Genomic DNA, 57671 nt, shown 5'->3' with positions numbered 1-57671 from the left:
TCAGCTAGTTCTTCTAACACGTGGTCGGGTTTAAAGCGCACCCACAGCTCACCAATTTGCAAAGAGGTATGACGATTGCCTAAGTGGTAACAAATACGGCTAAAGCTCATCCAGTCAGTAGCGATAGCGGTAGAAACCTCTTCCGCTTGGCCTTTTACTTTAATCAGTAAACCACACTCGGTTTTTAAAACCTCACCCACCAGCAGAGGGTGACCCCGCTGCATAAAAATACCCAAGGCTTGGCCTTGGTCGGTGCTGATTTTAATCCGTGCTTTTTTACGGGTGTCTTGATCCAACGTCACATAATCATCAATGGGATCATGACTATGAGATAGGCGTTCAAATGCTTGTAACATACTTATTAATATCCAAAATTTTTCTAATCTTTAATACATTTCGCAACAGTTCATTGTGCAAAATAGAACGTTGTTAGGTAAAACTGTCGAGTTTTTTTGGAGGGAAGCATATAAGTAATATGTGACTCTCCAAAAAGACGAAAACAATGCAGCATAAGAGCGCTCTATGCAGCACAACTAAAATAAGCAATAACGCTGTGCTAATGGCAATACAGTGGCGGGTTCACAGGTGAGTAGTTCACCATTGGCGCGTACTTCATAAGTTTGTGCATCCACTTCGATGTGTGGTTGCCAGCTATTGTGGATCATGTCGTCTTTGCCGATGTTTCGGGTGTTTTTGCACACACCAACCATCCGTGTCATGCCTACTTTTTCTGGTACACCTAATTCGATAGACGCCTTAGACATAAAGGTCATGGATATTTTAGCCGAAGCTAAACCATAGGATCCAAACATGGGGCGATAATAAACTGGCTGAGGTGTAGGGATAGACGCATTGGCATCACCCATTGGTGCGGCGGCAATAAAACCAGATTTGATGATCATCGCAGGTTTAATGCCAAAAAATGCGGGTTTCCACAATACTAAATCAGCCAGTTTACCGACTTCAATCGAGCCCACTTCATGGCTAATACCATGGCTGATGGCAGGGTTGATAGTGTATTTAGCAATATAACGCTTGATCCTAAAATTGTCATTACGCTCAGTATCTGGGGCTAATGGCCCTCTTTGTTGCTTCATCTTGTGAGCGGTTTGCCAAGTGCGAGTGATCATTTCACCGACACGGCCCATAGCTTGTGAGTCAGAGGCAATCATACTGATGGCGCCTAAGTCATGCATGATGTCTTCTGCGGCGATGCTTTCTTTTCGAATGCGGGAATCTGCAAAGGCAATATCTTCAGGAATTGAAGGGTCCAAATGGTGGCACACCATCAGCATATCCAAATGTTCATCAATGGTATTGATGGTGTAAGGACGAGTTGGGTTAGTAGACGAAGGTAATACATTTGGCTCGCCGCAAGCACGTATAATATCGGGCGAGTGTCCGCCGCCCGCGCCTTCTGTGTGATACGTGTGAATGGTGCGACCTTTAAATGCACCTATCGTATCTTCAACAAAACCCGATTCATTCAAAGTGTCGGTATGGATCGCGATTTGCACGTCGTATTTTTCAGCAACGGATAAGCAGTTGTCTATGGCGGCAGGTGTGGTGCCCCAATCCTCGTGGAGTTTTAAACCACACACACCGGCTTCGATTTGCTCTTCTAAGGCTATCGGTAAACTAGCGTTGCCCTTGCCTAAAAAGCCAAAATTCATAGGAAAATCGTTGGTAGCTTGCAACATTTTATGAATGTTCCAAGGCCCCCGGAGTGCAAGTAGTGGCATTGGTGCCTGTGGCTGGGCCAGTTCCGCCACCTATCATAGTGGTCACGCCCGACATTAAGGCTTCGTCAATTTGTTGTGGGCAAATAAAATGAATATGTGCATCAATGCCACCAGCTGTAAGGATTTGACCTTCACCCGCAATGACTTCTGTGCCGGGGCCTATTTCAATATCAATGTTGTCTTGAATATCAGGGTTACCAGCTTTGCCTATTATAGCAATACGGCCATCTTTAATGCCCACGTCGGCTTTAACTATGCCCCAATGATCGACAATTAAGGCGTTGGTGATCACCAAATCTGGTGTGTCTTTGCATGAAGCTTGACTTTGACCCATACCGTCACGGATCACTTTACCGCCACCAAATTTGACTTCTTCACCATAGGTGGTGGCATCTTGCTCGACTTCGAGCCATAAATCGGTATCGGCTAAGCGCACGCGGTCTCCCACTGTGGGACCAAACATATGCGCGTAAGCGTGTTTATCTATACTGGCCATGACTATAACTCTCCTTGCACTAGGGCTCTAAAACCATACACCCTGCGCTTTCCAGCAAAAGGTACTAGCGTGACTACACGTTCTTGTCCAGGCTCAAAACGAACTGCTGTACCCGAGGTAATGTCGAGGCGATAACCTTTGCACTTTTCACGATCAAAGGTCAATGCAGCGTTGGTTTCATAAAAATGATAATGCGAGCCTACCTGAATCGGCCTATCGCCTGAGTTGGCAACGGTTATGTTACGTTTTTCGCGGCCCACATTGAGTAAATGCTCGCCGGTGTCAGTTTTGATTTCGCCTAGGATCATCTTATGCGCCCTCTACTTTTTTGTTTCTGAACCATTCTTTAAATAATCGGATTATGGACTGTGACTAATTTAGTGCCATCGGGGAAAGTGGCCTCAACCTGCACATCGGTGATCAGTTCTGCAATTCCCTCCATGACCTGATCACGAGTTAGCAAAGTACGCCCATAGTCCATCATTTCTGCTACGGTTCTGCCGTCTCTTGCACCTTCCATAATTTCCATAGAAATATACGCCATGGCTTCAGGGTAATTGAGTTTTACCCCTCGTTTAAGGCGGCGTTCAGCTAGTAATGCAGCAGTAAATAATAGTAACTTATCTTTTTCTCTTGGTAATAAATCCATCTTAATCTCTACATTTGTGACTTAGGCTCTGCAGACCTAAGTATTTAGGTAAACCAAATTCTGGGTTGTACGCCCTGTTTTTCGATATACAAAGGGCGTATTAGTTTCCAAAGTTCTATGAATAAATCTTTACACTGATGTGCTTGTTGCCCTAAATAACGGATTACTAACAGTTGTCTAATATCCGTAATACTGATTAATGAACTGGCAGAGTGTTCATCAACTATCGCTCTAAGTTGCTCAATTAGTTGTGTTCTTTGTTCTTTGCTAACCTGCTTAGTAGAGGCATAAGCTAAAAAGGTGCCAAACACAGTATTGCTAGCTAACCCCGCTGCGTGATGTTGAATATTACTTTCCGGTTCAATTAATACTTTATCGTGGTAAATCAAAATGTCATCACAGTACAGGGTGTTAAGCTGCGTAAATCGGCCTGCGGTAAAATTTTCATTGGAGCTAGGTAGGCCTAAGCAAGTCATGTCCCAGCCGCAATAAACGCTGGAATTGTGTAATCTCACTTCAACATTATTCACTCCATTGGCTTGGTTATACACCAAGGTTTCAAGGGGGAAATGTTCACACTTCGCATGAACATCTAAGTTAATTCGAGTCACTTGAGTTTGTTTAGGGTCGCCAATAGATAAATCCGTACGCGCCCGATAAAAACGGTTTGCTCCGGGTGTTGTGACTAGTGTGTGCGCGCTTTGCTGTACATCAATCTTCACCTGCAACTCATCGCCAGAGACGATGCCTGCTGGTGGATGCAACAAATATAAGTGTGCGCAATCTCTGCCTTCTGGATAAAAGGCTTTTTGAATGGTCAGCGGTCCACAACGTTTGGTTTTTGTCAGTTGGGTACCGTAAGGTGAATAGCCCAGCTGCAATTCTAAGCTGGCTAACCACTGACTTTTTATTATATCTATTGCTGCTTCGGTCATCGGTTACCTAAGATAGAGCGCCTTAATCAAAATTAAGCACTGCTTAAACTGCTAAATATTTACCTACCAACTCATCCGTTAGCTCTGTCATAGGGCCAGAGGAGATTACTTGGCCTTTTTCCATCAATACAAAATCTTCGCCTACGGCCCGGGCAAAAGGCAATTTTTGTTCTACTAAAATAATGGTCATGCCTTGTTCTTTATTCAGCTTTAGTAATACATCACGGATTAACTGCACGATATTGGGTTGAATGCCTTCATTTGGTTCATCCAAAATAAGCACCTCTGGATTGAGCACTAAAGCTCGACCAATAGCGAGTTGCTGCTGCTGACCACCAGATAAATCACCGCCACGTCTATGTAACATTTCCTTTAATACTGGAAACAATTCAAATACATGTTCGGGTATAGTTTTACTGGTTTGACGCTTACAGTTCAGACTCACCGTCAGATTCTCTTCCACCGTTAATTGCGGAAAAATATGCCGCCCCTGTGGCACATAGCCTATACCAATATCTGGACGTAATTCAACTGAACTATTACTAATATCTCTGTCACCATAAGTGAGTTTGCCGGAACTAATAGGCAACAACCCCATGATGGTTTTTAGTAAAGTGGTTTTACCCACCCCGTTTCGGCCCATAATGCATGTGCGAGAGCCAGGTTTGATGGATAGGTCCAAATCCCATAAAATTTGAGTGCCACCGTATTTCTGATTGACTGTGCTTAATGTAATCATATTAGCCTTGCTCCTCACCTAAATACACGCGAATCACATCGGGATTGGCCTGAATTTCAGCCATAGAGCCTTCCGCTAGTACTGCACCTTGGTGTAATACTGATACTTTTCTGGCGATTGAACGCACAAAGGCCATATCGTGCTCAACTACCACGACCGAATGCTCGCCTGCCAAGGAAGTCAGTAATTCTGCGGTGCGTTCGGTTTCTTGGCCTGTCATACCTGCTACTGGCTCATCGACTAATAACACTCTTGGCTCGGCGGCTAATAACATGCCAATTTCTAACCACTGTTTTTGCCCGTGAGACAATCTACCTGCCTGATAGTGGCACTCGGTAACTAAACCAATGGTATGCAGAATGTTGCCGATGCGATCTTTTTGTTCACCACTTAACTTGTGAAATAACGCCGTCCAAATTCCTTTGTCGCCTTTAAGACTAAGCTCAATATTTTCAAACACCGACAACTCCTCAAAAACAGTGGGTTTTTGAAACTTTCGGCCAATACCGGCTCTGGCAATTTCCGACTCATCTAGTTGCAATAAATCAACTTTTTGTCCAAAGTTAACTTTGCCACTATCAGGGCGAATTTTACCCGTGATAACATCCATCAAGGTCGTTTTCCCGGCGCCATTTGCACCAATTAGGCAACGTAATTCGCCATCATTTATGTACAGGTTTAAGTTATTCAAAGCCTTAAAACCATCAAAGCTTAGGTTGACGTCTTCTACATATAAAATCACCCCATGACGGGTATCAGGCACAATGTTTTCGCTGGCTGTTAACGGAGAACCCGCCTTATCAATGCTCATGAGTTCGCCTGCGAAGCACTGGTCGGTTTGGCAAATTTTTGTTTGATGCTGGGTATTAGCCCTGCAATGCCTTTAGGTAGCAATAACGTGACTAATACAAATAGTCCGCCGAGGGCAAATAGCCAAGCTTCGGGCATGATGGCGGTAAAGCGAGTTTTAGCGTAACTGACGATAATCGCTCCAATGATTGCTCCGTATAAAGAATTTCTGCCACCAACAGCGACCCAAATCACCATTTCGATTGAGTTTAGTGGTGAAAACTCACCAGGGTTAATTATGCCCACTTGTGGTACATATAACGCGCCTGCAAGACCCGCCAGCATTGCTGAAACTACAAATATCCACACTTTGTAGTGTTCCGGTTTGTAACCCACAAATCTTACTCGGCTTTCAGAGTCACGAATGGCTGTCACCACTCGACCCATTTTTGATTTCACGATAAAGTGACATAAGCAATAAGCCAATGCTAAAATAACAGCCGTGGCGACAAATAGGCCTAATTTGGTATTCGGAGATTGTAAAGAGAAGCCAAAAATCTCTTTAAAGTCGGTTAGCCCATTGTTACCACCAAAGCCCATTTCATTGCGGAAAAAGGCTAACATTAAGGCGTAGGTCATCGCTTGGGTCATAATCGATAAATACACCCCGCTCACCCGCGAGCGAAATGCTAAACTACCAAAAATAAAGGCCAACAATCCAGGCCCTAAAAACACCATGCATACCATCCAGACTATGCTGTCAGAGCCGGCCCAAAACCAAGGCAATTCAGTCAAATTTAGGAATACCATAAAGTCGGGTAATTCAGGGTTACCATATACGCCGCGATCACCAATTTGACGCATCAGATACATGCCCATGGCATAGCCACCTAAGGTAAAAAATGCGCCATGACCTAAGCTTAAAATACCGCAATATCCCCAAACCAAATCTACTGCTAAGGCAAGTAACGCATAACACAGGTATTTGCCTAATAAGCTGACGGTATAGTCACTCACATGCAATGCCGAAGACTCAGGAAAAATTAAATTACCTAAAGTCACCAATAAAGTGGTGATAAATAATAGGCCAACAGTAAGATGTAGAGGACCTTTACTACGAAACAGTGATCTTGGTTTATTGTCTTCAGTGATAGAGTTATTCATTAGTCTGCAGACCGCCCTTTTTGTGGAAATAGTCCTTTGGGCCGTTTTTGAATAAACAACACCAAACCAACTAATACGATAATATTGGCTAATACTGAGCCTGTTAACGGCTCAAGAAACTTGTTAGTCAGACCGAGTGACATGGCTGCTACTAAAGTGCCCCATAAATTGCCCACACCGCCAAACACCACCACTAAGAAAGAATCTATGATATAGGCCTGACCTAAGTTTGGCCCTACATTGGTTAATTGACTTAATACCACGCCTGCTACTCCGGCAATGCCAGAGCCAAGTCCAAAAGTAATCGCATCTACCCAATCACTTTTGACACTTAACGCCCTTGCCATATCGCGGTTTTGCGAGACTGCGCGCACATGTAAACCTAGAGAGGTTTTTTTAAGGATCATCAACAAAGACACAAACACAAAGATAGAAAATAGAATGATGTACAAACGATTATAAGTGAGCGAAAAAATTGGATTGATTTGCCAAGAACCACTCATCCACTCTGGACTAATGACTTGGCGATTGAGGGGTGAGAATATAGTTCTGACCAGTTGTTGTAAAATCAAACTAATGCCAAAAGTGGCTAACAGGGTTTCCAATGGTCGACCTTTTAAAAAACGAATTACACCGCGTTCAATAAGGATCCCCACACTGCCCGACACCAGAAATGCCGCGGGTACGGCAATGAGTAATGAATATTCAATTATTGAGGGAAAGGCTAATTGAATAACGTAAGTCGTATAAGCCCCTAGCATGATCATTTCGCCGTGTGCCATATTGATCACTCCCATCACTCCAAAGGTAATAGTGAGTCCTATCGCTGCTAACAGTAATACTGAGCCTAGGCTTAAGCCAAAAAATACGGTTTCTATTGCGCTATAGAAACTGGCCCGTTTTTCTATTTCACCTAAAGTGCTATTTAAGGCGTCTTTGAGGGTTTGCTGATCTGTCGTTAATTCCTTTTCAGGCAGGTTTGATAGTAAGCCTACTATTTCATTTTTAACCGTCGGTTCTAATGTATTACCAAGTTGTTTTAAGGCCTCGATTTTTTCTTTAAAGTTACCAGCTTTTAATTGTTGTAACGACAAGGTAGTGGCCATTAATATTTGCACATCCTGGTCCTTTTCGTCATCAATTAACTCGGTGATGATAGCCGTGGACTCTTTGCTTGGAGAGCTAAGTAATTGCTGCACTGCTTGTAAGCGTATTTTTTTATTGTCGTCAGTTAAGTCGATTTTGGCGATAATATTACGCAAGGTACTGCGCAAGCTATTATTAGTTTTGATTTTGGACAGTTGGGATTTTTTGACTGTATTGAGTGTCTCTTGGCTTAATACATCTGTTAACTGATAAAGTCTATTTTCAGTAGCCTGAGCACGCACGACGTGTTTATTGGCTTTTAAAAAATACAGCTCGCCGTCGAGCATAAATTGTAATACGTCTCGTGTTAGCGGCTCTTTGGTTTTGGATATTTGCTTTATAAGCGGCGCCATTTTACGCAATTTGGTTTTGGGTAACTGATTGACTAATGACGTCAGTGTCGAATGGTTATCCCCAATACCGTCAGTTTCTATGGCATGGCTGTGCCCAGATATGACTAACATCAGCAATAATAAAAATATTCGGTGCATTGCCTATTCCTTGCCCTGAGAATTAAAAAAGTCCGACTTCCCCTGAAAAACACGAGAAGCCGGACAAACAGGGACTGTTTTAATTTAAAAAATTATCAGTCACCATACACACATAAAACTTAGAAATTTTGACCTGAGCACTTGGCTGTTTTGACATCAAAGTTTCCGCAGTTAACTGGGGCTGTCCAATCAGATATGAGGTTTTTAGAGCTAGGTAAAAAGTCTGACCATGCATCACCAATCACAGTGTCTGGGGTTTCCCACACTACTTCGAATTGACCGTCTTCTTGGATTTCACCAATAAGCACAGGCTTAGATAAGTGATGGTTGGCATTCATCACTGCAGTACCACCCGTTAAGTTTGGTACAGCTACACCAATCATAGCTTGCTCAACGGCGTCTACCTCAGTTGTACCTGCTTTTTCAACTGCTTTAACCCACATTTCGAAACCAATATAAGTCGCTTCCATTGGGTCATTAGTGACACGTTTTTCGTCACCTATGTACTCTTTCCATTCGGCGATAAAGGCATCGTTGGCTTCGGAGTCAACACTTTGGAAATAATTCCAGGCCGCTAAGTGACCCACCAAAGGTTTAGTATCAAAACCAGACAATTCTTCTTCACCTACAGAGAAAGCCACCACTGGAATATCTTCAGCAGAAATTCCTTGGTTGCCCAATTCTTTATAGAAAGGAATATTGGCATCACCGTTGATGGTTGATACCACAGCAGTTTTCTTGCCTTGTGAACCAAACTTCTTGATATCTGACACTATGCCCTGCCAATCAGAATGTCCGAAAGGTGTGTAGTTGATCATGATGTCTTCAGCCTTTACACCTTTTGCTAATAAATAAGCCTCAAGAATTTTATTTGTGGTGCGCGGGTAAACATAATCTGTTCCAGCCAATACCCAACGAGTCGCACCTATATCATTCATCAAATAGTCTACAGCGGGTATGGCTTGTTGGTTTGGCGCTGCCCCTGTGTAAAATACGTTTTTAGACGACTCTTCGCCTTCGTATTGTACTGGGTAAAAAAGCAATCCATTCAGTTCTTCAAGAACAGGTAACGCAGACTTACGTGATACTGAGGTCCAGCAACCAAAAATCACGTCTACTTTATCTTTTGCTAACAATTCACGGGTTTTCTCTGCAAAAAGAGGCCAGTTTGATGCCGGATCAACCACAACGGCTTCCAGTTTTTTGCCTAAAATCCCGCCTTTCTCATTTTGTTTTTCAATCATCATCAGAACGGTGTCTTTGAGTGTTGTTTCACTGATGGCCATGGTGCCTGACAAAGAATGCAAAACACCGACTTTGATGGTGTCAGCTGCGATAGACACCTGAGTGACTAGGCTGCTAGCAATGATTGAGCTAGCAATAATAAGTTTTTTAAATTTCATTTCTAAATTCCTACTTGTTTTTTGTTTCAATTTTGAGCGTATGTTTGATAGTTCTCATTAGAATGTGATTAGGGCTTCAACTGCTAAGTAGTTAACATCCACATCGTTGATTTCATCCATACGATATTCAAACACCATCAATAAGTTGTCGTTTACAGAGAAGCTTGGTGAAAAGGTGATACCACTTGCATCTTCAAAGGAAGCACCAACCGCATCTTCAACTTCATAATCGTGGTAACGCACGGTCATACCAAACGACTCGAATGCGTAATTAGCCATCAATAGAAAACCATCAGCTTCGCTTCCTGCAAAAGCTGTGTCTTCAGATGAGTTATATTCAGCCGCTAACGTTAAAGCATCAGCTGAGTAAGCAGCCCAAGTGTTAATCATCTTAGTATCGCCATCTACTGAGTAAAAACCTTTAACAGTAAAGTTTTCAGTAGGCATAAAGGCAACCATAGTTTCAATGCCAGGGTGCTCTGTATCTGTTGATTGGGGGCCAGCTAAATCATTAACTACAGAAACTGCGACTGCAAATTTGTCACCGCTATATAATGCAGACACACCTTGTTGATAGTAGCCGTAGAAATACTGGGCATAACCTGTGCCTGAGTACTGAAATAATCCCGTAGGCTCTTCTGTTTCCCAGCCTGAGTAACTTAAAAAGCGACCTGCTTTGATGCTTAAGTTGTCGGATATGGCATAAGAAATAAAAGCTTGCTCAACATCAACACCTTCAGCAGCGTTTTGATATTCAACATCAACGGTTGCGGTTAATTTGTTACCAAAATCATAACCAAAATTTAATTCAACCTGATCAATGCCAGAGTCATGAGTCGAACCGGCGCCATCTACGTCGATAGATAAGTAAGACATATCAATAAAACCACTAACACTTAGATTGTCTGATGTTATTTCTGCTTGTGCGCCAGTCATTGTTCCCAATGAAAGTAGCAGCGCGGCTGCTACAGGCGTAAATTTAGTTAGTACGTTCATATGTATATTCCAAGTGTTCTAAAGTTTAAAATTGAGTTTGGGTTATCTTTTTTGAGTGATAACTCTACAACCGCTAGGCTTTTTTGTAGCGGGGTAGAGTATCTATGCTTTAGTCAATAACGAATATGGGCAGAAGTGCGCATTCGTCTACGTCGATCTACGCATATTCCTCGGCTTTGAAGTTGTGTAAACTAACGTAACCTGTTGCTGCAGATAAGCTTTGCTTATTTGAGTAATGTTTGAGATCAATAACTGTCGTACATGCAATCCAATAAAAAAATTCTGGCCACAAGAAGAACTTACAATAAACTCGTTGCAAACGAGATGATGGAGGACTTTGCCCTACGTTTTACTGCCAAAAGGGCACGTATTTGGTCTTATGGCCGCATTGCTAACACTGCTTTAGGTATAGTGTCCTTTCTGGTTTTAGAGGCGATTGGTGGCGCTATTACTCTAAATTTTGGTTTTGCGAATTCAGCCTGGGCGATTTTATCGGTTATTTTTGTCGTGTTTCTTACTGGATTGCCCATCAGCTATTACGCTGCAAAATATGGCGTTGATATTGATTTATTAAGCCGTGGAGCGGGCTTTGGCTATATTGGCTCCACGATCGCTTCACTTATCTACGCCTCCTTTACCTTTATATTTTTCGCACTTGAAGCAGCCATTATGTCTATGGCTCTGCAGATTGTGTTTGGTATGCCTTTATCCATAGCCTATGTGGTGAGTGCGCTGGTTGTTTTGCCATTGGTCAGCCATGGAATAGCTTATATCAGCCGTTTTCAGGTGTGGACGCAGCCTTTTTGGATTGTGTTACAGCTTGTTCCCCTATATTTTGTTTTTACCCACCCAGATAGTAATTTACAGCAGTGGTTAGGATTCACTGGTGCAGCAGGGGAACAAGGGCAAGGATTTAGTCTTCTATTATTTGGTGGGGCTTCGGCTGTAGTGCTGTCGTTAGTGGCACAAATCGGTGAGCAGGTAGACTTTTTACGTTTTCTGCCAGAAAAGCCCAAACAGGGTCAATGGCGATGGTGGACATCGCTTGTTCTGGCCGGTCCAGGTTGGATTATATTTGGTGCCTTAAAACTATTTTTAGGCTCGTTTTTAGCTTATTTCGCTTTAACGCAAGGCGTGTCGCTGGACTTAGCAGATGATCCCGCACACATGTATAACCTCGCCTTTAGCTTAGTATTCGACAATCCGACCTTAGCGGTAATTGTGGCCTGTAGTTTTGTGGTGATATCGCAACTAAAAATTAATGTGGCCAACGCTTACGCTGGCTCGTTAGCTTGGTCTAATTTTTTCTCTCGTGTTACTCGCAATCATCCCGGTCGTGTGGTGTGGATGGTATTTAATGTGGCTATTGCTTTGTTACTAATGGAGTTAGGCATTTACCAGACAATTGAGAGTATGTTGTCTGTGTATTCGGTTATTGTATTGGCGTGGTTAAGCTCAGTCACAGCCGATTTGTTAATTAACAAGCCTCTGGGCTTGAGTCCACCACACATTGAATTTAAACGTTCATGTTTATACGACATCAACCCCGTTGGTGTCGGTTCTATGTTGATAGCCACTTTTTTTGGATTTACGGCCCATTTTGGTTGGTATGGTGAAATTGCTAAAGCGTTAGGGTCGTTTATTGCTTGTGGATTGCCGTTTATCACTGTGCCCTTGATTGGCTACTTAACTAAAGGCCGCTATTATTTAGTTCAAAATCAACAGGCCCCAATCTCTAAAAGTACTCAGTGCCATATATGTGAGAACACCTTTGAGCATGAAGATATGTCGTACTGCCCAGCTTATCAAAAGCCAATATGCTCTTTATGTTGCACCCTCGATGTGCGCTGTGGTGACCAATGCCGGCCACAAGGTACCTTGTCTAATCAATCGCAGCATTTCTTTCAACGTTTTTTGACCACAGATTTGCTCAGAGTCATGACCACACCTATGGCCCAGTTTATAGGTTTGACGCTGAGTTTAAGTGTTTTAGGAGCGGGCATTTTATTTTTAATTTATCTGCAAGTACCGGTTGATGATGCTGCCGTCAAACAAGTATTTGCCATCACTTTGGTTAAGAGCTTTTTCTTATTGTTGATCATCATTGGTGTGGTTAGTTGGTTGTTTATTTTAGCGCGTATTGGCAATCGTTCAGCTCTTAAAGAGCTGCGTTCATTAGCTAACGCTTTGGTCAAAGAAAGTAGTGCCCATGAAAAAACGTCCATGGCTTTACAAGATGCAAAAGTCAAAGCAGAAACTGCAAATGAAGCTAAAAGTCGTTATTTAGCTGGGTTGAGTCATGAGTTGAGAACCCCACTGAATGTGATGTTGGGTTATGCTCAGTTACTCAGTCAAGATGAGTCCTTTCCTCGGGCGCATCGTGAAACCTTGGGTATTGTAAAACGTAATGGTGAACATCTTGCGGATCTGATAGAAGGTCTTTTGGAAATCTCAAAAATCGAAGCTGGCAGGCTGACCTTGCAGCGAGATGAGGTTAATTTAAAAGCAATTTTGCAGCAGTTGATTGACATGTTTCAAATGAAGGCAGCACAAAAAAATATCGAGTTTATTTATCAGCCATGTCCGAACCTTCCTGATTATGTGGCAACAGATAAACAACGTTTTAGGCAGATATTAATTAACTTGATTTCTAATGCCATCAAATACACAGAACGAGGCTCAGTGACATTAAAAATCAGTTATCGAAATCAGGTCGCTAACTTTAGTGTGATAGATACGGGTATTGGCATTTCTGAGCACAATCGCGAGTCCATATTTAAACCTTTTGAACAAGTCAGAAATGCCCATACTCAGGCCATTGGCGGCGCTGGGTTAGGATTGACTATCTCGCGCTCGTTAACTGAATTAATGGGTGGAGAAATCACCGTTAAAAGTATGCTCGGGCAAGGCTCTACCTTTAATTTTAGGTTAATGCTGGTGGAGTTAAATAAAAATGAAAATGCACCAGAATACACACAAGCTAGGGCCATTGGTTATAAAGAAGAATCGAAAACCGTGTTGGTTGTTGACGATGAACTTCACCAACGTAATTTGTTAGCTGACTTACTTAGACCTCTAGGATTTGAGGTGTTGTTAGCAGAGCATGCATCAAAAGGTTTGGAGTTGCTAACAGAGGCTCAAGTCTCACTGATTCTTATGGATGTAAGGATGCCAAATATGGATGGTTGGCAAATGGTTAAAGAAGTCCGCGATCGAGGTTATGCAATGCCCGTATTGATGGTCTCAGCTAACGCTCGTGATGTAGAGAGCCATCAAGCAGGTGAAAGTTTTCACAATGGATATATGGCTAAACCTGTTGACTTGACTGCTTTATTAGGAAAAATTGGAGAGCTGTTAAACATACAATGGCAATATGCACCGACTGAAGGTATGGAAAGTGTTCAGGCTGCACGAACTATTAACTCTAAAGATGTTGTTACTAATCATCAGTATAAAATACTTATTTCACTTGCAGAGATAGGTTATCTATCTGGTTTTAAAAATAAATTTGCCGAATTACATACGCAATATCAATTTCCTGTGGAAGTGACCTCGCAAATTAATGAATACGTTGCCCTGTGTAATTTTCCTAAAATTATCGTCTATCTAGAAGAATTGAGTGATGAATAATAAAATGGATAATGTGGTGCTGGTAGTAGACGATTCGCCGGAATCTTTGGGCATGTTAAATGTGGCATTAAATAGTCAAGGGTATACTGCACTTGTGGCTCTTAATGGCGCACAGGCTCTTTCTATTGCCGAAAAAATTGAACCTGACATAGTGTTGATGGATGCGGTTATGCCTGAGATGGATGGTTTTGAGACTTGCCGTAGATTAAAAATACAGCGCCCCAACACCCCTATCATATTTATGACAGGATTGACTGATGTAGAAGATGTAGTGAAAGGTTTCGAAGCTGGTGGAATTGATTATGTGACTAAACCGATATCACCTGATGAAGTTATTGCACGGATTAAAACCCATATACAAACGGCAAAGCTGGCGCTCAGCGCACAAGATGCTCTGGATCACCTAGGCAGCAATGTATTCTGCGTCAGCGATCATGGGCGATTATCTTGGGCGACACCCAAAGCGCACCAACTCATTGATGATTTTGCCGGCGATGATACGAGTCCATGGGCAACGTTGGCTGAATTACTAAAAGATTGGTTACTAAGCGGCGGCCAACAAAACTTAAAAGTGAATTGTTTTGTGACTTCTTTTGAGATCATGTATGAACGCCGGCAAGATGATAAACATATGCTTAAAGTGGTTGAGGCGAAAATCGAAAAAGCACCCTTTGATTTACAACAAAACTTACCTATCACCAAGCGCGAATCTGAAGTGTTATATTGGGTATCATATGGAAAGACTAATTGGGAAACTTCACAAATTTTATCTATGAGTCCTCGCACAGTAAATAAACATCTAGAACAAATATACAAGAAGTTAGGCGTGGATAATAGAACCTCTGCCGCTGCCATCTCTATACGTATATTAGAGTCCTAGAAGATACAGGTTGGACTTGTGGTGGGAGTTAGTTTCTTTATAATGCGCAACAAAAAAAATGGGACGGTTTATGAGCAATATTACACAACTTCTTGAAAACAATAGGCAGTGGTCTGAAGATCAAAAAAACGCTGACCCTGATTTTTTTAATAAACTATCTGAGCGGCAGAAACCCGAATATCTTTGGATAGGGTGTTCTGATAGTCGTGTACCGGCGAATCAAATTGTGGGTTTAATCCCCGGTGATATTTTTGTACATCGCAATGTGGCTAATTTGGTTGTACATACTGATTTTAACTGCTTGTCTGTACTGCAATATGCGGTTGATGTGCTCAAAGTAAAACATGTGATTATATGTGGGCATTATGGTTGTGGTGGAATAGAGGCTGCCTTGCAAGATAAACAGCTTGGTCTAATCGATAATTGGCTAGGGCATATTAAAGATATTGCTCACAAACACAGAGCCGAACTTTCGGGCCTCAACGAACATGATAGGTCCGCTCGGCTTTGTGAGCTTAATGTATCAGAACAGGCTGATAATGTTAAACGTAGCAGCATTGTAAAAGAGGCGCTAAAGCGTGGGCAGTCATTGCAAGTTCACAGCTGGATATATAGTTTGCGCAATGGCCGTTTGAAAGATTTGTCAAAGGTGACAGAGTAGGGTTTTGGTCATGACCAAATATTTATTAGGGATGTGTCTTTTAGCGTTATCTACTTTTGGCTTTGCTGAACAACACACATGGTATTTTGTGCGTCATTTTGAAAAACAGTTGGGTGATAATCCAAGCCTGACTGTAAAAGGCAAATCTAGAGCTGAAGCATTGGCTACATTTTTTTCTGATAAACACCTCAATCACGTTTATTCGACTGACTACAATCGGACTCGTGAGACAGCCGCTCCTGTTGCCGCGCTAAAAAGTGTAGATATACAGTTTTACGATCCCCATAGTTTAGTAAAATTTGCCATTAAACTGAAAACTCAGGTTCATGTTTTAGTCGTCGGGCACAGCAATACTACGCCTGAGTTGCTGGGTTTAATGGGTGTAGCGAATATCACTATTGAAGAGTCTGAGTATGGCGCCTTGTATATAGTGCAAAACGATGGTCTGGAACTCAGTTCTCGCAGTGTAGATATTCCCCCCAAATAGTCTTAACCTTTAAGCAGAGAACGTTAAGATCCCCATGTTGTTTTTGCACGGTGCAGATGACCGAGTGGAAGACGTGGAGCAAAGCCGGATGATGGTCGACGGATTACAAGGCTTAGATAAGCCCGTTGAATATGTTGAATTTGAAAACGGTGATCATTATTTATCTATCTATTCAAAGAAATAGGCATGCTGCTTTTAAAGCAATGGAAACGTTCTTAAAAACATACTTAGAAGAGTAGTTGTTTTTATAAGTAGCAACTTAAAGAATAAGCTAAAAATTCTAAGCGTTATCTATCGGTGGTGCTAGACTCCCCAGCCTTAAAATTCACTGGTCTTAGCATGTCATCCAATCACAATTCACTTTCTAGCAACACAAGTAGCATAACAAAGGTCGATATTGGCTTAGTTGAGTTTGTGACGCTAATGGCATTGATGACGTCTTTGGTCGCTTTGAGTATAGATGCTGTGTTGCCTGCACTGTCTCAAATTGGTGCTGACTTAAATATTACTGAAGCTAGGCAAACCCATTTAATTGTGTCGCTATTCTTTATCGGTATGGCTTGTGGACAGCTTTATTACGGGCCTTTGTCTGATAGTAAGGGCAGACGTTATGCCATTATTTCTGGTCTGATTGTTTTTGCTGTTGGGTCATTAGTGTGTATGTATGCAGAGTCGTTAGAGGTAATGTTAGTTGGCCGTATTATTCAAGCCTTTGGTGTCTCAGGGCCAAGGATTGCCACTTTAGCGGTGATTCGAGATAAATATGAAGGTGAAGCCATGGCCAGAGTCATGTCTTTTATTATGATGGTGTTTATCTTGGTGCCTATGCTGGCACCTATTTTTGGGCAAACCATCTTGTTTTGGTTTTCATGGCAGCATATTTTTTCATCATTTTTGATTTATGGATCATTGATTGGTTTATGGTTTTTTATTCGCCAGCCAGAAACCTTGCCTAGGGAAAAGCGTTTGCCTTTCAGTTGGTCGCAATTATGGATTTCAAGTAAGTTTATCCTGACACATAAGTTAGTCATGTTCTATACACTATCGTCTGGCACAATATTTGGTGCATTTTTAGCCTATATCAGCTCTTCTCAAACCCTGTTTCAACATATTTATGACACGGGTGAGTTGTTTCCTATGTATTTTGCTATGTTGGCATTTTCCATAGGGCTGGCGTCTTTTATTAATGGCACGTTAGTGATGCGTTTGGGTATGCGAAAGTTATGTACGTGGGCGATGTTTGGGTGGTTACTATTCTCTGCAGTGTTAACGGCTTCATGCTTGGTTTCTGGTGGGGTTCCACCTATGTGGCAATTTGTTTCTTTGCTGTTTTGTGCATTTTTTTGCATTGGCATTTTGTTTGGCAACATTAACGCTATGGCTATGCAACCTTTGGGTGCGATGGCAGGTTTAGGTGCCGCTATTATTGGCTCTATAAGCAGTATAACTTCTGTACTTACTGCTGTATTTGTAGGCAGTTTTATCAACTCTTCCATTACGCCAGTAGCAGTCGGTTTTTTAGGTTTTGGTTGTGTGTCGTTTGTATTATATTGGAAAGCAGATAAGCCTTAGTCTTGCTTATCTGCTTTTATATCCAGAAGTTTTTTATCTTTTATTCAGTGAAATGTGGTTATCTTTAAGTTGAGTCTATAGTTTGATTCTTATTCAACCTTTCCCTTTTCAACTTTCGGCGCTGTGTGTATGTTGAACCAATTCTTAGTGTCTATATATGGTTTTACATCCTGCGGCTCCCCAATTATTTTACTAAGCGTATATTTGGCTGGTGATTTTCCGAAATATCGACTTGTTTTGATGTTCTGAAGCCGTTTTAATTCTGTCATAACCAATGCCTTTTTCCCGCCTTTGATGTCCAGTGAATAGATGCTAATGATTTGACTTCCATCACATACACTTAAAAAAACCTTAGATTAAATACAAAAAAGCCCAGCCAAATTGGCTGGGCAAGGGGGCTTTTATCAAGCACCTTACGACAGAAATTGTTTCAAAAATTTGTCTTTAAAAATAATCTAAGCGGTTTCGACTATGGCTTTCATATCTGTCATGTAACCCCGTAGCTTAGCTCCTATGGTTTCAACCCCATGTTCTCTTATGGTTTTATTGATATCTACCAGTTTCTTGTTATCAACACTGTTAGAGGTGGTTGTATACGCTTTACCGATAAGGTCAGTGCCAATGCTAGGCATCAGTTTCTCTGCCAATAAAGGGATCGCCGCGTTAGCAAATAAGTAGTTACCGTATTCAGCGGTATCAGAAATAACAACGTTCATCTCATACAAACGCTTTCGAGCTATAGTGTTCGAAATAAGCGGCGTTTCATGCAAAGACTCGTAGTAGGCTGATTCGGGTAAAATACCTGCTTCAACCATCACATCAAAGGCTAATTCAACGCCTGATTTTATCATCGCCACTAAAAACACACCGTGGTCAAAATATTCCTGCTCGTCAATCACACCTTCAAATACTGGTGCATTTTCAAAACCACTTTCGCCAGTCTCTTCGCGCCATTTAAACAAGTTAGCATCGCCATTTGCCCAGTCTTCCATCATAGTGCGAGAAAATTCACCACTGATGATATCGTCTTGATGCTTGCCAAAAAGAGGCCTCAATAATTCAGTTAATTGCTCAGATAATTCAAAGGCCTTCACTTTTGCTGGGTTAGACAGCCTGTCCATCATATTGGTGACGCCACCAATTTTTAATGCTTCGGTGATCGTTTCTAAACCGTCTTGGATTAATTTACCTGCATAGCCTGCATCGATGCCATCGGCAATCATTTTTTCGTAGCCTAATACTGCCGCTACTTGTTGCATGCCACATAAAATGGTCTGTTCACCCATTAGGTCAGACTTTACTTCAGCAACAAAAGAAGACTCGAGTACACCGGCGCGGTCGCCGCCTGTAGCCGACGCTAATGCTTTAGCGATATCCCAGCCTTTACCTTGTGGGTCGTTTTCAGGATGCACTGCGATAAGAGTGGGCACACCAAATCCACGTTTGTATTCTTCACGTACTTCCGTACCTGGACATTTAGGTGCACACATGACAACCGTAATATCAGAACGAATTTGCTGACCTTCTTCAACAATGTTGAAGCCGTGTGAATAGCCAAGGGTAGCGCCTTGTTGCATAAGAGGCATAACCGCCTCTACTACACTTGAATGTTGCTTGTCGGGCGTTAGGTTATAAACCAAATCTGCAGTGGGGATAAGTTCTTGGTAAGTTCCCACAGTAAAACCGTTACCATCTGCACGTTGAAAAGAATCACGCTTTTCGTCAATAGCAGCTTGGCGCAACGCATAGGATATGTTCAAGCCTGAGTCACGCATGTTCAAACCTTGGTTTAAACCTTGTGCACCACAGCCGACGATGACAATTTTTTTGCCTTTAAGAAAATCACAACCAGTAGAAAACTCTGCACGTTGCATAAAACGACAACGACCAATTTGGTCCAGTTGCTGACGTAAAGATAATGTATTGAAATAATTTGCCATGTTTAAGACCCTATTTTTATTGAATGCAAGTTATCGCTGAACTTGCTGTAAATGGATAATAGGGGTAAACCCATGTTGTTTAAAATGATATATTTGCAATATAGTATTGTAAAATACGCAATATGGTTGAGGTTAGGGCATTTTATGGATATTCGAAGCTTAGAATTGTTTCAACATTTAGCCAGCAGTTTACATTTTGCTAAAACTGCAGAGTCGATGTTTGTGAGTCCTTCCACTTTAAGCCGTTGTATTCAAAGGCTTGAAGAGGAATGCGGTAGCACTTTGTTTGTTCGGGATAATCGTAAGGTCAAACTGACTGCTGCGGGCTCGAAACTTTTGGGGTTTTCGCAGCAAATTTTGACTGAATGGAAAAAAGTAAAGTGGGAGCTGCAACAAGAGCATCAGCAGTTGCAAGGTGAACTCAGTTTATTTTGTTCAGTCACGGCCAGTCAAAGTCATTTGCCTAGACTATTAGATAATTTTAGGCACAAATATCCCCAAGTGGAAATCAAATTGAGTACTGGCGATCCCGCTTTGTCGGTCAGTAAAGTCATGCAACAAGAGGTCGATGCTGCTATTGCTATTCATACGCCCGACTTTCCTGCCGAACTCGCATTCTTATCACTAGGTAAAATACCTTTACTGCTCATTGCTCCTAAAGACACTATGTTAAATCGCTTGGAGCAAGTTGACTGGCGGCGACACTCTTTTATTTTACCCGAGTCGGGTCCTTCTAAGCGCATTGTGCACCATTGGTTTGCTGAACAAGGCATGAGACCGCGTATCTATGCAACAGTGGCTGGAAACGAGGCGATAGTGAGCATGGTGGCGTTGGGGTGCGGTTTGGGCATAGTGCCCGAGGTGGTGCTTGATCACTCCACCATAGGTCAAAAGGTGAATCGTATTAGCTTAGATGATATTGAGCCCTATCAACTGGGTTTATGTTGTTTACGAAAAAGGGCGGATGAACCGGCGATCCAAGCATTGTTTAATTGTTAACTGCTGAGACGGTTCGAATTGTTTAATAAAGTGATGAAAGCAATGGGGTCGTAGTCAGTTTAAACCTTAAAACGGAAATATTAGTCGGCATTGCCGATGCTTTTTATCTTGCTCAATCCCTGGACTGAATGCTCGCGTCTTATTTTTGCTATTAAGAAGAGTCACTGGCTCGCTGGAGCGAAAGTTAAAAACGTATTACGGACACTGTGTGGGATAACAGTAAGCAAAGCACATGATTTTTTCTTATAAAGACATTAAACATTCGATAACTGCGCCAACATCCGATCAAACGCCCGATAGTTAAGTGCCTCTGCTAAGTGTTTACGGCTTATAGTCGCTTCCTGATCCAAGTCGGCTATAGTGCGCGATACCTTTAAGACTCTATGATAAGTTCGCAGTGACAACCCTAGCTTTTCCACTGCTTGTTGCAAGAATAATTGATCTCTTTTGATTAAGGCGCATTGCGACTCAACCTCTTTACTGCCGAGTTGGGCATTGGTTTTACCGCAGCGATTTAGCTGTAATTGGTAGGCTTGAATGACTCTTGTACGAACCACTTGGCTGCTTTCTCCACGATTTTTCACCTGCTCAGAAAAGTCATTGTTGGGTAGTTTGGGTACATCGACTTGTAAATCAATACGGTCTAAAAATGGGCCTGAAATTCGATTAAGGTAACGCAATATTTGTTCGCAGCTGCTACGTCCATCGTTTAGGCTGCCGGTGGGGCTGGGGTTCATAGCCGCTACTAATTGAAATCTAGCGGGAAATTGAGCCTGCCGTGCGGCTCTGGAAATACTCACTGTTCCTGATTCTAAAGGTTCTCGCAATACGTCCAATACCTTGCGGTCAAACTCCGGTAATTCGTCTAGAAAAAGCACGCCATTGTGTGCCAAAGAAATTTCACCAGGCCTGGGTATACTGCCTCCACCTACTAAAGCTACCGCAGAACTGGTGTGGTGAGGGTGGCGAAACGCCCGTTGTTTCCAAGTAGCAGGATCAACGGGTTTACCCACAATCGAATGAATCGCCGCTGATGCTAAGGCTTCTGCATCTGTCATGGGTGGGAGAATAGTGATGAGTCGGCTTGCTAACATGGTTTTACCTGTGCCGGGAGGTCCGGTAAATAGTAGGTTGTGACCTCCTGCCGCGGCTATCTCTAGTGCACGTTTTCCAGACGCCTGACCGACAACATCTTGTAAATCATTTTCATAGGTCACTTGTTCGGCCGTGGACTGTACTTGGTGTAAATCAAGTGTGCGTTGCCCTACAATATGGTGAAACACATCTAGTAGTTGATTGGCCGGTATAATGTTGGCGTCTTTAATCAACGATGCTTCGGGCGCATTTTCGATGGGTAAAATTGCTACTCGTTTGGCTTGTTTACAAGCATAGGTAAAAGGTAACGCACCCGTTACTGAGCGTATCTCCCCAGATAAAGCCAATTCCCCCACTAGTTCAATATTCTCTAGTTGCTTAGCGGTTAGTTGGTTACTTGCTGCGATAATGCCGATGGCAATGGCTAGATCAAAACGCCCACCTTCTTTGGGTAAGTCTGCAGGCGCTAAATTAACTGTGATTCGCTTTGCTGGAAATTCAAAGCCAGAATTAATTAATGCACTGCGCACCCTGTCTTTTGCCTCTCTCACTGATGCTTCTGGTAATCCCACTAAGTTAAAACAGGGTAGACCGTTGGATAAGTGCACTTCAACAGTAATAAGAGGGGCGTCAATGCCTACGCTGGCTCTTGAATAAACAACGGCTAATGACATCAAGCAACTCCATTTGCTAATAGGGTGAGTCTTAAGGCTAGCTAATCATCATAAAAATCGCGAGTTATTCATCCTTCACTGGATCGTGAGGATTAAAAACAGGAAGATGCCAGTGCCACTTCATCGCGCATAGACGACAGGCCAAGGTGATACAGAAGCCTATTATCATGCAACTGACGGTACTCAAACCTAATTGAAAACCTAAAATGTAACTCGCGCCACCTAAAATACAAGCGGTAGCATATAGTTCACTTTTTAAAACCATGGGAATTTCTCGGCAAATCACGTCGCGGATTAATCCCCCAAATACACCTGTCATAGTGCCCAATGCAATGGCTATAAGAGGAGATGCGCCATAAGTCATTGCTTTTTGTAAGCCCATCACATTAAAAAACGCTAAACCAATAGCATCGGCAAAAAACAGATAACGCAGTGGGAACGTGTCCTTGCTACGTAACCATATGATGGTGGAAAAGGCTGCGAGGATAATCACATAGAAAAAACTTGGGTCTTGTACCCAAAACACAGGTAAGTCTAAAATCATATCCCGCAGTGTGCCACCACCAATGCCTGTCACTGAAGCGAGTACAACCACACCAAAACCATCCATGTGCTTTTTATAAGCCATCAATGTACCAGCGATAGCAAATACAGCCACCCCCGCTAAATCTACCCAATGTAACCAAGTTTCCATATTCTGCCTAAAGTGCAAGTTCGCTTATTAAAGAACTACAATGTTAATCTTTATTAAGTATATCACTCTCTAAAAAGGCATATAGCAATGCTTGAACAAAATGTCAGCTTCATGCTATTTCAGTATAGAATAATGATAAACAAGCAATGAGAGTTACCATGCGAATGATAAACCATGAAAACGAGAATTGCGTGTGCGTATAGTTTCACTTGCCCTTGCCCACAAAGCTTATGCCCTGTTAATTACCTGTGCTGATAAAAGTGCGGTGCGTGATGCATCAAAATTGGAAGATTAAATGACTCGTTCAGCAAATGATTATCTAAAAAAAATACTGATATCGCCCGTTTATGACGTGGCGGTGAATTCTGATTTACAGAAACTAGATAAGCTTTCAGCTTCTTTAGATAACGAAATTTGGTTAAAGCGAGAAGATCAACAGCCCGTTAAGTCCTTTAAATTACGAGGGGCCTATAACAAAATATGCCAACTTTCTGATGAGCAATTGGCAAAAGGTTTAGTGGCTTCCTCTGCAGGTAATCACGCTCAAGGCGTGGCTTATTCGGCAAAAAAGAAAGGGGTCAAGGCGACTATTGTTATGCCCGCTACAGCACCAGATATTAAGGTCGAAGCGGTGCGTAATTTTGGTGGGGATTTCGTGGATGTGGTTCTGCATGGCACCAACTTTGAACAGGCAAAGGAAGAAGCATTACGCCTGTCTAAAAACTATGGTTACACTATGGTGGCGCCTTTTGATGATGAAGACGTTATCGTTGGCCAAGGCACTATAGCCCGTGAATTACTTGAACAAAATCCGGATTTAGATACATTATTTATCGCCGTTGGCGGCGGAGGTTTGATAGCTGGCATTTCGGTATTTCTCAAACAGCTTAAGCCTGAGTTGAAGATTATCGCTGTGGAGTCTGATGAGTCAGCGTGTTTACAAGCCGCTATGCAGGCAGGGAAACCTGTGCCCCTTGAGCATGTGGGCATTTTCGCTGACGGTGTCGCGGTAAAAATTATTGGTGAGGAACCTTTTCGCTTATGCCAAAAATATGTAGATGAAGTGATGACGGTCAATACAGATGAAATCTGTGCGGCGATAAAGGACATATTTGATGATACTCGCGTGATTGCCGAACCGGCAGGTGCCTTGTCTATCGCGGGTATTCGCAAGTATCTCAGAACTAATCCGATGCAAGGCAAAAAGTTCGGTGGCATTCTATGCGGTGCTAATATCAACTTTCATACATTGCGATATGTTTCTGAACGTTGTGAATTAGGTGAACAAAAAGAAGCCGTTATAGCCGTTAAAATTCCTGAGCATAAAGGCGCATTTAGAGCGTTTTGTGCCCTTTTGGGTGGACGCGCTATTACTGAATTTAATTACCGTTATTCCACAGACCGTGAAGCCCATATTTTTGTTGGGCTCAAGTTACGAGAAGGTCGTCAAGAGTTGGCAAAATTGACGGATTCACTGGGTAGCAATGGCTATAGTAGTTTTGATTTATCCGAAAACGAAATGGCCAAGTTGCATGTGCGTTATATGGTGGGTGGCAGACCCCCTAGTTTGCTCAACGAAAAGTTATTTTCCTTTGAATTTCCAGAGCATCCCGGCGCGTTAATGAAATTTTTGGATACCTTGGGAGAAAGTTGGAACATTACATTGTTCCATTATCGTAATCATGGCGCGGCTGAAGGTTTAGTATTGGCTGGCTTTGATATAATAGATACTGATCGTGGCGAGTTTGATAAACACTTAGCTAAATTAGGATATTTATACCAAGAACAAACAGACAACCCTGCATACAAGTTTTTCTTGTCTGACCTAAACGGTGTCTTTGAGTAATAGGCGATTTTTAAGTAGGCTTACCCTGTTTGTTTTAAACTCATCGTGGACTCTTCATATTGCATACACTTGCACAGCTAAAGTCTGGCCAATTGGCTGGTATTTCTCGATTAACGTTATCAGAAAACCTCACCGTATTTCCAACTGAAATATTATTTTTAGCTGATTCCTTGGAAATTCTTGATTTATCCAATAATCAACTAAAAACATTACCCGATGAGATAAAGCTGCTTAGAAAGCTTAAGATAATTTTTGCATCAAATAATGATTTTGAAACTTTACCTGAGGGTCTTGGTCAGTGTGAAAGTCTAGAAATGGTGGGTTTTAAAGCCAATAAAATCAAATATGTTCCACCCGAGTCATTACCTAAAAAATTGCGCTGGTTAATATTAACTGACAACCAGTTAACAATGTTGCCAGATATTTTAGGTGAACGTCCAAGATTGCAAAAATTACTGTTGGCAGGTAACCAAATTTCGCATCTACCACAAGACCTAGCGCAATTGACTAACCTTGAATTAGTGCGTATTTCGGCGAATCAATTAACCGAGTGTCCCGATCAATTGTTGGCTTTACCCAAGCTCGCTTGGTTGGCATTTTCAGGAAACCCCTTTACTTGTAACGAAATTGAATTTCAATCAGTACCTGTATTGCCTTATTCAAGCTTTACCTTGCAAAACGTATTGGGGCAAGGTGCGTCTGGCGTTATTTCGAAAGCCGTATGGAATACACCAACGAATGATTTTCCAGATGAAATTGCGATTAAAGTGTTTAAAGGGGAATTAACCAGCGATGGATATCCAGAAGATGAATTGCAAGCGTGCTTGAAGATCGGAGGCCATGCAAATCTAGTTAAATCTTTAGCTCAGGTAAATGAACCTGGCTGTTTAGCTTTAGTGATGCAACTGATCCCTGAACACTATCATAATCTTGGTTTGCCACCGGATTTTGATACGTGTACCCGTGATACGTTTGAGGTGGGTTTTACACTGTCCATTGAGCAAATAATTAAGATAGTGAAACAAATGCAGTCATTGTTTGCCCACCTACATGATAATCAGGTATGCCATGGCGACTTGTATGCCCACAACACCTTGTTTGATCAAAACGCCAACATCATTTTTGGCGATTTTGGTGCGGCAACTATGTATCACATGTTGAACAAAAAACAGCAGACACAAATTCAGAAAATTGAGCTTCGAGCACTGAATTACTTTATAGAAGACTTATTGAGTGTGTGTGCTGAAGAAGACAAAAATGGCAGTGAATATACACTTTTATCTGAGAGCATTGCTGAACTAGTCTGAGTTTAATTTGTTGTCTAACTGACTTCACTGAGACCTTTATTTAAAATAAAGGTCTAGCAGTCCTTGGCTATCAATATCGGTACATACTTGTTGTCTGGGGTTATCTTGCCAACCGTCTACCGGAAAAGCTTTTTCTAATGTTTTGCATAAAGTCATGCCCATTGCTGGCCCTTCACATACCACCCGTATCGGACCTTGCTGAACTTTGAATAATTCGGGAGCTAATACGTAAGCCACTGCCGAAGAATCATGCACATAAAACCCATCCAAGCCGAGACTTTGTTGATGAAAATCACTATAAAAACGACTGATTTGATAAATGAAATCTCCGTAAATCTCTGACTTGTCTTTTAATATTTGCACATAGGCATTCGACATAATACTTTGTTGCGTCACATCTAAACCCACTACTGTGACTGGCCAATTTTGTGTGAAAACTAAATCTGCTGCATGAGGGTCGCCAATGATATTGGCTTCTGCATAGGGGCTAACATTACCTGTGTGACCGTTATGTCCAAAGGCGCCACCCATCACGACTACTGCTTTCACTAAGTCTGCTATGTCGGGCGCTTTTTGTATGGCTAAGGCTAGATTAGCTAAGCGCCCTACTGCCAAAAGTGTGACTTCGTTTGGGTTGTTACGCACCGTTTCGATTATAAAATCGCAGGCTGAGCGGGGGTCGGCTTTTAAAGGTAGTGTATCGGGTAAGTCGATATCCCCTAGACCGTTCTGGCCATGTACAAAAGTGGTTGGTTCACCAGCAGGAACCACTAATGGGGTGTCAGCTCCTACACAAACCGTTGTGGCAATTGCAAAGCGCTGTTTTAGATACAGGGCTTTTCGGGTGGCGTTTTCAATGCTGGCGTTGCCAAACACTGTGGTGATCCCTAATAGGTCTATTTTACCACTGGCGTGGGCAAATAGTATGGCCATGGCGTCGTCGATACCCGGATCAGTATCAAAAATGACTTTGTTTTTCATAAAGCTTGTCTCTGTACTTCTATAGTTGAACGGGCTTTTTGTTCTAGCAGTAAACATGTGGATATTAAGATTGCCACTAGTACAAACCCAATCACTGTCATCAACATGGCACTACTCACACCAAAGTTTGCTACCACTAAGGCTGAGAGTGCTGGTGCCACTGTGCTACCCACAGTAGCTGAACACAGTAAAAAAGTGACTAATATGGGTGGGGCGTTTTTTATTTGCTGAGAGCCTACGGATATACCTAGTTTAAAGATACAGGAGGTCATAAACCCTAAGCCTAAGGTAATAGTTAAAAACCAATCTGGATCTTCAGTGGCATACAACAAGCTAGCTAATATAATTGCGACGGCTATTACAGTAAGCAATAAAGGTCGAGTTGGCACTTTTATGACCAATAGGGTAACAATCAGCAAGCCAAATATAGATGGACCCCAGTAGTTACCAACGGCGCCAGCGGCCTGGTTGGCATCTAGGCCGAGTGCTTGCTGCAAATAACTTGGTGCCCAGATTAAAAATGTGGTTTGTGTGGTTAAGTAGCAACATAAGGCCAAGGCAACAATAAAGACTCTTGGGATCCATATGTTGGCTTTAGGTGGCGATCCGTTTGACTGAGATTCTTGTTTGTCGGCTGTGCTTTGATCTGGAAATTTTAAGGTGAAGCAAGCTAATAATATGAGTATTGCCAGTACCCCAACTGCTGCGTAGCTCACTGTCCACAGTTGGTTTGCTGACAGCAGCACAACCGCTAAAGATGGAAACACAAAACCCGCTAAACTGAAGGAGCAATCTGTAGCTAAGAATGCAGAAGCTCTTTTTTGTTCGTTGTATAAATTAGCAATTAATACCGCACCGCCGGCTAAGCCTACACCGCAACATATGCCTAGTGTAAATAAGTAAAATGACACCACCCATTGTAAGCGACTATTTATTGTCACCATTAATATGAGTAATCCAATAAAAGCGAGATAATTTACCTGAAAAATCCGCTTTATAGGAAAACGTCCATACACCAACATGGCTATAAAGGTCCCGGCAAAGGTACCGCCTGTTAGCAATGAAAACATTGAGGCTGCATGGGTAATGCTGACTTCAAGGTAACCAGCTAGAGGAGAAATTAATACGCCTATTTGCGTTAAAAGGCCAGACATTACCATATAGGTCATAAAAGCCACTATAGTTAATAACGCTTTGTTCATCCCCATTTTGTTTCCTACTATTTTTGTTGTTTTGTTATGGTTGATAGAGTGCGTTTTTACCACCACCAGTGCTGTCTAACCAAGCTTGGCGACGGGCAAATAAGGCTGGTGCGGCTTGATTAACCTGTTCGATAAGGTGCTGTATATCATGTTCTAGTAATCGGCCGTTATCTACCAATACTTTTCCTGCGACCATAGTCATATCTACATCTTGTCCCTGTACCGCATGTACCAAGTTGTAATGAATATTCATCAATGGGCCTGAATCGATAAGTGGAGTCATGCGAGGGGTGTCACACCTGACGGCAATCATGTCTGCGGATTTCCCCACTTCAAGTGAGCCTGTTACATGGTCTAGCCCTAGCGCCTTTGCACCACCAATTGTCGCCATACGGCATATATCCCAAGCATCAAGGGCGGCAGCATCTAAACTAGAAAATTTGGCGAGTAATGACGATACTTTCATTTCTTCAAACATGTCTAGGTTGTTGTTTTCTTTTTCGCCGTCTGTCCCTAGCCCCAAGTTTACCCCTGCCTTCAACATGGCAACCACAGGTGCAGCACCCGAGGCAAGTTTCATATTACTGATAGGGTTATGGGCAACGCCAATATTGCCCTGTGCCATAAGAGCTATTTCATTGTCATCGGCCCAAACACAATGAGCTAAGAGTGTTTTAGGGGCTTTGAGTAAGCCAAATTTTTCGAGGGCTTGAATAGGTCTGATTTTGTAGCGTTCAAGGGTTTGTTCTACATCAAATTGACTTTCGTTGCTATGGGTGTGAAAGCCAACTTGGTAGTCTTGGCATAGGTCAGCTATACGTTTCAATGCTGGTGGTACGGCATAAAACAAATGCTCAAGGCCCACCCATACTTGTATCCGCCCATCCGCTTCTTGATGCCATTGATTGATCAAAGCTTCGTTACTGTCTAAGGTTTCAAAGTAGTCATGCTCGGGATGTTCGGCTACATAGGGTACTAAGCATGCTCTGATACCAAGCTGTTTGGCCGCCTCGGCACTGCCTTCCATATAACGCCACATATCCACTATACAAGTGGTGCCTGACAGCAGAGCTTCGGCATAACATAACCATGACGATAAACTGGCATCTTTGGGGGTTAACACCCTATGCATGGGATCAATATATTGTTGCAACCAATCCCATACGGGCAAGTCTTCGGCCGTGCCACGCAACATGCCCGAGTGGCAATGTGTATTGATTAACCCCGGCATTAATATGCGATTAGTATAGGTCTTAACGGTGACATTGGGATGTTGGGAGAGTAGCTCACTCGCTTTACCTAGTTGTTTGATTTTACTTTGCTCTACCAGTACCGCACCTTGTTTGATTATGGTGTTGTTACTGTCCATGGTGGCTAGGTAGTCTGCTTGGTAAAGTGTTGTTGTCATGGTGGATTAACCTTTGTTCGTTTGTTCAGGGGAGGGGCTAAAAATGGCATTAAGCAGAATAGCGGTACATACGCTTAAGATGATGCCACTGTCGGTAAAGATGTGGCTCCATTGAGGTAAATATTGAAAATAGGCGGGGGCCACCATAGGGATCAAGCCAATACCAAGGCTGGCAGAGACGACCAACAAATTTGAGCGTGAGTCAGTAAAGTCTACCAGACTCAAAATGCGCACACCCATTAAAGCCACGGTACCAAACATCACCATGGCTGCAGCGCCTAAAGCGTATTGAGGTATCGAGGCAACAATAAAAGCTATTTTGGGAAGGCAACCTAAGGCAATTAAAATAAAGGCTCCGGCGGCAGCTACGTAGCGGCTTTTGACTCCACTTATGGTGACTAAACCTATGTTCTGTGAAAAAGATGTGTAAGGAAAAGCGTTAAATAAACCGCCTAATAAGGTCCCTAGTCCGTCGGAGCGTAAGCCTCTTACTAGTTGTTTTTGGTCTACTTCTTTATCTACTAATTTACCTAAAGCTAAAAACATCCCTGTGGATTCAACCATAGTTACCAACATCACTAGGGACATGGAGCAAATGGCTAAAAAATCGAAGGTGGGCATTCCTAAACTTAAGGGTTTGATGAGGGCAACCCAAGGTTCGTCATTTAAGCCTTTAAGTGAAATATCCCCCAGTAACCAAGCAGCCATAAACCCAGCGAGCATGGCTATCAGCACTGATACATTACTCAAAAAGCCTTTAGCAAAACGGTTGATAAGTAGGATTATGCTAAGTTGGAGTAAGCTAACCAGTAAATAAATAGGTTTACCAAAATCAGGGTTAGTTGAACCATCGGCAAGAGTAGGGCTAACACCTGCAGACCATTCAATGCCCACTTTCATTAAACTAATGCCAATAACCAGCAATACCGAACCTGTTACCACAGGTGGGAAAAACCGCATTAAACGGCCCATTATTGGCGCAAAGAGTATGCCGAATATGCCTGAAACAATAATCGCCCCGTAAATCCCCGGTAAGCCTAGTTCCGGGTTAACACCAATGGCAATCATAGGGGCGATTGAGGTGAAGGTTACGCCCATCATAATGGGTAGCTTAATGCCAAAATAACGGTTGCCAAAACACTGTACTAAGGTAGCTAATCCCGCTGCAAATAAATCGGCATTGATGATTAAAGACAAGGTTTCTTTAGGCAGTTGCAGAGCCGCGCCTAAGATTAATGGCACTATTATACAGGCCGAGTACATCACGAGTACATGTTGTAAACCAAGCAACACAGTAGGTGCAAGTGGTAAACGTTGATCTACAGGGTGAATGCCGCTGCTTTTTGTCTCTGAAGGTGTATCAATAGGAGGCATAACTTTTCACTCAACAAGCAAAGTAATAAGACTAATTTACTCTGCTGGCTTTAGTGTGCAAAATGGGAACTATTAAAATTTTTAATAGAACTTAGCTATTCATGCGTTTATCCCTAGAACAATTAACCGCTTTTTGCGCGGTGGCGAGTGAGAAGTCATTTTCAGCTGCGGCCCGTAAGTTGGGTAAGTCTCAATCTGCACTGAGTATAGCTGTGGCAAATTTGGAGATTGATTTTGGGGTAAGCTTGTTTGATCGTAGCGGGCGCTATCCCATTTTAACCGGGCATGGGCAGTCTTTACTTAGGGATGCAGAAGCCATATTACACCAGTGTTCGTCGATGGAGAATCGTGCCAACAGTTTGGCTGCAGAACTGGAAAGCCAAGTTACTATAGCCATAGATGAAACTATTCCTTTTCAAATATTGAACCATAACCTTGCCGGCTTCGCAGATTATTTTCCACCTGTGGATTTAAATATACTGCACCCGTCTTCTCAGTATATTCAGCAGTTGATCGAACAAGGCGAGGCCTCATTAGGAATAATGTGTGCAGGTGCTCACTATCCCAAAAATATCCATTTTAAAAGACTTGGTAATATAGCTTTCGCAAATGTAGTACACCGAGACCATCCTTTAGCCAATTTGCCTCAAGTTAACTTCGAACAGTTAAATCAACATAGACAGCTAGTTTATTTGCCCTTACTAGATAAATTGCCTACTAGTGAATACCTAAGCGCCACCAACCAATGGCGAATGGCCAGTTATCTGACATTGATGAACACTCTGTGTGCAGGCATGGGATGGACTACTGTGCCGAAACAATTGGTTTTGGACTTGCAGTTGCAAGATCAGTTATGCGAATTGCAGTTAACGTCATATCCTCATACTGAATGGGAGGTGGGTGTAGATCTAATTTGGTCGTCCAGCGAACGATTGGGTAAGGCGGGGAGCTGGCTAAGAGATGCATTCGGTTTGACACCGATTTGAAGGTATTTTGAGAAATGTCGATTGCTTAGTCAATATTACCGTGTTAACTAACTGATCTTCATGTATGTCTAACATTTTATAACACGAAGATTTATATCTGTTGCAAACGTTGCGCTATCTCAGGTGCAATAAGGTTAATCACATCGACTTTTAAAGCTTCGCTGTGGGCTGAATGTCGTAACTGGCCATCATCATCTGCTTCAATCAACGCATTTTCTTTTAGTGCTTGAATAAATGTAGCCAGTACTTTTTTATCAAAAAATTCTGGCGAGTTGATACCATGCAGTGCGGCTAATCTCTCGGCAAATTGAGCGCTTTTCTTTTCGAGTACAGAGCGGCTTACTTTTTCTTGCTGCGACAATAACGTTAACACTACCGCATAGCGATGTAAGGTTTCTTGAATGCTACGGTTAAGCAACCATGCTGAATAGAACTCTTCACTATCTGCAGCTGGTGTTTGAATTTCAGTTTCATGAATCTCGAGCAAACCCATTCCTAACATTTTGGTTAGCAGTGATTCAGTATAAGATGCCGCTTGTTCTATGCTCATATATATAAATAATTCGCGCTTGAGTAAGGGGTAAAGCTTCGCTACCAATAGTAATATTTGTTGCTTCGATAAACTTTTGTTGGCAAACACCATGGCGGCAATCAGGCCTGGTAGCGCGAATAAGTGCAGGATATTGTTACGGTAATAGGTTAGAGCGACAGCATTTTGGCTTTTTAGTGATATTATTTTGCCAAAACTATCTTCAGATACGTTAAATTTATTCAGTTTCAGAGTGTTTTCTAACAACTTTTTGCCGGATATCTTTGGTAGAGTGGCAAGATCGCTATAGGGTGCATCAGTCAACAGTTCTAAAAAATGATCAATGGCTTGTTCTAATTCAGACTGAGCCATAGCGTGCTTTTTCGCCGACAACAAACAGATTGCGCAAATTGACATACCGCTAACTGCAGCCGTTTGGTTTATTCTGCCCATCACATCTGTAGCAAGTTCGTTGACAACTGGTGTCAACCATTTAGGCTTCTTATCGACATTATTTTCTTGCTCATCTCGCCAATTAGGCACTTGCTGGTCAAGGTAATTAGTCAGATTGATTGGCTCGCCAAAATTCAGAAAACCGTAACCGTAATTTTTGAGTTTTTTAATGGCTGAAAATATTTGTAAAAAAGATTCTTTTTTCTTACCTGTGCCGTTCAGTTCTTTAAGGTAACTGGACACTTCCATCACATGTTCGTAACCAATATAAACCGGTACGATACTGACGGGGCGGTTAATGCCTTTGATTAACGCCTGTAATGTCATCGCTAACATGCCAGTTTTAGGGGGTAATAAACGCCCCGTTCTGCTGCGGCCACCTTCAGGAAAATATTTCACCGAATAACCTTTGTTAAATAGCAGTTCTAAATATTCGCGAAACACAGCTGAGTAGAGTTTGTTGCCTGCAAAGCTGCGACGAAGATAAAACGCGCCAGCTTTTCTTAATATTCCGCCAATAGGGCGAAAATTTAAGTTTATTCCAGCAGCTATGTGGGGTGTGACTAACCCTTGATGATAAATAACATAGGTGAGTAATAAGTAGTCCATATGACTTCGATGACAAGGTACATAGATAATCTCGTGGCCATTTTGCGCCAAGGCTCTGACTTTATCCGCATGCCTGACTTCGATACCGTTATAAATTTTATTCCAAATTTTGGTTAAAATTTTCTCAGCTAACCTAATTAGACCAGGACGGTAATCAGCTGCAATTTCAGCTACATATTTTTTTGCTTGTTGTTTTGCTTGTTGATGACTTAATTGTTTGCTGCGAGCTTCTCCAACAATGGCCCTACGCACTGATTTTGCGCCCAGAACACTATTATACAATTGGTGACGTTCAAGAATGTTGGGGCCTGTTAATGTTTGATGACGGCGATAAAAATGTGTGCCGGCAACGCGGATAAGTTTATGGGCGATGTCTTCATCGCTACCCTTTAACTCCAGCATTTTCCTCGAAGATACGGCTTTGCTATAACAGACGAAATTATCTCTGCCTAAAAGCAACACAATAAAAAATTTACGAAGCCAGCTAGGTGAAACTTGGTTGGCGATGATATCTGACCAACCTGAGGTGTCTTTACCTGGTGCTCTACCCCAAAGTATAGACACAGGGACTATCTGAATATCCAGGTCTGAATTTTCTCTGTGCAGTCTAAATAGTTTAGCCGCATCTTCTTGAATTGAAGTACCTTTTGTTTTGCGGTTTAGTACTGATTTGGGTTTCTGTAGGAACAAACACGAAGAGTGCCGTTGATCGTCGATAGTCAAATTGAGTGTGGGTTTGGGTAAACCTAATGCCATTGCAGACATTTTGAGTGCTAACTGATCAGTGACAGAACGGGTTCGCAATAAATAAACAATGGGACGGGTTTTATCTATGCCCAGTTCAACTTCAAGATCACTTGGAGTACTGTTTACTTTTACTAGCCATTTGACCGGTACGGTTACTATTGCTAACAGCAATCTATGCAGCCACAACATACTCTTTACTCGCAGATTTAAAACTCGCAAGGATACCACAGACATTCCTAGCAGTTTAATAATTGATAATGGGTGCTTCAGTTTGATCTGATTTTATTAAACCATTCCACAGTCAACATAAAACAAATTTGAGATTTAACATTAACTGTATATAATAAGGTAACTGTATAAAAAAACAGGCTGGTTATGCGTCCACTAACTGCACGACAAGAAGAAGTACTTGAACTGATTAAAAATACGATGTTGAACACAGGTATGCCACCTACTCGTGCTGAAATTGCCCGGGAATTAGGTTTTAAATCTGCTAATGCAGCAGAAGAACATTTAAAAGCCCTGGCGCGAAAAGGGGTAATAGAAATTTTACCTGGTACGTCCCGTGGCATTAAGTTAAATGCACCACTTGAAGACCAACTCGAAGAGCTTGGTTTACCATTGATTGGCCGAGTTGCTGCAGGAGAGCCTATTTTGGCTCAAGAGCATATTGAAGGCCATTATCGCGTGGATCCTAGTTTGTTCAAGCCGAGTGCTGATTTTTTGCTTAGAGTGAACGGAATGAGTATGAAAGACATCGGTATTTTGGATGGCGATTTGTTGGCTGTTCATCGCACTATGGACGTACACAATGGTCAAGTAGTCGTCGCTAGGGTAGATGATGACGTTACAGTAAAACGACTTGAGAAAAAAGGCAGGCAGGTTTTGTTGCATGCTGAAAACGAAGCGTTTTCTCCCATTAAGGTCGATTTGGCGACTCAGCCGTTTAATATAGAAGGCATCGCTGTGGGGGTTATTCGTAACGCCGATTGGATGTAATCTTGATGCAGCGCATTGTTGATTAATAATGCGCTTTTAAATCTATATCTATTTATGAACCCTTTGGTTGTTTTCCTCTCTTTATATCTTTGTTATTTTTTGTTTATCAACAATTTATGTTTAAAAATTAATCAGTTGATTGCAAGTAAAACAAAAAGGCTAGACTAATCGCTATCAAATGAGAGACCATTAACATTAGAAAAGCAAAAAAACCAATAAATTAACATAAGCGTAAACCAAATAGGGATTTTTCAATTTCTATTTGAAGTTAGTGTTTCAGTGAAAATAAAAAATACGTTTAACGTATATGAGGTGCCATGTGAAGAGAATTTTGTTCAAGGTTGGAACTATGCTATCTGCATTGATGACTACGTCGGTGTTTGCAGAAACGAAAGATAATATTGAGCAATACCAGCTAAACATGACTAAAGGTGTGACAGATATTAGTGCTGGTGTTTACGATATGCATATGTTGATGTTTGTTATCTGTGTGGTGATAGGGGCCGGTGTTTTTATCGCCATGTTTATTTCTATGTACTTCCATAGGAAATCTAGGGGTGTTAAGCCTGCTAATTTCCATGAAAATGTAAAAGTTGAAATTGCCTGGACAGTGATCCCTTTTATTATATTGGTTGTGATGGCAGTGCCAGCAATGAATTTGTTAATTGATATGGAAGATGCTAGCGAACCTGATGTGTCTATTTTAGTGACCGGTTCACAATGGAAGTGGCACTATAAGTATATGGACAATGACGTTGAATATTATTCTAAATTGGCCACTCAAGCTGACCAAATATCTGGGAAAATACCTAAAGGTGAAAACTATCTACTCGAAGTAGACAGACCGCTCGTTATACCCACTGGTCAAAAAGTCCGCTTTCTTATCACTTCAGACGATGTTATTCACTCTTGGTGGGTGGCAGATTTTGGTTTCAAACAAGATGCTAATCCAGGTTTTATTAATGATGCGTGGACCAATGTTAATGAACCAGGTGTGTATCGTGGTCAATGTGCAGAGCTTTGTGGTAAAGATCATGGTTTCATGCCGATTGTAGTGATTGCCAAAGAGCCTGCTGAATATGCTAAATGGATTTCAGAGCAAGAAGCTGTACAGCAGCAAGCAAAAGCAGAAGAACAAAGACTGTTATCTATGAATATGACAATGGCTGAATCCATGGAATTGGGCGAAAGTGTCTATGATGCTAACTGCGCAGCTTGTCATATGCCAAATGGCGAAGGTTTGCCTGGTGTTTTTCCTGCATTAAAAGGCAGTCAAATCGCAGTTGCAGACGAGCCTAAACATATTGATATCTTAATAAACGGTGTCACAGGCAGTGCTATGCAATCTTATGCGAAACAATTAACTATGTCTGAAATTGCTGCTGTGGTGACTTACGAGCGTAATGCTTGGGGTAACGATACTGGTGACTTGGTTCAAGCCAAAGACATCAATTCTGCAATGAACGAACAATAGGAGAAGGTGACCATGACAACATTAACTGATAATACTCAGCATGATAATCATGCAGATGATCACCACGATCATCATATTCCATACGGTATAAAGCGTTGGTTAAATACTACCAACCATAAAGATATCGGTACACTATATTTATGGTTCGCTTTCATCATGTTTCTGACTGGTGGCGCAATGGCTATGGTGATACGAGCTGAATTATTTCAACCCGGACTGCAAATAGTAGAACCTCACTTTTTTAATCAGATGACCACAGTGCATGGCCTTATCATGGTATTTGGTGCGGTTATGCCGGCCTTTACGGGTTTAGCTAATTGGTTAATACCTATGATGATAGGCGCGCCAGATATGGCCCTCCCTAGAATGAATAACTGGAGCTTTTGGATTTTACCTTTTGCTTTTTTGATCCTGTTATCTTCTTTGTTCCTAGAAGGTGGTGGTCCTGCTTTTGGTTGGACCTTCTACGCGCCTCTATCCACTACCTACAGCGCCGATAGTACAGCGTTGTTTGTGTTTGCCGTGCACATCATGGGTGCGTCATCCATCATGGGTGCAATTAATGTTATCGTGACTATTTTTAATATGCGCGCGCCAGGAATGACGTGGATGAAGATGCCATTGTTCGTCTGGACATGGTTAATCACTGCGTTTTTGTTAATTGCAGTTATGCCTGTACTCGCTGGTGCGGTTACTATGGTGCTTACGGATAAATTTTTTGGTACAAGTTTCTTTGATGCCGCCGGTGGTGGTGATCCTGTCATGTTCCAGCACATCTTTTGGTTCTTCGGTCACCCCGAGGTATACATTATGATATTGCCTGCTTTTGGCATTATTTCACAAATCATACCTACTTTTGCGCGTAAACCGTTATTTGGCTATGCGTCAATGGTGTATGCCACTGGCTCTATTGCATTGTTGTCATTTATTGTATGGGCACACCATATGTTTACTACAGGTATGCCGGTGGCAGCAGAGCTATTTTTCATGTTTGCGACCATGCTGATATCTGTGCCTACAGGTGTGAAAGTCTTTAATTGGGTGGCGACTATGTGGCGTGGCTCTATGACTTTTGAGGTCCCCATGTTGTTTGCAATAGCCTTTATTGTGTTATTCACTATAGGGGGATTATCTGGATTAATGTTGGCAATAGTGCCAGTAGACTTCCAATACCATGATACTTACTTTGTAGTTGCGCATTTCCATTATGTGTTAGTTACAGGCGCTATATTCTCAATTATGGCAGCTGTTTATTACTGGTTACCCAAGTGGACCGGAAAAATGTTTCACATCGGTTTGGCGAAATGGCATTTCTGGTGCTCATTAGTGTCGGTTAATGTGTTGTTCTTTCCTATGCATTTTGTCGGTTTAGCGGGTATGCCTCGTCGTATCCCAGACTATGCGTTACAGTTTGCAGACATTAATAAATGGATAAGTATTGGTGGTTTTGCCTTTGGTTTATCGCAATTAATTTTCTTAGTCTTACTGATTAAGGCTTGTAAAAAGCAAGGTGAGCCAGTGTCTGACCAAGTGTGGGAAGGAGCTGAAGGTTTAGAGTGGGAAATCCCATCTCCAGCACCATATCACACCTTTGAAACACCGCCAGTCGTGAAATAACTTAATAGGAATCGAGGCTTATGAGCGCTAATCCAAATCAAACAAAAAACAATAAATTGGTGCTTAAACTGGCTGCCATTGTTGTGGGTATGTTTGGTTTTGGTTTCGCACTGGTGCCTCTCTATGACGTACTTTGTGATGCCTTGGGCATTAATGGCAAACCATCAGATACAGCGGCTGTTTACAAGGCCATTGAAATTGATGAGAGTCGGTTGATCACTGTGGATTTTATTACGCGCATAAACACGGGTATGCCATGGGAATTTAGGTCTGAAACCAGACAGGTTAAGGTGCATCCTGGGCAACTTAATAAAGTCAGTTTTTACGTAAAAAACCCTACTAAGACAGCCATTGTTGGTCAAGCTGTACCATCGATATCGCCTGGTCCAGCGGCGTTATATATGAACAAAACAGAATGTTTTTGTTTTGAACAACAAACATTACAAGCAGGGGAGGAATTGTTGATGCCAATGCAATTTTATGTCGACCCTCAGCTACCAGAAGATATTACTTATTTTACTTTGCAATATACTCTTTATAACGTCACTGCTTCGGCAGATTTTGTGGCAATGAATTAGGGTAAAGGAGAACAAAATGTCAGAAAAAGAATACGAAAAGTACTATGTTCCCGCAGAAAGCCCATGGCCGTTTATGGGGGCTGTTGCGTTATTTTTAATGGCTGTCGGGGCTGGCAATTTTGTGGTTGAAAGCACACGAGGAAAAGAGGGGTTCGGCGCTTATATTTTAGGTGCAGGTTTTTTAGTTTTGGTGGTCATGTTGGTTGGGTGGTTTAGAAACCAAATACATGAATCTATGAGTGGTTTATACAGTGCTCAGTTGAGCCGTTCATATCGTCAAGGTATGGCATGGTTTATTTTTTCTGAAGTGATGTTTTTTGGCGCTTTTTTTGGCGCTCTGTTTTATGCCAGATTTATTTCAGTGCCTTGGTTAGGCGGTGCATCAAATAATGATATGACAGGCGAAGTGTTATGGCCTGCGTTTGAGGCAATATGGCCGCTGGTTACCACGCCCGGTGGTTTAACGACAGAAGCTATGCCTTGGACTGGTTTACCCTTGATTAATACATTTATACTGCTTACATCCTCGGTTACCTGTCACTATGCTCATGTTGCACTGGAACAAAACAATCGTGGAAAGCTTAAGCTTATGCTCGGTTTGACTGTGTTGCTAGGTGCCATCTTCATGGTGATGCAGGTCGAAGAATACATCCATGCATATTCAGAAATGAATCTGACTTTACAATCTGGTATTTATGGTAATACTTTTTTCTTGTTAACAGGATTTCACGGTTTTCACGTTACGCTAGGTGCAATAATTCTATTTATTATGTTATTGAGAATTATGAAAGGGCATTTTACGCCCAAAAATCACTTCGCATTTATGGCCGCTAGCTGGTATTGGCATTTTGTTGATGTAGTGTGGGTTATACTCTTTGCTGTTGTATATATTTTTTAGCAACATCATTTACTAAGTTGAAGAGCCACTGCAATGCGGCGGCTCTTTGCATTGGTTAGTGTGGTGAAGGATTAGGAACAATGAGTCCAGTTGCTACAGCGAGTAGCATCAAGCCAACGATAATGGCTGAAGTGAGAACTCTTCTGCCAATGAATTTACTCATAGGTGGACTATCAGGGTCGTCTTTGAGCATAATCATCATAGCTTTAAATAAATTGAACACCATAAATAATAGTAACCCACCGACAAGTATTTTGATTAACATCTATTCACTCCTAAAGATTTTTTGAGCTGTTATGTGGAACTTTTTATCACGTTTACCCTTTGTTGCTACCTTAATTACTTTTGTGTGTGTTGTCATTATGTTTGCTTTAGGTAATTGGCAATTACAAAGAGCAGAGCAAAAAACAACACGTTTATCAGCTATAGAGATTGCTACTAAAACGGCGAAAGTCGATTTACAACAGTTCTTATACAGCAATATAGATGAAATGCTGGATATGCCTGTAAATTTTGATGGGACCCCGGATGCAGTTCGTTATTTTTTATTGGACAATAAGATCCATAAAGGGCGAGTGGGATACCAAGTTTTGGTGCCCACACAAACATATGTAGGTACAGTAATTGTCAATTTTGGTTGGGTAGCCGCAACAAATAGCAGAGAAATATTGCCTAGTGTCAATATTGATGTTAAAAAATCTCGGTTTGCGGGCGTTATATCCCTGCCTTTGGATAATGCCATGGTCAAAGAAACGGCGTCGGTGGACGGTATTTGGCCAAAAGTAATACAGCAGACGGATCTAAAAGTTATTCAACAACACTATACTCAAGAAATATTACCTTTTGTGGTGTTATTAAATACGCAGGAAAGTTCAATTTTCATAAGAGATTGGCAACCTGTTGTAATGGCACCGGAAAAACACTTGGCCTATGCCGTACAGTGGTTTTTACTGGCACTTGCTGCGTTGGTAATATTTGTTATCGCCCAAAGAAATAAGTTAAAAAGGAACAAAAGTGAGTACCACTAAAAACAATAAATTAATGATGTTGCTTCTGGCTTCAATTTTTATACTTCCTGTATTACTGGCTAAACTTGCTTTAGATAATGATTGGTTTAATCAAGCTGCAACAAACAAGGGGGAGCTACTTTCACCTATTGTTGATATGAGTTTATTGCAAACCACCGAACAGGTGCCTAAGTGGAAATTACTCTATGTTTTACCAGAAGTGTGTTCTGTTAAATGTGAGAACGCTTTATATAGTATTGCTCAAGTTCGCAGCGCGTTAGGTAAGGAAAGCGATCGTGCTGAAGTGGTTGTTATTACCCATGAGAAAAGTAATATTGCCCAGCTTGCGCAGCTTAAAGAAAAACAAAACATTCGCTTTTTAAATACCAACATAAAAAGTCTGCAACAAATGTTTAAAGAAACGAGTACAGATGCTATTTTTATTGCTGATACTTTGGGTAACATTATTTTACGTTTCCCATTACAAATTGATGAAAAGCAAGCAATATTAGATAGTCGTGATATTTTGTCGGATATGCGCAAGTTACTTAAACTTTCGCGTATCGGTTAGAGGATGCTGAAATGATGAAGAAGTTATTGCTGGTAAGTATTCTATTAGCTTTGGTGGTAATTGTACTTGGTGCATACGCTCGCCTCACTGATGCCGGATTAGGTTGTCCTGACTGGCCTGGTTGTTATGGTCATCTTAGTTTCTCTAAGACCACAGAAAATATAGAAATTGCCCAGCAAGCATTTCCTGAGCGCCCCTTTGAAGAGCACAAAGCTTGGAATGAAATGATTCACCGTTATTTTGCCAGCGCTTTGGGTTTTTTGATACTGGTGATTTTTATTAATAGTCTATTCAGCAAAGCTTATAACAAGCCTGTAAAGCTGCCTCTGTTTCTGTTGTGTTTAGTCTGTTTCCAAGGTGCTCTAGGTATGTGGACGGTGACACTGAATTTATTGCCTGCGGTGGTGATGGGGCACTTATTAGGTGGATTCACTGTATTATCTTGTCTATTTTTATTGTACTTAAGGTTGATCCCTTATCGAATTCTTGGCGGTGACGCTGTTCTGCGTCAATTTGGAAAATATACAATTTTAGGGATAGTTATTTTAACGGGGCAAATAGCTTTAGGTGGCTGGACGTCAGCTAATTATGCTGCACTAGCTTGCACTGAATTACCCATTTGTGAAGGTAATTGGTACGAGCGTTTAGATTTTACTGGTGCTTTTAGTATTCCAGAAGCAGAAAATTATGAGTTTGGTGTCCATGGCTATGCTGAACGTATGACTATGCATATTGTGCATAGAATAGGCGCGTTAATTACCTTTTTGTACTTATGTTGGTTAGGGATTAGGTTGTATGCTGCAGCACACTCAAGCTTAATTAAAAAGTTATCCATTCTAATGATATTAGTTTTGGGTGTTCAAATTGCTTTAGGTTTAAGCAATGTAGTTTACAGTTTACCTATTGCTGTTGCTGTGATGCATAATGCTGTAGCCGCGTGTTTGATGTTGGTGTTAGTAACCATTAGTTACACGTTGTATCGCAAAACTTAGGAGAATAAGGTGAGTAAGGTCGTAGCCGAAGGACAACCAAACAATCAATTTAATTTATGGGCTACTTGCCAAGATTATTATGAACTAACCAAACCAAAAGTCGTGTTGTTATTGTTATTAACCGCATTGGTTGGCATGTGTTTAGCCAGTGATAGTTGGATCAGTTGGCAAATTCTTGCTGCTGGATTAATAGGGATCGGTTTTTTGTCGTCTGCCGCCGCAGTGGTTAATCATGTTGTGGATAGAAAGATAGATGGCAAAATGGGTCGTACTGCAAATCGTCCAGTAGCTAAAGGTAAAGTGACTCCACAAAAAGCCCTGTTTTTTGCGGCTGTATTAACTATTGTTGGATATATGATCCTCGAATTGTGGGTTAATCGTTTAACTGCGGTGTTAACCCTTGCTGGGTTGTTTGGATATGCTGTGGTGTACACTATGTATTTAAAACGAGCGACACCACAAAATATTGTTATTGGTGGTTTAGCGGGTGCCATTCCTCCCCTGCTTGGATGGACTGCAGTGACGGGAGAAATTCACCCACATGCATTGTTATTGGTACTGATTGTGTTTATCTGGACACCACCACATTTTTGGGCTCTGGCAATTCATCGCGAAAAAGATTATGCCAGAGCACAAGTGCCTATGTTGCCTGTGACCCACGGTATCGAATTTACTAAAACGTCTATCTTGTTGTATACTGTTCTACTCTGTGTGGTGTGTTTACTGCCTTATTTAGTGGGTATGTCAGGCCTTATATATCTGATTGGTTCCACTTTATTAAATGCGGGTTTTTTATATTACGCATGGAAATTGAAATATACCTCCACCGAACAAACCGCTATGCAGACCTTTAAATTTTCTATCATTCATCTAATGATACTGTTTGTTGTGCTTTTGGTTGATCATTATATGTGGTTTTAGGTATGAGTAGACTAAAAGTAGGCCTGATTGCTTTTTTTGCACTTGTCATAGGAGTTGTAGTGGCATTAAACATTGCACCGCTGAGCGCAAACAATAAAACTCAGTATGTGAGTTTATACCCTCAGGCAAGAGCGTTATCTGACTTTCAGTTAGTAGATCAGAATAATCAATCCTTTACATCTGCAGAGTTAATAGGGCACTGGAGTCTGGTTTTTGTTGGTTATACATATTGCCCTGATATTTGTCCGACTACCTTGGCAGAGTTAAAAAATGTTTATCCAGAATTACAAAAAATATCCACAGATTTTCCTATTCAAGTCGTTTTGTTGTCTGTTGATCCGAAGCGCGATACTCCTGAACGATTAAACGACTATATTAATTTTTTCCATTCTGACTTTATTGCTGTTAGTGGAGAACATTCTCAATTATTTCCTCTAGTAAGAGCTATGGGCATGATGTATTCCATGTCCGAAAGCACGGATAACCCTAACTATTTAGTCGATCACAGTTCATCTATAGTGGTAGTGAATCCAAAGGCACAAGTGATAGGCCGTTTTAAGCCTGAATTTGTTGTAGGCAAGTTACCTATTAGTGAAGGACAAAAGATACTAGCTGATATGCCGGTTATTATGTCCCAATAAACTGCGCTAATGCTCAGCAGTTAGGCTAATCAAGACGATGCTAATTTATTGTTCCACGCCAGTTGCCATAGGTGCGACTTATAATATTAATACTGAATTGTCGCTGTTATTTTCTGGTTTTGAGTTTGTTATCTTCAGATGGACAGTACGGTTTTGACAATCACTGGGTTGCAGAAATCGACAATCAAGTTGTCGGTTGTTTATACACATAGCATAGTGATTTGCCAGATTCTTACCACCAAGCTACCTTAATCAAGTTAACCAATTTCTAAGGTGTTGCTCATGCATTATCTGTAGTAGAGGCAAGCCAAGCTTTGCAAGACTGTATCCCAAGACTTAAAAATTATGAGTTGTGTATCGGATACTTTGCCGTGTTAGCAAAGTATCAAAGGCAAGGTTTAGCTACTAATTTGCTAAGGTTTGCACAGCAAAAAGCTTTAACCCTTTGGTAAGTCAAATTATACCTAGACGTTGAAAATACTAATTTACAAGCAATAGACTTTTATTTCGGGCGGGGGGGTAAATGTGAAAGCGAATCAGGTATTAGCCAAAGAATGCAAACATTAAGTATTGGTTCGCATCTTCATTTCAGCAAAAAATTAATCTAACCACTTCCCTTCAATTGTTGGCATAAAAAAGGGTTGTGAAAACCAATAATATCTATTCGTTTCACTTATGCTGGGTGCAGTGCAATTTACTCTGTGTCTGCCGGGTTGAGTGATTGGGTTTATATCCACAGAAACCGTATTCCCTTTTAAAAACATGTTTAAATTCTGACCATTTTGAAAGCAGTTTATTTGTTGTGGTAATAAGTCATCAGTTTTGACATTAAAAGAAAGACTTTCAGTGTCAGAATATAATTCGACCTTAGGATCGTAAGAGGAAACATTGTCCACTGGCATCGCCAAACTATTTAATTTGACCTTCAAGCTTTGAATATTGCTGTATATCCCTGCAGACGGGTAACGTGGTAAGGCCGAAAAGTCACTGTAGGAAGCAATAGCACCGCTATGTTGAGCAAAACCAATGTAGCCACTAGCTTTGAGTCGATTTTTTAGTTTTAAATCAAATTCTCCATAAGGGTAAGCAAAATATTTTAAGCTGTAACCCAGATTGTTTTTAAGTATCGTTTCAGCTGTTTCTATTTCTAGTAAGCTTCGCCGCAACCAACTTTCTTCAGACTCACTTTTATTTTTCGTCAACATATGGGAGTGTTGACTACCATGGTTAGCGAAGCTCGCGCCCTCATTAGCCATTATTTTAACTTGTTGCCAATCAAGTTGATAACTCACCTTACCAATCAAAGGCGGGTTAATAAAAATGGTGTAGGGGAATGAAAATTCTTTCAGAATAGGGTGAGCATTGTTGTAAATATTTTTATAACCGTCATCAAATGTGATCACCACTGCTTTGTCGGACAACGGTTGCTTGTTCTGCAGCGTTTCAATTACCTCTTTTAGGGGTAATACCTGATGATGTTCAGCTAAATATTGCATGTGCTCACGAAAGGTTTCGGGTGATACTGATGTGACCCCGGGAGTACTGTGACTTACGTGGTGATATAAAAGGATAACTGCATTGTCTTTCGCCCAAGTGTTTATGCTCAGTAGCGCACATGTTAATATCATCACCAAAGTATCCGAAGTTCTTCTCATATTTTTCCTTCATAACTGAAACTAAAATGACTAATAATAATATTTTATCAAACTTCTTTCAGATTAGTCTGCACCAAAAAATTATTGTTATGGCAATACCTATGATCTTAAGTAATGTCACGACTCCTATAATGGGACTGGTTGACACAGCTGTTTTGGGCCATATGCAGGAAATATATTTTCTTGCTGGGGCGTCTGTAGCCGCATTGATTATCACTCAACTGTATTGGTTATGTGGCTTTTTAAGAATGACCAGCACAGGTCTTAGTGCTCAGGCAAAAGGTAGTCGAGATATTAACCAGCTTCATCAAAGCTTATTTCAGGGGATATTGATTGGCTTTTTATTAGGGTGCTTGTTGTTGTTACTACAAGATGGCATTTTGGCTTTGGGTTTATATTTCGCCAATGCTACACCAGTTGTTGAAGGGGTTATCTCTGAATATTTTTACACCCGTATTTGGGGGGCGCCTGCTGCAATAGTTAATCTTGCTTTAGTCGGTTGGTTGATAGGCCAACAAAAAGCCAAACAGGTGTTACTTATTCAGGTGTTCGCAAACTTATTGAATTTGGTGCTTAATCTTTGGTTTGTGTTTGGTTTAGGGCTGGAGGTGTTAGGTGTAGCACTGGCTAGCGTTGTCGCTGAATATTCCATCTCAATCATAAGTATAATTGTGGCATTGAAATTGGTTGGTAAGCCAATAATACAAAAAAAGTGGTTCTCAGGAACATATTTACATTCTCTGCTATCCCTTAACGGTAACACGTTTTTTCGAAACCTTATCTTACAAGCATGCATCGCTTTTCTTATTTTTAGAGGGGTAGGATTTGGCTCTATTTCAGCAGCAATCAACGCTATTCTGATGCAGTTTTTTTCCTTAATTGCCCTTGGATTAGACGGTGTTGCTTATGCAGCAGAAGCATTGGTGGGTGAACAAAAAGGACAAAAAAATGCTGATGGCATCATACATGTCACCTTACATGGATTGGTGTGGTCCACCATAGTTGCAATCATTTATTCGTCGATTTTTATTGTATGGGGAACTGAGATCACCTCTGTAATAACGGATCAACCGATCCTTCAATTAGAAATGCAAGACTACTTAGCCTTTGTGTATTGTTTGCCTATCATCGCCCACTGGTGTTTCTTTTTTGATGGGGTTTTTGTGGGTTTGACTCGGTCACAAGCCATGCGAAATAGTATGTTGTTATGTGGGTTGGTAATTTACTTTCCTGCTTTTTGTGTGTTTTTATCTTACGCAAACAAAGGTCTATGGATGGCAATGTTACTCTTTTTATTGTTTCGAGGTATAAGCTTGGGAGGATACTTTATTTATCTTTGTCGAAAGGGGAAGGTGGCGGTTTAAAGCTAACTATCATACGGTGAACCAGAATGCCTAGATAGCCCCTAATGGAATATAAGCTACCTACTACCAATAACACTAGACCTGGGTTTTGAATAACAGGCGCGACTTTTGCGCCTATTAATACTGCTATTACCCCTAAGCAAAAGATGCCTAAACCACGTTTGAAAAAAATCCAGCTTTTACTTGGGTCATTGGCTAAACGCTGCGACCAGTTAATGTTTATATCCTTGCTGAGCTAGTATTGGGTTTCAAGCCTAGTAGTAAGAGTGTTCGCCTGCTTTATGTTCGGTGGCATCTTTTACTGCTATTAATTCACCAGGAAATTGTTCAAGCATTTGTTTTTCTACACCTTCTTTCAAGGTGAGATCCACTTGTGAGCAACCGTTACAACCACCACCGAATCGTAATACGGCTTCTTTTTCTTCTGTGATTTCAACTAATGTCACGTTACCACCGTGGCTAGCAAGTTGCGGATTGATTTCTGCTTCAATCATGTAACTCACTCGTTCAGCTAAAGGTGCGTCACTATCTACTTTGCGTGCTTTGGCGTTTGGCGCTTTGAGGGTGAGTTGTGAGCCCATTTGGTCAGTGACAAAATCAATTTCAGCTTCTTGCAGGAAAGGCACACTTTCTAGATCTACGACTGCATCAAAACCATTAAATTCTAGCACAGTGTCTGATTCTTCTATCGCATCTGGTGGACAATAAGACACCCCACATTCTGCACTGGGTGTGCCGGGGCTAACCACAAACACTCTGATATTGGTATCAGTCTCTTGGTTTGCGAGCAGCTTGCAGAAATGTGCTTGCGCTGTTTCTGAAATGTTAATCATGGGCTATCTACCTCTAAAATATTTCTATAAACATAATAACAAAATTACTTGAGTGAAACACTCAAGTAATCATCTTTCCTTATGTTAATTTTGACTAAAACGTGCGAACATTTTTCTAAATTTTGACTTATTGGACTAATTTTATGTGTTTACTATTTAGAAATTTTGCTTTTGTGTTGTTTTTCATCAGTCCGCAAGCTTTAGCTATTGAAGATATTACTTATTTACCAACAGGTACTCAATATAAAGCAGACATTACTACACCCAGTCAAGCATTAGGGGCGTCGGTAGGTGAATGGCACGTGCGTCATGATCAGATAGCTAACTATATGCAGGTGTTGGCTTCTCAGTCAGACCGCGTTAGCTTAGTCGAAACGGGTCGTACTCACGAAAACCGTCCACTTTATCTATTGGCTTTTAGTTCTCCTGAAAATCAACAGAATTTAGCTGCAATCCAAACTAAACATATTCGAAACTTAGGTCAATCTACAGATAAAAACGACCCATTAGTTATTTGGATGGGCTACAGCGTTCATGGCGACGAACCGTCAGGTTCGAATGCTGCCCTTTTAATTGCTTATTATCTCGCTGCAGGTCAGGATGAACTGATAGATGAGTTACTGAACGACAATATTGTTTTACTCGATCCAAGTATAAATCCTGACGGCCTGTCTCGATTTGCTCAGTGGGCAAATATGCATAAAGGTAAAAACCTGGTGTCTGACCCCAATCACCGTGAACATCAGCAAGCTTGGCCTTCAGGTCGAACAAACCATTACTGGTTTGACTTAAATCGAGATTGGTTGTTATTGACTCATCCGGAATCTCGAGCGCGAATTAAACAGTTTCATCAATGGCGCCCTCATGTGTTAACTGACTTTCATGAAATGGGAACCAACAGTACTTACTTCTTCCAACCAGGTATTTCGTCTAGGAAAAACCCATGGACTCCACTAAAAAATGTTGAACTGACTGCGGCCCTTGGGGGCTTTCATGCAACTGCGTTAGATAAAATAAAGCAGTTATATTTTACTCAAGAAAGTTATGATGATTTTTATTATGGTAAAGGTTCAACTTATCCTGATGCACATGGCAGTATAGGCATTTTGTTTGAACAGGCCAGTAGCAGAGGGCACCTGCAAGATTCTGTGCATGGCCCGTTGAAGTTTACTGACACCATTCAAAACCAAGTGACCACTTCTATTTCAACCTTTGTTGGTGCTTTAGCCAATAAACAAGGCCTGTTGAAGTATCAAATTGATTTTGCCAAACAGACCAAAGATTTATCCAAAGAGGATGATCTAGCCGGTTATATTTTGAATGAGAAGGCTGACGGATCTCGTTTCTCAAAGATGTTAGAGATTTTGTCAGCGCACCAAATTCAATATTTCCCATTAAGCAAAGATGTAAAAGTTGACGGACAAATATTTGATTCACTAAACAGTATGTTTGTACCCCTGAATCAACCTCAATATCGGTTGATAAAGTCGCTATTTTCAACTCGTAAATCATTTGACGACAACACCTTTTACGATGTGTCGAATTGGAACCTGCCTCTTGCATTTAACATCCAGTATAAAGCGGTTAAGAGAGCACCAAAGCTGGATAAAGCTCAGGTTAATAACTCCAAAACTGTTACTCCAGCTTTATTGCCTGACGCTTACGCCTATGCTTTTTCTTGGCAAGACTACCAAGCACCAAGACTTTTACAGCGCTTATTAGCCAAAAAAGTAAAAATGAAATTGGCAGGTGAAGCCTTTTTTGCACAAACTTCTCAAGGTGGTAAGAGCTTTTCTGCAGGTGCAGTAATTATACCGATATCTCTAGAACAGCCTGAAAATATAGTCAGTATTATTGCTAGCGAAAATATGGGGTTAGATATTCCTATTCATTCAGTGACGTCAGGATTAACTCGTCAAGGTATTGATTTAGGTAGTCGTAAAATGTTTAACATTGCTTTGCCTAAAACGATATTAGTGGGCGGGCGCGGTACCTCACAATATGAAGCTGGAGAGGTCTGGCATTACTTAGACCAACATCTTGATATGCCTATTTCAGTTACAGATTTAGTACAACTCGGCAAGTTACCTTTGGACAACTACACCCATATGATTTGGGTACAAGGTAATTACAAAGACGTGCCTGAAAAAACGGTCAGAAAAATCGAAGCATGGTTAAGCTCTGGGGGCATTTTAATCGGACAAAAATCTGCAGCAAAATGGTTTTCTGATAAGAGCTGGCTTCAGGCAAGTTTTAAAAGCAACAAAGATATTAAGTTGGCATTTGAAACAACAGGTTTAACCTATAAAGATCAAGAAGCACTTAAAGCCAAGCAAAGAATAGCTGGCGCTGTATTTGAAACGCGATTAGATGTTAGTCATCCATTAGCCTTTGGTTTTGGTTCTACTCAATTACCCATGTTTCGTAATAGCGCCTTAATAATGAACCGACCAGATAAACCATTTGTTACCGTCGCCAGCTATGTTAAATCACCATTGATGGCTGGTTATACTACTGATGAGTTGCAGACACTTATTGGTGGCAGCGCGGCAATTGTGTCCCACAATTTTGGTAAAGGTAAAGTTATAGGTTTTGCAACTAACGTCAATTTTAGAGGCGTTTGGTATGGCACCAGTCGCCTTATGAGTAATGCAATATTTATGGCTGGCTTCATTGATGCACCTTTTAATTAATGCACTAGCGTAAGGCAAATACTCCAGACATCAATTTTCAGATTAGGATTGTGCTTACGTAAACAAAGGTAAGCACAGTTCATTGTAGTCCCAGTGGTGATGACATCATCAAAAAGTGCTACATGATTAAGGCTTTTTAATCGTAACTTAGAGACCTCATCAACTTCAAAAGCATTGTGGAGGTTTTTACGTCTTTGGGCTGCTGACAAATCAGTTTGGGCCTGTGTTGATTTGCATCTGCTAATAATTGACGTATCCATATCCAGCTGACTCAACTTACAAATATGTTTAGCCAACTCTATACTTTGATTAAATTTTCGATTTAGATAACGATTTTTGTGTAACGGCATTGGAATAATCAGTTGCGGTAAATTAGGTATAGAGTTTAAACAGTGCTTCACAAAAATGGTCGCTAGTGCATGGGCATTGGGCACATTTTTTGAGAATTTTAGTCCAGTTAATAACTTAGATATCGGCCACTGATAGTCAGCAAGAGCCATTACACTAGGAAAATCTACCTTTGCTAACCCTAAGCTTACTTTTGGTGAGTACATCAAATTGTGTTGGTATCGTTGTAGATCAAATAGTATAAGGTCATCAATGCAATATTGGCATATTGATGTGCTAGTTGATTGCTTACAGATTAAACAACGTTGAACTATAGTGATTTTCATCTATTCGTCATCCTTGTACGTAATGTCAATAATCATTATCCCAAGCGAAGTGTAGAATAAATATTACTGAATTTAAAAGTATCGACCACTGGTGAGGGTAAGCATTTTTTTGCATGATTGGAATGTAAACAGTGGAGTTTGGCAATCTTTAGACGGGTTAGTTGTGCAAAAAATTTTTAAATTGTATCCCAATAAACTCAGCCAATTGACACTAATTTGTCTGACTCCGAAGTTTTCTAAATTTGCCTACTGGTCAGTGATTGGTCCCAAGGTGCTTGTTTGTTTTACCCAATAAATAGAGCAGGTCTTTTCTAAAACACGGGAACGATTTTTAGCTATTGAGGCCATGGAGAGTGAGAATACTAGACTAGATACAAAAACAATCAAAGGTGTGGTGTAACAACATCTTTTGTCTTCATTAGTCGTTTAATCTCAGGCTTGAGCCTTTTGCAAGGCATTGATTTGAATATAGAATTTAAGTTTCTGCTATTGCCCTATCATCTGCTTTTAGGTTGTTTAGATACGTTACTACTCGAGGTTGCTTCTCCGATTTTTCAACAACTTAATGTCACAGTGAGGTAGAGGTCATTTCTGATGCCATTCATGTTCCCTTTATTTTAAACACAGAGTATTTTGCAAAACGCTTAGTAAAAGGCACTTGTTTAGTTACGAAATCAAGGTAAAGCTTTAAAAAAACCTAAAAATAGTTAATAATTGAACATGGTTGGTTGAGTTGTAGGGAGTCGTAAGATTAATATTAGTAACAATATAAATTCTGCCATTGTCAGTGGCAACCTAGGTATTCAACGTGCATCCAAAGGGATTACACAAAATATATCGAATTTGGCCAGCGTTTCTGCTTTTTCTGTGCCATCCGGCGACCCACAAGAGTTTTTAGCAAACGCTACGTTTAAGCAGTTAAGCTCAATCAATCAGATGCTTCCAGAAACTAGCGATGGGGTAACATCTAATCTAGTAGGCTGTCTATTAATCTGACCAATGCACAAGCTTCTGCAAAAGTAGTACATACAGCTAGCGACACTGTTGGCACTATTTTGGATATCCTGGTTTAGTTTAGGTAACAGATACTATGAATATTCTTCCACCCGTTCCCACTCCAACAGTATTTAACGTCGGCACCGTTAATACTGAGGCTATGCGCAGAGATAATACTCAGCGTGAGGCGGTGCCAAAATTAGTAGCTAATGAAAAGTCAGCCGCTGAAACAAGTGTGGCTTCTGAAGCTGATAAGGTTAAAACCCCTGGGCAAGCTCCGCCAGCACTGACATATGAAAAGCCCATTCCTCAAACAGGTCAGCAACTTGATGCGCAAAATGATACCGCTAAAGACAATGGACAAGATGCGAGCGCTGGCAAAGAAAATGCTGAGGAACAACAGCAAGAAAAACAGCAGCAAGTCAAACAGCAAGTTACAGAACTGAAACAACGAGATTCTGAAGTAAGGGCACATGAGCAAGCACACGCTTCTATAGGGGGCAATATGCGACACAACCTGAATATGAAATAGGGCCTGATGGCAGGAGATATGCGGTAAGTGGTGAAGTATCAATAGATATATCTAAAGCTTCCACACCTGAAGAGACCGTTCGTAAGGCACAGCGAATTAAAGCTGCAGCTTTAGCCCCGGCAGAGCACAGCGCACAGGATTTAAGAGTTGCAACTGAAGCCACTCAAATTGCCCTTGAAGCGCGTTCTGAAATAGCCAGTGCAAAAATTGAAAAAGCGCAAGCGTCATATAATCAAGCTATTCCAGATTCTCAGAAAAATGAAGAACAACAAGAAAAATCAATTATTGGAGAGATCCCCTCACTTGATGAAATTGTTGATGCTTTAAATGTGGGAATGCCATCTCGTTCATTGAATAACTCTCAGTCAGAGGTTGATAAGCAACGTGTCATTGTTCCTGAGTTTGATTTGGATGCTAGTCAATTTCTTGCACACAGAGAGTTAGAGATTACTCACAGAGTGTCAGTAATAGAACACTTTTATCAAACAGTGAGCACTCCCCGTTCTGAAGGGGTTCAGCAATCAGCTTAATGCTGTAGTGAAAAGTACGTTATACCATAATGAAGCAAGCCCTCTAGAAAGGGCTTGCTAGTTTTTAGGGATAGGGAAAGTTGTTATTTTTTTGCTTTAGCAAAAGCATCAGCAAAAGCATTACCCATCATTTGATTCGACTGTTTAGTTTGAGTTTGATGCTGATTGGTTTGAGCCGCTCGGTTGTGGGATTTTTTTTCTGTATTATATTTTTGTCCTGATGGTTTTGCTGCTTGATTGGGCGTATCGCCCATGCGCATAGTGAAGGACACCCGTTTTCTTTCAACATCCACTTCCATTACTTTCACCTTGACAATATCACCTGTTTTTACAATATCTCTAGGGTCAGAAATGAATTTGTCAGTCATCGCGCTGATATGCACCAGTCCATCCAAATGCACACCCACATCGACAAAAGCTCCGAAGTTTGCAACGTTGCTCACAACACCTTCTAAAACCATACCAACTTTTAGGTCTTTCAAAGATTGCACACCCTCTTTAAAGTTAGCTGTTTTAAATTCTGGACGAGGATCACGACCAGGTTTATCAAGCTCGCTAATAATGTCTGTCACTGTTGGTAAACCAAACAGCTCAGTAACAAAGTTTTCAGGTCTGAGTTTCTTCAACACTTCAGTATTACCAACGATGTCGTTCATTGCAATGCACGCATGTTCGACAATCGAGCTAACCACAGGGTAGGCTTCTGGGTGCACAGCTGAGGCATCAAGAGGGTTTTCTCCACCCATAATTCGTAAAAATCCGGCTGCTTGTTCATAGGATTTTGGTCCTAGGCGTTCAACATCAAGCAAGGCTTTACGATGCTTAAATGCCCCATACTGGTCACGATATTTGACGATATTATTGGCTAAGGTTCTATTTAGGCCTGACACATGACTCAGCAAAGCACCTGATGCTGTATTGATATCCACACCGACCGCATTCACACAGTCTTCAATCACTGTGCTCAGTGATTTTCCTAAGCTACTCTGACTTACATCATGTTGATATTGGCCTACACCTATGGCTTTGGGTTCAATTTTGACTAATTCTGCTAGTGGATCTTGTAATCGTCTTGCGATAGAAACTGCGCCACGTAGTGAAACATCCATATTAGGTAACTCATTTGATGCAAGTTCTGAAGCAGAATAAACAGAGGCCCCTGCTTCACTGACAATAATTTTTCTCACTGGTAAGTCTGGATTTGCTTTCATCATTTCGGCTGTCAGTTTATCAGTTTCTCTTGAACCGGTGCCATTACCAATACTGATAAGTTGTACCTTGTGTTGCTTACACAAAGTAGCAAGTGTGCGTAGCGATTTATCCCACTGATTCTGTGGTACATGAGGAAAAATGGTAGATGTAGTTAATACTTTCCCAGTTGAGTCTACAATTGCTATTTTCACGCCTGTCCGTAAGCCTGGATCTAATCCCATAGTGATTTTAGGACCAGCTGGTGCAGCCATTAACACATCGTTTAGATTCTTGGCAAATACGCTAATGGCGTCTTGTTCCGCTTTTTCACGAACCGCACCAAATAATTCGTTCTCCATATGTGGGAGTATTTTGACTCTCCATGTCCATTGAACCACTGAGGTGAGCCAAGTGTCTGCTGGTCTGTTGGCGAACTTAATATTGAAATGTTCAGTGATTATTTGTTCACAATATGAGCTCTTATCTGCTTCATCCTTCTCTGGATCAGCATCTAGACTAACGTGCAGAATTTTTTCGTTTCTGCCTCTAAACATTGCTAGTGCTCTATGGGAAGGGACTTTTTTCAACAGTTCAGTATGTGAAAAGTAATCTTTGTATTTACTGCCTTCTGATTCTTTACTCGTGATGACGAGGCTTTTTATATGAGCATTTTTGTATAAATGCTGACGCACTTTTTGCAATAGTTTTGCATCTTCTGCAAACCGCTCCATTAAAATATACTTTGCGCCATCTAAAGCTGATTTAGTGTTGGGTACATCACCATCTTCTGTTACAAATGTTATAGCTTCAGACTCAGGTGTGAGCTGCGGGCTATTAAATAAAGCATTGGCTAAAGGCTCAAGCCCTAACTCAATGGCAATTTGACCTTTGGTACGACGTTTAGGTTTGAAAGGCAGGTATATATCTTCTAATTCAGTTTTGTTTTCTGCATCCTGCAAACCCACCTTTAATTGAGGAGTCATTTTCTGTTGCTCTTCAATCGACTTGATAATAACTTTTCGCCTGTCTTCTAAATCGCGTAGATAAGTTAAGCGTTGCTCCAATTTTCTTAAAGCTATATCGTCCAGACCATTGGTGACTTCTTTCCGATAACGAGCAATAAAAGGAACAGTTGAACCTTCATCTAGCAATTTTACCGCAGCCTGTACTTGTTGCGCCTGTACTTGTAACTCATGCGCAATCTTTTTTACTATCATCATCGAAGACCTTGTTTGTCATTCACTTACATCTAGGCACTTTATAGGGGTGCGAGAAAGAAATTACCAGCGATAGATGAATAAAAGTGGCAATATTTGGTGAATCATAAATTTAACTCGTCACTAAAATGAAAAAAGACAGAAAAACCAGATGCTCCATGCAATATATGTGATTTTCATATAATTAATTTTGATCATCTTCTAGAGCTACTTCCTCTAATTTTTTAGCAATATCGTCATTCATCATATCTATGTTTCTGGCAACTTCATCTGGCGCTTCAAAGTTTGTGACATGAAACATAGCAATCACTGTTGTGGTTGAATTAACCGGACACTTCAATAAAGGATTATAATCCTGTTAATTGAGGTGAATATGACTAAACGAACAAATAAACATTATCCCGCAGAATTTAAACAAGAAGCGGTCGCTCTGGTAATAGAGCAAGACTATCCAATCGTACAAGCTGCTGCATCTTTAGGTGTGACAGACAAACTACTTTACAACTGGGTAGCTAAGCATAAGAAACAGGCACTAGGTGATGCATTATCTGGTGATGAACGGGCAGAGTTAATTCAGCTCAGGAAAGATAGTAAACGTCTACAAATGGAGCGTGAAATCCTAAAAAAGGCCAGTGCCTTCTTCGCGAAAGAAATGAAGTAAGATATTCTTTTATAAGTGAGCTTGATGCTAAGTATCCGGTGTCAGTTGCTTGTAAAGTGATGGAAGTGAGTTCGTCAGCATACTACGCATGGCTAAAAAAACCTGGTGAACTCATTAGCGCTCAAATGCTAAGACTGTATCGACGAGCCAAAGCATTATTCAAGGCAAGTCGAAACAGTTTAGGCAGCAGAGAGCTTGCTAAAGCACTACGCAAAGAAGGCTTTGAAATAACGCGGTATCGCGCCATTAAGTTAATGGAACGGCTTAAATTAGTTGTGACTCAGCGAATAGCTTATAAAGTGACAACCAAGCGCAAACACAGTGATGCTGTGGCTGACAACTTGCTAAATATGAATTTCAATCCTGTTGGACCCAATCAAATTTGGGCGGGTGATGTGTCCTATTTAAAGACTGGTGAGGGCTGGTTGTACTTAGCCATTGTCATGGATTTGTATTCACGCCGGATTGTAGGTTGGCATATATCAAAACGCATGACGCGTGATTTGGTCGAGCAAGCACTGACAAAGGCTCATAATTTACGCAAACCACCAAAAGGTTTGGTGTTTCACAGTGACAGAGGCTCTCAGTACACGAGTAAAGGCTTTAGAAATCTACTGTCGCGATTAGAGTGTCGAGCTAGTATGGGAGATGTTGGAGCTTGCTGGGATAATGCTGTTGTGGAGCGCTTCTTTGGAAGTTTAAAGCATGATTGGTTGTTTAAAGTACCGCAGCCCACTCGAACACATATGCGAGAAGATGTTGCTAGGTACATGAAATATTATAATGTTGAGCGACTACATTCAGCTAATTTGGATCAATCGCCAATTGAATTTGAAAACTCCTTTAGAAAAGTGTCCGGTTGGACTTGACCAGAACAACCAGAGGTTGCCCGTAGGGTGAAAAACAGGAGCGTTTCTCATCTAAGCGCTTCAGATTTATGCGGGGTTTGGGTACCAAGGCCGCTAAACGGGCAATAAAATCCAGCGGCTCAAAGAGCACATGA

50 protein-coding genes and 2 pseudogenes (2 of these 52 running past the window's edge) are annotated in these 57671 nt (G+C 41.3%); 26 read left to right on the top strand and 26 right to left on the bottom strand.

Annotated features, from left to right (window positions below):
• The 11 genes and pseudogenes from ureE to Q0Y52_RS05455 all read right to left on the bottom strand — a co-directional run.
• Nucleotides 1–356 carry the 5' portion of an urease accessory protein UreE gene (gene ureE, locus Q0Y52_RS05505; RefSeq protein WP_271863434.1) on the bottom strand. The gene continues 106 nt to the left of window position 1, outside the view, so the window shows 356 of its 462 coding nt (coding positions 1–356); the start codon lies at nucleotides 354–356; the stop codon falls past the left edge of the window.
• A gap of 177 nt (nucleotides 357–533) precedes the next feature.
• Nucleotides 534–2238 (bottom strand): annotated as a pseudogene (gene ureC / locus Q0Y52_RS05500) (urease subunit alpha).
• 2 nt (nucleotides 2239–2240) lie between these two features.
• Nucleotides 2241–2546: an urease subunit beta gene (locus tag Q0Y52_RS05495; RefSeq protein ID WP_297819033.1), complete on the bottom strand. Its 306-nt coding sequence runs from the start codon at nucleotides 2544–2546 to the stop codon at nucleotides 2241–2243.
• 38 nt (nucleotides 2547–2584) lie between these two features.
• Entirely contained in the window at nucleotides 2585–2887 is a 303-nt protein-coding gene (ureA, locus tag Q0Y52_RS05490) for an urease subunit gamma (RefSeq protein ID WP_101199362.1), read from the bottom strand.
• Nucleotides 2888–2931: 44 nt separating this feature from the next.
• Nucleotides 2932–3822 carry an urease accessory protein UreD gene (locus Q0Y52_RS05485; RefSeq protein WP_271863437.1) on the bottom strand — a complete coding sequence of 297 codons (891 nt, stop codon included), beginning with the start codon at nucleotides 3820–3822 and terminating at the stop codon, nucleotides 2932–2934.
• Between the two features lie 43 nt (nucleotides 3823–3865).
• Complete coding sequence (urtE, locus tag Q0Y52_RS05480) at nucleotides 3866–4561, bottom strand: urea ABC transporter ATP-binding subunit UrtE (RefSeq protein ID WP_297819022.1); 696 nt, start codon at nucleotides 4559–4561, stop codon at nucleotides 3866–3868.
• Between the two features lies 1 nt (nucleotide 4562).
• The gene (gene urtD, locus Q0Y52_RS05475; protein ID WP_297819019.1) at nucleotides 4563–5372 is read right to left on the bottom strand and encodes an urea ABC transporter ATP-binding protein UrtD; all 810 of its coding nucleotides are present in this window, start codon (nucleotides 5370–5372) and stop codon (nucleotides 4563–4565) included.
• Complete coding sequence (gene urtC / locus Q0Y52_RS05470) at nucleotides 5369–6514, bottom strand: urea ABC transporter permease subunit UrtC (RefSeq protein ID WP_297819016.1); 1146 nt, start codon at nucleotides 6512–6514, stop codon at nucleotides 5369–5371. Before urtC ends, urtD begins: the two co-directional genes overlap by 4 nt.
• Complete coding sequence (urtB, locus tag Q0Y52_RS05465; protein WP_297819013.1) at nucleotides 6514–8151, bottom strand: urea ABC transporter permease subunit UrtB; 1638 nt, start codon at nucleotides 8149–8151, stop codon at nucleotides 6514–6516. The genes urtC and urtB overlap by 1 nt, the downstream gene beginning before the upstream one ends.
• Before the next feature lie 119 nt (nucleotides 8152–8270).
• Nucleotides 8271–9554 (bottom strand): urea ABC transporter substrate-binding protein, encoded by a 1284-nt coding sequence (gene urtA, locus Q0Y52_RS05460; RefSeq protein WP_297819010.1) that lies wholly within the window; start codon nucleotides 9552–9554, stop codon nucleotides 8271–8273.
• 57 nt (nucleotides 9555–9611) lie between these two features.
• A complete protein-coding gene (locus Q0Y52_RS05455) occupies nucleotides 9612–10550 on the bottom strand; it encodes an outer membrane beta-barrel protein (RefSeq protein WP_297819007.1) in 939 nt (312 codons plus the stop codon).
• A gap of 261 nt (nucleotides 10551–10811) precedes the next feature.
• Between Q0Y52_RS05455 and Q0Y52_RS05450 the strand changes: the two genes are divergently transcribed.
• From Q0Y52_RS05450 to Q0Y52_RS05425, 6 genes are all read left to right on the top strand, one after another.
• Entirely contained in the window at nucleotides 10812–14180 is a 3369-nt protein-coding gene (locus Q0Y52_RS05450; protein WP_297819004.1) for an ATP-binding protein, read from the top strand.
• Nucleotides 14173–15060, top strand: a complete 888-nt coding sequence (locus tag Q0Y52_RS05445; protein ID WP_297819001.1) for a response regulator transcription factor — start codon at nucleotides 14173–14175, stop codon at nucleotides 15058–15060. The genes Q0Y52_RS05450 and Q0Y52_RS05445 overlap by 8 nt, the downstream gene beginning before the upstream one ends.
• A gap of 70 nt (nucleotides 15061–15130) precedes the next feature.
• Nucleotides 15131–15721, top strand: a complete 591-nt coding sequence (gene can / locus Q0Y52_RS05440) for a carbonate dehydratase (protein ID WP_297818998.1) — start codon at nucleotides 15131–15133, stop codon at nucleotides 15719–15721.
• Nucleotides 15722–15731: 10 nt separating this feature from the next.
• A complete protein-coding gene (locus tag Q0Y52_RS05435; RefSeq protein WP_297818996.1) occupies nucleotides 15732–16208 on the top strand; it encodes a histidine phosphatase family protein in 477 nt (158 codons plus the stop codon).
• A gap of 34 nt (nucleotides 16209–16242) precedes the next feature.
• Nucleotides 16243–16392: a hypothetical protein gene (locus Q0Y52_RS05430; protein ID WP_297818993.1), complete on the top strand. Its 150-nt coding sequence runs from the start codon at nucleotides 16243–16245 to the stop codon at nucleotides 16390–16392.
• A 155-nt stretch (nucleotides 16393–16547) separates the two neighbouring features.
• Nucleotides 16548–17780 carry a multidrug effflux MFS transporter gene (locus tag Q0Y52_RS05425; RefSeq protein WP_297818990.1) on the top strand — a complete coding sequence of 411 codons (1233 nt, stop codon included), beginning with the start codon at nucleotides 16548–16550 and terminating at the stop codon, nucleotides 17778–17780.
• A 455-nt stretch (nucleotides 17781–18235) separates the two neighbouring features.
• On the opposite strand, the gene ilvC is transcribed toward Q0Y52_RS05425, so the two are convergent.
• Nucleotides 18236–19720 carry a ketol-acid reductoisomerase gene (ilvC, locus tag Q0Y52_RS05420; RefSeq protein ID WP_297818987.1) on the bottom strand — a complete coding sequence of 495 codons (1485 nt, stop codon included), beginning with the start codon at nucleotides 19718–19720 and terminating at the stop codon, nucleotides 18236–18238.
• Between the two features lie 144 nt (nucleotides 19721–19864).
• Here ilvC and ilvY point away from each other — a divergent pair, with 144 nt between their 5' ends.
• Nucleotides 19865–20719, top strand: a complete 855-nt coding sequence (gene ilvY / locus Q0Y52_RS05415; protein ID WP_297818984.1) for an HTH-type transcriptional activator IlvY — start codon at nucleotides 19865–19867, stop codon at nucleotides 20717–20719.
• A gap of 254 nt (nucleotides 20720–20973) precedes the next feature.
• Here the strand turns inward: ilvY and Q0Y52_RS05410 are convergent, their stop codons facing one another.
• Both Q0Y52_RS05410 and Q0Y52_RS05405 read right to left on the bottom strand, forming a co-directional pair.
• A complete protein-coding gene (locus Q0Y52_RS05410) occupies nucleotides 20974–22488 on the bottom strand; it encodes a YifB family Mg chelatase-like AAA ATPase (protein WP_297818982.1) in 1515 nt (504 codons plus the stop codon).
• A 64-nt stretch (nucleotides 22489–22552) separates the two neighbouring features.
• A complete protein-coding gene (locus Q0Y52_RS05405) occupies nucleotides 22553–23182 on the bottom strand; it encodes a trimeric intracellular cation channel family protein (protein WP_297818979.1) in 630 nt (209 codons plus the stop codon).
• Nucleotides 23183–23477: 295 nt separating this feature from the next.
• Between Q0Y52_RS05405 and ilvA the strand changes: the two genes are divergently transcribed.
• Nucleotides 23478–25028, top strand: coding sequence for a threonine ammonia-lyase, biosynthetic (gene ilvA, locus Q0Y52_RS05400; protein ID WP_297818976.1), 1551 nt, complete (start codon nucleotides 23478–23480; stop codon nucleotides 25026–25028).
• 59 nt (nucleotides 25029–25087) lie between these two features.
• The gene (locus Q0Y52_RS05395) at nucleotides 25088–26335 is read left to right on the top strand and encodes a leucine-rich repeat-containing protein kinase family protein (RefSeq protein WP_297818973.1); all 1248 of its coding nucleotides are present in this window, start codon (nucleotides 25088–25090) and stop codon (nucleotides 26333–26335) included.
• A 36-nt stretch (nucleotides 26336–26371) separates the two neighbouring features.
• Here the strand turns inward: Q0Y52_RS05395 and Q0Y52_RS05390 are convergent, their stop codons facing one another.
• Genes Q0Y52_RS05390 through Q0Y52_RS05375 form a run of 4 tightly spaced genes read right to left on the bottom strand, consistent with a single transcriptional unit; the run spans nucleotide 26372 to nucleotide 31300 of the window.
• The gene (locus Q0Y52_RS05390; protein ID WP_297818970.1) at nucleotides 26372–27316 is read right to left on the bottom strand and encodes a nucleoside hydrolase; all 945 of its coding nucleotides are present in this window, start codon (nucleotides 27314–27316) and stop codon (nucleotides 26372–26374) included.
• Nucleotides 27313–28524 (bottom strand): MFS transporter TsgA, encoded by a 1212-nt coding sequence (gene tsgA / locus Q0Y52_RS05385; protein WP_297818967.1) that lies wholly within the window; start codon nucleotides 28522–28524, stop codon nucleotides 27313–27315. Before tsgA ends, Q0Y52_RS05390 begins: the two co-directional genes overlap by 4 nt.
• A gap of 28 nt (nucleotides 28525–28552) precedes the next feature.
• Nucleotides 28553–29926: an amidohydrolase gene (locus Q0Y52_RS05380; protein ID WP_297818965.1), complete on the bottom strand. Its 1374-nt coding sequence runs from the start codon at nucleotides 29924–29926 to the stop codon at nucleotides 28553–28555.
• A 6-nt stretch (nucleotides 29927–29932) separates the two neighbouring features.
• Nucleotides 29933–31300, bottom strand: a complete 1368-nt coding sequence (locus Q0Y52_RS05375; RefSeq protein WP_297818962.1) for a nucleobase:cation symporter-2 family protein — start codon at nucleotides 31298–31300, stop codon at nucleotides 29933–29935.
• 101 nt (nucleotides 31301–31401) lie between these two features.
• On the opposite strand from Q0Y52_RS05375, the gene Q0Y52_RS05370 reads away from it, so the two are divergent.
• Nucleotides 31402–32286 carry a LysR family transcriptional regulator gene (locus Q0Y52_RS05370; protein ID WP_297818959.1) on the top strand — a complete coding sequence of 295 codons (885 nt, stop codon included), beginning with the start codon at nucleotides 31402–31404 and terminating at the stop codon, nucleotides 32284–32286.
• Nucleotides 32287–32377: 91 nt separating this feature from the next.
• On the opposite strand, the gene plsB is transcribed toward Q0Y52_RS05370, so the two are convergent.
• Nucleotides 32378–34813 (bottom strand): glycerol-3-phosphate 1-O-acyltransferase PlsB, encoded by a 2436-nt coding sequence (gene plsB / locus Q0Y52_RS05365; protein WP_297819342.1) that lies wholly within the window; start codon nucleotides 34811–34813, stop codon nucleotides 32378–32380.
• Nucleotides 34814–34999: 186 nt separating this feature from the next.
• Here plsB and lexA point away from each other — a divergent pair, with 186 nt between their 5' ends.
• The 5 genes from lexA to Q0Y52_RS05340 all read left to right on the top strand — a co-directional run bounded on the left by lexA (nucleotide 35000) and on the right by Q0Y52_RS05340 (nucleotide 40190).
• The gene (gene lexA, locus Q0Y52_RS05360) at nucleotides 35000–35623 is read left to right on the top strand and encodes a transcriptional repressor LexA (protein WP_297818956.1); all 624 of its coding nucleotides are present in this window, start codon (nucleotides 35000–35002) and stop codon (nucleotides 35621–35623) included.
• A gap of 364 nt (nucleotides 35624–35987) precedes the next feature.
• Nucleotides 35988–37097, top strand: coding sequence for a cytochrome c oxidase subunit II (gene coxB, locus Q0Y52_RS05355; RefSeq protein WP_297819339.1), 1110 nt, complete (start codon nucleotides 35988–35990; stop codon nucleotides 37095–37097).
• Nucleotides 37098–37109: 12 nt separating this feature from the next.
• Nucleotides 37110–38714, top strand: coding sequence for a cytochrome c oxidase subunit I (gene ctaD, locus Q0Y52_RS05350; RefSeq protein WP_297818953.1), 1605 nt, complete (start codon nucleotides 37110–37112; stop codon nucleotides 38712–38714).
• 20 nt (nucleotides 38715–38734) lie between these two features.
• A complete protein-coding gene (locus Q0Y52_RS05345) occupies nucleotides 38735–39292 on the top strand; it encodes a cytochrome c oxidase assembly protein (protein WP_297818951.1) in 558 nt (185 codons plus the stop codon).
• A gap of 16 nt (nucleotides 39293–39308) precedes the next feature.
• Nucleotides 39309–40190 (top strand): cytochrome c oxidase subunit 3, encoded by an 882-nt coding sequence (locus Q0Y52_RS05340; protein ID WP_297818948.1) that lies wholly within the window; start codon nucleotides 39309–39311, stop codon nucleotides 40188–40190.
• A gap of 55 nt (nucleotides 40191–40245) precedes the next feature.
• Here the strand turns inward: Q0Y52_RS05340 and Q0Y52_RS05335 are convergent, their stop codons facing one another.
• Nucleotides 40246–40455 carry a DUF2909 domain-containing protein gene (locus Q0Y52_RS05335; RefSeq protein WP_297818945.1) on the bottom strand — a complete coding sequence of 70 codons (210 nt, stop codon included), beginning with the start codon at nucleotides 40453–40455 and terminating at the stop codon, nucleotides 40246–40248.
• A gap of 31 nt (nucleotides 40456–40486) precedes the next feature.
• Between Q0Y52_RS05335 and Q0Y52_RS05330 the strand changes: the two genes are divergently transcribed.
• The 6 genes from Q0Y52_RS05330 (at nucleotide 40487) to Q0Y52_RS05305 (ending at nucleotide 44774) form a co-directional block, all read left to right on the top strand.
• On the top strand, nucleotides 40487–41218 hold the full coding sequence (locus tag Q0Y52_RS05330; protein WP_297818942.1) for an SURF1 family protein: 732 nt from the start codon (nucleotides 40487–40489) through the stop codon (nucleotides 41216–41218).
• Nucleotides 41205–41768, top strand: coding sequence for a hypothetical protein (locus Q0Y52_RS05325; RefSeq protein WP_297818940.1), 564 nt, complete (start codon nucleotides 41205–41207; stop codon nucleotides 41766–41768). Before Q0Y52_RS05330 ends, Q0Y52_RS05325 begins: the two co-directional genes overlap by 14 nt.
• Before the next feature lie 14 nt (nucleotides 41769–41782).
• Nucleotides 41783–42760, top strand: coding sequence for a heme A synthase (locus Q0Y52_RS05320; RefSeq protein ID WP_297819336.1), 978 nt, complete (start codon nucleotides 41783–41785; stop codon nucleotides 42758–42760).
• A 9-nt stretch (nucleotides 42761–42769) separates the two neighbouring features.
• Nucleotides 42770–43681: a heme o synthase gene (cyoE, locus tag Q0Y52_RS05315; protein WP_297818937.1), complete on the top strand. Its 912-nt coding sequence runs from the start codon at nucleotides 42770–42772 to the stop codon at nucleotides 43679–43681.
• 2 nt (nucleotides 43682–43683) lie between these two features.
• Nucleotides 43684–44322: an SCO family protein gene (locus Q0Y52_RS05310; protein WP_297818934.1), complete on the top strand. Its 639-nt coding sequence runs from the start codon at nucleotides 43684–43686 to the stop codon at nucleotides 44320–44322.
• A gap of 371 nt (nucleotides 44323–44693) precedes the next feature.
• Nucleotides 44694–44774 carry a hypothetical protein gene (locus tag Q0Y52_RS05305; RefSeq protein ID WP_297819333.1) on the top strand — a complete coding sequence of 27 codons (81 nt, stop codon included), beginning with the start codon at nucleotides 44694–44696 and terminating at the stop codon, nucleotides 44772–44774.
• A 147-nt stretch (nucleotides 44775–44921) separates the two neighbouring features.
• On the opposite strand, the gene Q0Y52_RS05300 is transcribed toward Q0Y52_RS05305, so the two are convergent.
• On the bottom strand, nucleotides 44922–45977 hold the full coding sequence (locus Q0Y52_RS05300; RefSeq protein ID WP_297818931.1) for a polysaccharide deacetylase family protein: 1056 nt from the start codon (nucleotides 45975–45977) through the stop codon (nucleotides 44922–44924).
• A 26-nt stretch (nucleotides 45978–46003) separates the two neighbouring features.
• Here Q0Y52_RS05300 and Q0Y52_RS05295 point away from each other — a divergent pair, with 26 nt between their 5' ends.
• Nucleotides 46004–47341, top strand: a complete 1338-nt coding sequence (locus tag Q0Y52_RS05295) for an MATE family efflux transporter (protein WP_297818927.1) — start codon at nucleotides 46004–46006, stop codon at nucleotides 47339–47341.
• Between the two features lie 254 nt (nucleotides 47342–47595).
• On the opposite strand, the gene nfuA is transcribed toward Q0Y52_RS05295, so the two are convergent.
• On the bottom strand, nucleotides 47596–48174 hold the full coding sequence (gene nfuA, locus Q0Y52_RS05290; RefSeq protein ID WP_297818924.1) for a Fe-S biogenesis protein NfuA: 579 nt from the start codon (nucleotides 48172–48174) through the stop codon (nucleotides 47596–47598).
• Between the two features lie 143 nt (nucleotides 48175–48317).
• On the opposite strand from nfuA, the gene Q0Y52_RS05285 reads away from it, so the two are divergent.
• A complete protein-coding gene (locus Q0Y52_RS05285) occupies nucleotides 48318–50867 on the top strand; it encodes a M14 family zinc carboxypeptidase (protein ID WP_297818921.1) in 2550 nt (849 codons plus the stop codon).
• Here Q0Y52_RS05285 and Q0Y52_RS05280 read toward each other — a convergent pair.
• Nucleotides 50864–51541 (bottom strand): ComF family protein, encoded by a 678-nt coding sequence (locus tag Q0Y52_RS05280; protein WP_297818918.1) that lies wholly within the window; start codon nucleotides 51539–51541, stop codon nucleotides 50864–50866. The two genes, Q0Y52_RS05285 and Q0Y52_RS05280, sit on opposite strands and share 4 nt — an antisense overlap.
• A 1090-nt stretch (nucleotides 51542–52631) precedes the next feature.
• On the opposite strand from Q0Y52_RS05280, the pseudogene Q0Y52_RS05275 reads away from it, so the two are divergent.
• Nucleotides 52632–53224: pseudogene (locus tag Q0Y52_RS05275) on the top strand (putative metalloprotease CJM1_0395 family protein); the annotation flags it as partial.
• Nucleotides 53225–53404: 180 nt separating this feature from the next.
• Nucleotides 53405–53599 (top strand): hypothetical protein, encoded by a 195-nt coding sequence (locus Q0Y52_RS05265; RefSeq protein ID WP_297818913.1) that lies wholly within the window; start codon nucleotides 53405–53407, stop codon nucleotides 53597–53599.
• 83 nt (nucleotides 53600–53682) lie between these two features.
• On the opposite strand, the gene Q0Y52_RS05260 is transcribed toward Q0Y52_RS05265, so the two are convergent.
• On the bottom strand, nucleotides 53683–56007 hold the full coding sequence (locus tag Q0Y52_RS05260) for a Tex family protein (RefSeq protein WP_297819331.1): 2325 nt from the start codon (nucleotides 56005–56007) through the stop codon (nucleotides 53683–53685).
• 184 nt (nucleotides 56008–56191) lie between these two features.
• Entirely contained in the window at nucleotides 56192–56347 is a 156-nt protein-coding gene (locus tag Q0Y52_RS05255; RefSeq protein WP_297818911.1) for a hypothetical protein, read from the bottom strand.
• A 33-nt stretch (nucleotides 56348–56380) separates the two neighbouring features.
• On the opposite strand from Q0Y52_RS05255, the gene Q0Y52_RS05250 reads away from it, so the two are divergent.
• Nucleotides 56381–57537 (top strand): IS3 family transposase gene (locus Q0Y52_RS05250; RefSeq protein WP_297816341.1). Its coding sequence is split into 2 segments (ribosomal slippage): nucleotides 56381–56627 and nucleotides 56627–57537, totalling 1158 coding nucleotides; the frame shifts between segments, so codons are not numbered across the junction.
• On the opposite strand, the gene Q0Y52_RS05245 is transcribed toward Q0Y52_RS05250, so the two are convergent.
• A protein-coding gene (locus Q0Y52_RS05245) for a transposase (protein WP_297819328.1) crosses the window boundary here: on the bottom strand, nucleotides 57512–57671 show its 3' portion. 56 nt of this gene lie beyond the right edge of the window; 160 of the gene's 216 nt are visible here — the last part of the coding sequence; its start codon lies beyond the right edge, outside the window — the gene reads right to left on this strand; it ends in the stop codon at nucleotides 57512–57514. The genes Q0Y52_RS05250 and Q0Y52_RS05245 overlap by 26 nt on opposite strands.

This window comes from uncultured Paraglaciecola sp. (genome assembly GCF_943787955.1).
GTDB lineage: Bacteria > Pseudomonadota > Gammaproteobacteria > Enterobacterales > Alteromonadaceae > Paraglaciecola.
Note: the sequence above shows the minus strand (reverse complement) of the source record. Positions and strands in the feature narration are given on the sequence as shown.

Bases quoted from the DNA above. Each gene is read 5' to 3' on its own strand.
- Q0Y52_RS05495 (WP_297819033.1), bottom strand. From the start codon at position 2,546: ATGATCCTAGGCGAAATCAAAACTGACACCGGCGAGCATTTACTCAAT.
- ureA (WP_101199362.1), bottom strand. From the start codon at position 2,887: ATGGATTTATTACCAAGAGAAAAAGATAAGTTACTATTATTTACTGCT.
- Q0Y52_RS05485 (WP_271863437.1), bottom strand. From the start codon at position 3,822: ATGACCGAAGCAGCAATAGATATAATAAAAAGTCAGTGGTTAGCCAGC.
- urtE (WP_297819022.1), bottom strand. From the start codon at position 4,561: ATGATTACATTAAGCACAGTCAATCAGAAATACGGTGGCACTCAAATT.
- urtD (WP_297819019.1), bottom strand. From the start codon at position 5,372: ATGAGCATTGATAAGGCGGGTTCTCCGTTAACAGCCAGCGAAAACATT.
- urtC (WP_297819016.1), bottom strand. From the start codon at position 6,514: ATGAATAACTCTATCACTGAAGACAATAAACCAAGATCACTGTTTCGT.
- urtB (WP_297819013.1), bottom strand. From the start codon at position 8,151: ATGCACCGAATATTTTTATTATTGCTGATGTTAGTCATATCTGGGCAC.
- urtA (WP_297819010.1), bottom strand. From the start codon at position 9,554: ATGAAATTTAAAAAACTTATTATTGCTAGCTCAATCATTGCTAGCAGC.
- Q0Y52_RS05455 (WP_297819007.1), bottom strand. From the start codon at position 10,550: ATGAACGTACTAACTAAATTTACGCCTGTAGCAGCCGCGCTGCTACTT.
- Q0Y52_RS05450 (WP_297819004.1), top strand. From the start codon at position 10,812: ATGCAATCCAATAAAAAAATTCTGGCCACAAGAAGAACTTACAATAAA.
- Q0Y52_RS05445 (WP_297819001.1), top strand. From the start codon at position 14,173: ATGAATAATAAAATGGATAATGTGGTGCTGGTAGTAGACGATTCGCCG.
- can (WP_297818998.1), top strand. From the start codon at position 15,131: ATGAGCAATATTACACAACTTCTTGAAAACAATAGGCAGTGGTCTGAA.
- Q0Y52_RS05435 (WP_297818996.1), top strand. From the start codon at position 15,732: ATGACCAAATATTTATTAGGGATGTGTCTTTTAGCGTTATCTACTTTT.
- Q0Y52_RS05430 (WP_297818993.1), top strand. From the start codon at position 16,243: ATGTTGTTTTTGCACGGTGCAGATGACCGAGTGGAAGACGTGGAGCAA.
- Q0Y52_RS05425 (WP_297818990.1), top strand. From the start codon at position 16,548: ATGTCATCCAATCACAATTCACTTTCTAGCAACACAAGTAGCATAACA.
- ilvC (WP_297818987.1), bottom strand. From the start codon at position 19,720: ATGGCAAATTATTTCAATACATTATCTTTACGTCAGCAACTGGACCAA.
- ilvY (WP_297818984.1), top strand. From the start codon at position 19,865: ATGGATATTCGAAGCTTAGAATTGTTTCAACATTTAGCCAGCAGTTTA.
- Q0Y52_RS05410 (WP_297818982.1), bottom strand. From the start codon at position 22,488: ATGTCATTAGCCGTTGTTTATTCAAGAGCCAGCGTAGGCATTGACGCC.
- Q0Y52_RS05405 (WP_297818979.1), bottom strand. From the start codon at position 23,182: ATGGAAACTTGGTTACATTGGGTAGATTTAGCGGGGGTGGCTGTATTT.
- ilvA (WP_297818976.1), top strand. From the start codon at position 23,478: ATGACTCGTTCAGCAAATGATTATCTAAAAAAAATACTGATATCGCCC.
- Q0Y52_RS05390 (WP_297818970.1), bottom strand. From the start codon at position 27,316: ATGAAAAACAAAGTCATTTTTGATACTGATCCGGGTATCGACGACGCC.
- tsgA (WP_297818967.1), bottom strand. From the start codon at position 28,524: ATGGGGATGAACAAAGCGTTATTAACTATAGTGGCTTTTATGACCTAT.
- Q0Y52_RS05380 (WP_297818965.1), bottom strand. From the start codon at position 29,926: ATGACAACAACACTTTACCAAGCAGACTACCTAGCCACCATGGACAGT.
- Q0Y52_RS05375 (WP_297818962.1), bottom strand. From the start codon at position 31,300: ATGCCTCCTATTGATACACCTTCAGAGACAAAAAGCAGCGGCATTCAC.
- Q0Y52_RS05370 (WP_297818959.1), top strand. From the start codon at position 31,402: ATGCGTTTATCCCTAGAACAATTAACCGCTTTTTGCGCGGTGGCGAGT.
- plsB (WP_297819342.1), bottom strand. From the start codon at position 34,813: ATGTTGTGGCTGCATAGATTGCTGTTAGCAATAGTAACCGTACCGGTC.
- lexA (WP_297818956.1), top strand. From the start codon at position 35,000: ATGCGTCCACTAACTGCACGACAAGAAGAAGTACTTGAACTGATTAAA.
- coxB (WP_297819339.1), top strand. From the start codon at position 35,988: ATGACTACGTCGGTGTTTGCAGAAACGAAAGATAATATTGAGCAATAC.
- ctaD (WP_297818953.1), top strand. From the start codon at position 37,110: ATGACAACATTAACTGATAATACTCAGCATGATAATCATGCAGATGAT.
- Q0Y52_RS05345 (WP_297818951.1), top strand. From the start codon at position 38,735: ATGAGCGCTAATCCAAATCAAACAAAAAACAATAAATTGGTGCTTAAA.
- Q0Y52_RS05340 (WP_297818948.1), top strand. From the start codon at position 39,309: ATGTCAGAAAAAGAATACGAAAAGTACTATGTTCCCGCAGAAAGCCCA.
- Q0Y52_RS05335 (WP_297818945.1), bottom strand. From the start codon at position 40,455: ATGTTAATCAAAATACTTGTCGGTGGGTTACTATTATTTATGGTGTTC.
- Q0Y52_RS05330 (WP_297818942.1), top strand. From the start codon at position 40,487: ATGTGGAACTTTTTATCACGTTTACCCTTTGTTGCTACCTTAATTACT.
- Q0Y52_RS05320 (WP_297819336.1), top strand. From the start codon at position 41,783: ATGAAGAAGTTATTGCTGGTAAGTATTCTATTAGCTTTGGTGGTAATT.
- Q0Y52_RS05310 (WP_297818934.1), top strand. From the start codon at position 43,684: ATGAGTAGACTAAAAGTAGGCCTGATTGCTTTTTTTGCACTTGTCATA.
- Q0Y52_RS05300 (WP_297818931.1), bottom strand. From the start codon at position 45,977: ATGAGAAGAACTTCGGATACTTTGGTGATGATATTAACATGTGCGCTA.
- Q0Y52_RS05295 (WP_297818927.1), top strand. From the start codon at position 46,004: ATGACTAATAATAATATTTTATCAAACTTCTTTCAGATTAGTCTGCAC.
- nfuA (WP_297818924.1), bottom strand. From the start codon at position 48,174: ATGATTAACATTTCAGAAACAGCGCAAGCACATTTCTGCAAGCTGCTC.
- Q0Y52_RS05285 (WP_297818921.1), top strand. From the start codon at position 48,318: ATGTGTTTACTATTTAGAAATTTTGCTTTTGTGTTGTTTTTCATCAGT.
- Q0Y52_RS05280 (WP_297818918.1), bottom strand. From the start codon at position 51,541: ATGAAAATCACTATAGTTCAACGTTGTTTAATCTGTAAGCAATCAACT.
- Q0Y52_RS05265 (WP_297818913.1), top strand. From the start codon at position 53,405: ATGCCATCTCGTTCATTGAATAACTCTCAGTCAGAGGTTGATAAGCAA.
- Q0Y52_RS05260 (WP_297819331.1), bottom strand. From the start codon at position 56,007: ATGATAGTAAAAAAGATTGCGCATGAGTTACAAGTACAGGCGCAACAA.